Source organism: Pilimelia anulata (assembly GCF_014647895.1).
Lineage (GTDB): Bacteria > Actinomycetota > Actinomycetes > Mycobacteriales > Micromonosporaceae > Pilimelia > Pilimelia anulata.
Map to the genome: position 1 here is coordinate 224,589 of NZ_BMQB01000004.1, position 57,671 is coordinate 282,259.

Genomic DNA, 57,671 nt, shown 5'->3' on the forward strand with positions numbered 1-57,671 from the left:
CCGACGATCGACACCGCCAAGGTGAAGGCGCACCTCCAGGCCTTCCAGGGCTTCGCCGACCAGAACGGCGGCACCCGCCGCTCGGGTCGCCCGGGCTACGTCGCGTCGCAGAACTACGTCGCCGACAAGCTGAAGGCGGCCGGCTACAACGTGGTCATCCAGAACTGCACCTCGGGCTGCACCGGTGGCGCGAACGTGATCGCCGACTGGCCGGGTGGCGACGAGAACAACGTCCTGATGCTGGGCGCCCACCTGGACAGCGTGTCCGCGGGCCCGGGCATCAACGACAACGGCTCCGGCTCGGCGACGATCCTGGAGACCGCGCTGACCGTGGCCGCGCAGAAGCCGAAGCTCGCCCGGCACCTGCGGTTCGGCTGGTGGGCCGACGAGGAGCAGGGCCTGAACGGCTCCAAGTTCTACGTCAACCAGCTCGGCGCCAACAAGTCGAAGGTCAAGACGTACCTGAACTTCGACATGGTCGCCTCGGTCAATGGTGGCTACTTCATCAACAACATCACCACCGAGGCCGCCAAGGCGCTGAAGGCCTACTACGACAGCAAGAACATCCCGACCGAGGAGAACACCGAGGGCGCCAACCGCTCGGACGACGCCTCGTTCTCCCGCGGCGGGATCCCGGCCAGCGGCGTCGCCGCCGGCGCCAGCTACAAGCTGACCGCCGAGCAGGCCAAGAAGTGGGGCAAGAAGGCCAACGCCCCGCGTGACCCCTGCTACCACCAGGCGTGCGACACGATGAAGAACATCGACGACACGATCCTGGGCCACGCCGCCAACGCGCAGGTCACCGCGATCTACAAGCTGGCGGTCTCAGGCCGGTAACCCCGCCCCGCAGCACGACACCGCACCCGGCGGTCGCCCCCTCGGCGGCCGCCGGGTTCGTGCGTGCGTACGGTGGCCGTCGATGAACAGCGACCTCTACGACGTGATCCACCGCCGCCGGGACGTCCGGCGCGAGTTCACCGGCGCCCCCGTACCCGCGGCCGTCCTCGACCGCGTCCTTGCCGCCGCGCACGCCGCCCCCAGCGTCGGCCTGTCCCAGCCGTGGGACTTCGTCGTCGTCCGCGACCCCGCCCTGCGGGCCGCCTTCCACACCCACGTCGCCGCCGAGCGCGCCGTCTTCGCCGCGACGCTGACCGGCGCCGCCGCGGACCGGTTCGCGACGATCAAGATCGACGGCGTACGGGAGGCCACGCTCTCGATCGTGGTCACCCACGACCCGGACCGGGGCGGGCCGGCGGTCCTCGGCCGGCACGCGATCGCCGACACCGGCCTGTACTCGGTCTGCCTGGCCATCCAGAACCTCTGGCTCGCCGCCACGGCCGAGGGCCTCGGGGTGGGCTGGGTGTCGTTCTACCGGGAGGAGTTCCTGGCCGGGCTGCTCGGCATCCCGGCGGGCGTCCGGCCGGTGGCCTGGCTCTGCCTCGGGCCGGTCACGGCGCTGGCCGACGCCCCGGACCTGGAGCGGCACGGCTGGCGCCGCCGCCGACCGCTGGCCGCCGCCCTGCACGCCGACCGCTGGGGCAACCGCCCGTCCGCCTGACCCCCGCCCGCCCGGATCCGCGCCCCACCCGCCCCGGTGGCCCCGCTGGTACCGCGCGCCGGCGCCCCGCCGTCGGCCAACCGGCGCGGCGGCGAATCGTTCAGCGGATCGGCCGGTAATCGCTCAACTGCCGGGGCGCGGTTCCGATGTGTTTTCTCGGCACGGACGGCCGCGAAAACGGCCGCCGGGCGCCCGACCGCCGGGTGGTGGCGGATCGGGTGAACACCGGCGGCGCTTTGGCCGGCGGGTGGGCGGGCCAGACGCGTAGGCCCCCACCCGCCGGCCATCCACTTTTCCCGGGGCCGGCCCTCCGGGTTACTCGATCTCGACGAGCTGCCAGCTCTGGGCGTTCGAGTCGTTGCAGGTGAACTGGTTCAGCACCAGCCCCTCGACCCGGGCCGCCGCCGGCACGTCCAGGCACCGCTGGGTCGAGACGCTCGTGACCTCGAACTCCGTGCCCTCGATGCCCAGCCGCCAGCGCTGGTCCTCGTCCGCGCTGCACTCGGCCAGCGACACCTGCTCGCGCCCGGGCCCGGTCGGCGCCGTCAGGCACCGGCCCGTCTCGTCGTGCACGATCGTGAACTCGCCGTTGTCCTGGGTGAGCCGCCACCGGTCGCTGTCGGGCTCGCACTCGCTCTGCAGGACCTGCGCCCCGCGCGCCCCCCTGGCCCGGCCGGCCGTCGCGCACAGCTCGGTCGCCACCGAGCGCAGCGCGCCGGTCCGGTCGCTGCCCCGGCGCGGCGGGGCCGGCTCCGCGGCCCGGCTCGGCGTCGCCTCCGCCGGGGGTTCGGCGCTGCCGGTCGCCGGCGGCGCGTCGCCCTCGTCGGCCGGGGTCTCCGGCAGCCCGGTCGTCGTCGGCTGCGCCACCGGCCGCCGGGTCGGCGCCGCGGCCGTACCGGTCTCGGTGGGGGCGAGGTCGACCAGGCCGACGGCGAGCGAGCCGCCGATCAGCAGCCCCACCACGCACAGCCCGGCGGCCACCCAGAGCAGCTTGCCGCCGCCGCGCGACCGGGGGCCGTTCCCGCCGGGGCCGCCGGCCACCCGCGACCGGTACACCGTGGTCGCTGCCGCCGGGTCGGCGGCGATGCGGGGCAGCTCGCTGGTCAGGCCCCACTCGTCGGCCGCCATGGCCTCGTCCGCGGCCCTCACCCCGCCCTGCGTGGGGTCGGCGGTCGGGGTGAACCCGACCTCCGGGGCGGGCGGTGCGATGTTCTCCAGCGGGGCCGTCAGCGGGTCGTTCGGGTCGAGCGCCGCCGGCGAGTCCGGCACGACCGGGAACTCGCCCGTGGCCGCGGTGAGCGACGGGTCCAGCCCGTCCGGGTCCGCCCCGTCGGCGGCCAGCGACGACCACGGGTCCGTGGGGGGCATGGTCGGCATCGGCGGCATGATCGGCATGGGCAGCCGGGGCGGCGGGTCGGCCGGGGGAGCGGCGGCGCCCGGGTTCGTCGGCCAGTCGGGGGGCGGCTCGGCCGCGGCGGGCGGCCCGGCTGCCGGCGCGGGTCCGGCCGGGGGCGCCGCCGGGGTGGCGGGCGGCGTCAGCGGGGCCCGCGGGAACGCCACCGGGCCGGTCGGCGGCGTGGCCGGGGCGGTGCCGGACTCCGCCGGGAGGTAGTCGTCGAACGTGCGGAAGCCGAGCGCCCCGTCGGCGTCCGCCGCCGCGTCGGGCGCGGCGTCGGTCGGCTCCGGCACCGCGGCCGGGTCGTCGGGCGCGGGGGACGTCGGTTCCTGACCAGCCATGGCGCTCATAGTGGCGCACCCCCCTCCGCCCGGACAACGGTGAATGCGCCTGTTTTGCCCTCACGCACGATGCAGTCGACCGTCACGCGCAGTCGGGCCCGGGTCCCCTGGCCGACAGGGAACCGGGACGATCACCCGGGACGGCGCCGTTCACGCGCACCCGTACCCGGGTGTGCAGAACCCTCCTGTTGTGAACATTGGCGCCCGCCGCTACACTTGGCTTGCGCGCCCCTATCGCCCGCTTCCCCCCGTGGCTGGCGATCGGGGCGCGTCTTATTGTCTGAGTCGGCAATTACCCCGCGCGCGCCCCCACAGTGGACCCCCGCGAACGCCGACCGCCCGGCCCCGGTCGATCCAACCCCCGGCCCGCGCCGCAATTCGCCCGATCGGGTCCGGATCAAGTCGGGATCGGATCGGGGTCGGGGTCGGGGTCGGGTCAGATCCAGCGGTTGCCGAGCAGCATCCGCAACTGCCACTCGTCGTACGGGATGGACGCACCCACAAAAATCGGGTAGTACCAGGCGAAGCAGGCGCCCACCAGCAGCACGTACCCGGCCGCCGCCCCGATCCCCACCGCCCGCCGCGTGCTCGGCGTCCCGGCCGGTCGCGGCGCCACCAGCGCCCCCAGCACGAAGCACACCGCGAGGATCAGGAACGGCTCCGCCGGCAGCGCGTAGAAGGAGAACATCGTCCGGCTCTGCAACGCGTACCAGAACCAGGGCAGCAGGCCGCCCGCGACGCCGACCCAGATCGCCCCGGCCCGCCAGTCCCGCCGGGCGATGCCCAGCCACGCGGTCGCCACCAGCGCCGGCAGGAACGACCACCAGAGCACCGGCGTGCCGAGCAGCAGCACCTCGGCGGCGCACTCGCCCGACCCGCAGACCGCGTCCCCGGACCAGTAGAACGCCACCGGCCGACCCAGCAGCAGCCACTGCCACGGCCACGACTGGTACGTGTGCTTGGTGCTCAGCCCGCTGTGGAAACGCAGCGCCTCCTGGTGGTAGTGCCACAGGTTCTGCAGCGCGCCCCACACCGGCGGCTCCGGCTGCCCCCGCTCGGCCAGCCAGTGCCGGAAGTACCCGACGTCGGTGAGCAGCCAGCCCGACCACGCCAGCAGGTACACCGCCAGCACCGCCGCCGCGCACCACGGCAGCCACACCAGGCCGTCGCGGACCAGCGCCCGCCGCCACGGCTGCCGCTCGCCGGCGCTGCGCCGGGCGCCCGCGTCCCACCAGACCACCAGCAGCGCGAACGCCGGGGCGAAGAACAGGCCGCTCCACTTGACCGCCGTCGCGGCGCCCAGCAGCGCCGCCGCGAGCAGCAGCCAGCCGCGGACCGCCGGTGCCGGCTTGTCCCGCCCGGCCTCCAGCGCGGCCAGCCAGCGGGCCCGGCGGCTGTCCCGGTCGCGCAGCAGCGCCGCGAACGCGGCCAGCAGGAACAGCATCAGGAAGATGTCCAGCAGCGCCGACCGGGACAGGACGAGGTGGAATCCGTCCAGCGCCAGCAGCAGCCCGGCCAGGCAGCCGAGGACCGTCGAGCGCAGCATCCGCCGGCCCACCCGGATCAGCAGCAGCACCGACAGCGTGCCGGCGGCCGCGGCGGCGATCCGCCAGCCGAACTCGTCGTACCCGAACAGCCGCTCGCCCACCGCGATCAGCCACTTGCCCAGCGGCGGGTGCACGACGTACGCGGCGGTGTTCTGCTCGAAGTTCCACTCCACGCCGTAGCTGAGCAGGCCGTGCGCCTCGGTCGCGTAGTACGTCTCGTCGAAGATCTTGCCCTTGGGCGAGCCCAGCCCGATCACCCGCAGCATCCCGGCGATCGCCGTGACGACGAGGGTCGGCAGCCACGACCAGGCGTACGCCCGCGCCCCGGCCGGGTACGGCGTGAGCCGCCGCCGGGTGATCTCCGCGACCGCGGCCGGCGCGCGCGCCGCCGCCGGCGCCGGGGGCGCCGCCGGGTCTACTGCCGTATCGGTGGCCACCGGGAGATCGTAGGCTGCCGGACGGGCCGGATGGCGAACCTGCGGCCCCGTGGCGTCGCGGGGAACGGGAGGCAGCGGTGGCGGACGGACGGCTCGTACTGCTCGGCGCGCCGCTGGGCAACCCCGGCGACGCCTCGCCGCGGCTGCGCGCGGCGCTCGGCTCGGCGGCGATCGTCGCCGCCGAGGACACCCGCCGGCTGGCCCGGCTCGCCCGCGACCTGGACGTCGCGATCACCGGACGGGTGGTCTCGTACTTCGACGGCAACGAGGCCCGCCGGGCCGCCGAGCTGGTCGCCGAGGTCGCCGCCGGGGCCGAGGTCGCGGTGATCACCGACGCGGGGATGCCGAGCGTCTCCGACCCGGGGTACCGGCTGGTCCGGGCCGTGCTGGACGCCGGCCTGCCGGTCGCCGTCGTACCGGGGCGGCCGTCCGCGGTGACGACCGCGCTGGCGCTCTCGGGGCTGCCGTGCGACCGGTTCTGCTTCGAGGGGTTCCTGCCGCGGCGCGGCGGCGAGCGGCGGGCGCGGCTGGCCGAGCTGGCCGCCGAGCGGCGCACGATGGTGCTGTTCGAGGCGCCGCACCGGCTCGCGGCGGCGCTGGCGGACCTGGCGGCGGCGTTCGGCGGGGAGCGGCCGGCGGCGGTGTGCCGGGAGCTGACCAAGACGTACGAGGAGGTGCGGCGGGGGTCGCTCGGCGCGCTGGCGGGTGCGGTGGACGGCGAGCGGGTGCGGGGGGAGATCACGCTCGTGGTGGCGGGGGCGCCGGAGCGGGTCGTCGCGCTGTCGGCGGGTGAGCTGCGGGCGGCTGTCGAACAGCGGGTGGCGGGCGGGGCCAGCCGGCGGGACGCCATCGCCGCCGTGGCGGCGGAGACGGGCGTACCCCGGCGGGAGGTGTACGCGGCGGCCGTGGGCGGCTGACACCGCGACCGTGATCGGCTTCGTCCGGCCGGCGTCCGTCGGTGGCTCGGCGTCGTGGGGTGGCGTTGGCGTTGGGTTCGTCGGTGGTTGCGGTGGGGGTCGGGAGGGGGCGGGTGCCCCGGCAGGGGCGGTCGGGCTTGATCCCCTGCCGGGGCACCCGCCCCCTCCCGACCCCGCTGGTCGTCGTGGTCGCGGGCGTTGCTGTCTCCGGTTGTCCCCTCTTACCAGTGGGTGAGCGTGAAGGCTGCCAGGAGGGCCAGGGGGCCCAGGAGGCAGGTCAGGCGGGCGCGGCGGCGGTGCTGCGGGTCCGGCAGGCGGTGGACGCCCGTGGCGCGGGCGATCGCCACGCCGCAGAGCAGGGTCGCCAGGGCGCCGGCCAGCCAGCGCAGGTGCAGGGTCAGCGTGTCGCCGGCGTACGCGAGGCGGCTGTCGTCGGCCGGCATGCGCGCCCGGACCGCGGTGCCCGCCGCGCGCTGGGTCTCCGGTACGCCCAGCAGGGCCACCCGGTCGGCGGTGAAGTCGCCGTCGGCGGCGACGAAGCTGGCCGTGCAGCGCAGGCCGAGGCTGCTGCCGGCGCAGCCGGTGATCGTGGCCGTACCGGTCGTCCCGCCCCCGCTGGCCAGGACGAACGGTCCGGCCGCGACCCAGCCGAAGAACGCGGCCAGCAGCGCGAGCGGGACCAGGGCGGCGAGCCCGGCCGCGGCGCTGCGCGGCGGGCGCGCCGGCCGGGGTCGGCCGGCGGCGGGGCCGCCGTGCCGGCCGCGGTGCGGCACCCGCCAGCCGGGGTCGGCGTCGCCGGCGCGCGGCGCGGGCGCCACGGCGGGCGGCTCGGGCACCGGCGGCGGCTCGCCGCCGTGCCACCAGGCGTCGTCGCCGTCCAGCCCGGCCCACGGGCCGGCCGGCTGCGCCGGGGTGCGGTGGTACGCGGCGTCCGGCGCGGCCTCGGCGACGGCGTGCCGCCCGCTCCGCCCCGCCGCACCCTCGCCGGCCCCGTCGTCGGGGCCGTGCGCGCCGGCGTCGCCCGCCGCGGGGTCGCCCACGGGCCCCTCCGCGCCGAGCCCGCCCGCGCCGAGCCCGTCCGTGCCGAGTCCGTCCGTGCTGAGTCCGCCCGTGCCGAGCCTGTCCGCGCCGAGCCCGTCCGTGCTGTGTCCGTGCGTGCTGTGTCCGTGCGTGCTGTGTCCGTCCGTGCCGAGCCCGTCCGGCCCGGGGGCGGGTGGGTCCGGGGCGAGGGTGCTCGGGAGGGGTGCGGGCGGATGGTCGGGCCGGACGGTGGCGGGGTCGGGTGGCGGCGCGCCGGCGGGCGGACCGTCCGGCGCGGGGGCCGCCGCGGCGGTCGCGCCGCCGCCCGGCGCGGGCGCGCCGATCGCCCCCGGCCCGCTCGAACCGGGCGTTTTCCCTGCGTGCGGTCTTGATCTGCGCATGGTTCCGATTGCACTACGCCCGGGCGGGCCGGTGCGGGACGTGCGGGCGCGTGTCGGCGCCCGGCCCGGCCCTGCACTACGCTGGACAGTCATGAGCAGTGTTCTCGCCGCGGTGGCCTGGCCGTACGCCAACGGGCCCCGGCACATCGGACATGTCTCCGGCTTCGGGGTGCCCTCCGACGTGTTCAGCCGGTACATGCGGATGGCCGGGCACGACGTGCTCATGGTCTCCGGCACGGACGAGCACGGCACCCCGATCACGGTGCAGGCCGACGCCGAGGGCCTGACCCCGCAGCAGCTCGTGGACAAGTACCACCGGGTCATCGCCGGCGACCTGGTCGCGCTGGGCCTGTCGTACGACCTGTACACGCGCACCACCACGGGCAACCACGCGGCGGTCGTGCAGGAGCTGTTCGAGACGCTGGACCGCAACGGCTACATCGTCGCCAAGACCGCCATGGGCGCGATCTCGCCGTCGACCGGGCGCACCCTGCCCGACCGGTACATCGAGGGCACCTGCCCGATCTGCGGCGCGGCGGGCGCCCGCGGCGACCAGTGCGACACCTGCGGCAACCAGCTCGACCCGGCCGACCTGATCGACCCGCGCTCGCGGATCAACGGCGAGGTGCCGGAGTTCCGCGAGACCGAGCACCTGTTCCTGGACCTGTCGGCGTTCGCCGACGCGCTGCACTCCTGGCTGGACAGCCGGGAGGGCTGGCGGCCCAACGTCCTGCGCTTCTCGCAGAACCTGGTGGCCGACCTGCGCCCGCGGGCGATCACCCGGGACCTGGACTGGGGCGTGCCGATCCCGCGCGACGGCTGGGGCACCAAGCGGTTCTACGTCTGGTTCGACGCGGTGATCGGGTACCTGTCGGCGTCGGTCGAGTGGGCCCGCCGCTCCGGCGAGCCGGACGCCTGGCAGCGGTTCTGGAAGGACAAGGCGCGGGCGTACTACTTCCTCGGCAAGGACAACATCGTCTTCCACTCGCTGATCTGGCCGTCGATCCTGTTCGGGTACGACGGCCGGGGCGCCCGCGGCGGCGAGCCGGGGGAGCGCGGTGAGCTGAACCTGCCCACCGAGGTGGTCTCCAGCGAGTTCCTGACGATGGAGGGGCGCAAGTTCTCCTCGTCCCGCCGGGTGGTCATCTACGTGCGCGACTTCCTGGAGCGGTACGACGCCGACGCGCTGCGCTACTTCATCGCCGTCGCCGGTCCGGAGACGACGGACACCGACTTCACCTGGTCGGAGTTCGTCCGCCGCAACAACGACGAATTGGTGGCGGGCTGGGGCAACCTGGTCAACCGGTCGATCGCCATGGCGGCGAAGAACTTCGGCGCGATCCCGCCGGTCGACGACGCCGGCCTCACCCCGGCGGACGAGGCGCTGCTCGCCGCGGCCCGGGCCGGCTTCGGCACGGTCGGCGACCTGATCGCCGCGCACCGGCAGAAGCAGGCGATCGGCGAGGCGATGCGGGTGGTGGCCGAGGCCAACCGGTACCTGTCCGACCAGGCCCCCTGGCAGCTCAAGGACCCGGCCGACAAGCCACGGATGGGCACGATCCTGCACGTCGCCCTGCAGGTGGTCAGCGACGCGAACACCCTGCTCACGCCGTTCCTGCCGCACGCCGCGCAGCAGATCCACGAGGCGCTCGGCGGCACCGGCGTGCACGCGCCGCTGCCGGAGCTGGTCGACGTGGACGACCTCGACGGCGGCCCCGGCTACCCGGTGATCACCGGCGACTACGGCGTCGGCACCCGCTGGGGGTCGGTGCCGCTGCCGGCGGGCCGGGCGCTCGCCGCGCCGACGCCGGTGTTCCGCAAGCTGGACCCGTCCGTGGTCGAGGAGGAGCTGGCCCGCCTCGGCGGCTGACCGCGCCGACCGGCCAGCCCCGCCTCGGCCGTCCGGCCGACCACCTGGCCGGCGGGTATGCCCGTCGATATGATCCGCGCCTGACCATGTTCGTGGCCGGCGCGACCACCCCGCGCGCGCCGGCCGGCACCCGGGGACGGCGAATGCGGCGTTTCACGCACTGGCGGCTCATGCTGGCCGGGCTGCTGGCCCTGCTGGCGGTCGTCGCCGGACCGGTCGGCTCGGCCGTGGCCGCGGCGGACCCCGGCACCCTGGCGGTCACCCTGCTGGACACCGACGGCAGCCCGCTGCGGCTGGCCGAGGTGCGGGTGTTCGACGAGCAGGGCCGCACGCCGCTGTTCGAGGGCAACACCGACGACGCCGGCCGGATCGCGTTCGCCGACGTGGACCCCGGCAAGTACACGGTGTTCTGCCGGATCGAGGGCCTGAAGATGTGGGCCGAGTCCACCGAGCTGCTGGAACGGGCCACGGTGTACGAGGTGCGGGCCGGCGCGACGACGGAGGTCCGACCGCGGCTGCTGCCGCACGCGCGGATCGCCGGCGTGCTCACCGACGCCGACGGCGGCGTCTCCTGGGGCGAGATGACGGCGCACCCGGTCGGCCGGTTCGGCGCCCGGGTCACCGAGGTCACCGACGGCGACGGCCGGGCCGCGGTCCGGGTGGCGCCGGGGACGTACCGGGTGGAGTTCGCCGCCGACGGCATCAGCCAGTGGGTGCCCGGCCGGCCGAGCGCCGAGGGCGCCACCGAGCTGACCGTGGCCGCCGGCGACCGGATCACCCTCACCGAGTCGCTGCCGGAGACCGGCCGGGTGCACGGGGTGATCACCGACGCGGCCGGCGAGCCGGTGCTGGGCGCGACCGTCCGGCTGCACGTGGGCGAGTTCGAGGCGCACCGGGAGCGGACGAACCGGCGCGGCGAGTTCACCCTGGCCCGGGTGCGGGCCGGCGCGTACACGGTGTCGGTGCTGTCGCCGCGCGGCTCGATGCAGTGGCTGCCGGGCACGGGCGACCCGGCCGGGGCGAAGCCGATCACCGTCGGCCGGGACGCCGACGTCGAGGTCAACGAGAAGCTGCTGCCGACCGGCGCGATCGAGGGCGTGCTGTCCGGCAAGGACGGGCAGCCCACCTCGCACGGCTGGGTGTTCGCCAAGCCGGTCCCGGACAACGGCTCCGAGGTCATCCTGAGCGCCACCCCGGACCGGCAGGGCCGGTACCGGATGGACGGGCTGGCCGCCGGCCGGTACCGGATCGGCTTCGAGATCGACGGCCGCCGGCAGTACCTCGGCGGCAAGGGCTCCGCGCCGAACAGCGAGCCGATCACGCTGGCCGGCGGCGAGGTGCGCAAGCTGGACGAGCGGGCCGCCACCGGCCAGCGGGTCACGCTGACCGCCAACGACGAGGAGACCGGCACCCCGCTGACCGTGTTCTGCGCGGTGCTGATCGGCCCGGACGCCGAGCGGCTGCCCGACTCCGACGCCGGCAAGTACCCGCGCGGCTGTACCGACAGCGGCTCGCTGGTCCTGCCGGACGTGCTGCCCGGCCGGTACGAGGCGACCGTGCGCACCCCGAACGGCAGCGGCCACCTGCCCACCACCGACCGGGTCGCCGTACCCGCCGACGGGCCGGCCGAGGCCGGCTTCCTGCTGGACCGCGGCGGCAGCGTCACCGTGCAGGTCGGCGCCCGGCCGACCGACTCGCGCCGCCGCCCGCGCCCGCGCGCCCGGCCGGTCGGCGACGTCACCGTCCACCTCGTCCCGACCCGGCCGGGCCTGCCGGCGCTCGACCCGGCGAGCACCGACGCCGGCGGGGCGGCCACGTTCGCCGCGGTACCCAAGGGCACGTACCGGATGTTCGTCGAGCCGCGCGGCAACGGCCTGGGCCGGCAGTGGGTCGGCGCGGCCGGCGGCGTCGGCCGGGAGGCCGAGGCCGCCCCGATCGTGGTCAAGTCCGGCAAGCCCACGGCGGCGCCGCCGGTGCTGCTCGACCCGGCCGGCCTGATCACCGGGCTGGTCACGTCCGGGCCGTCCGGGCGGCCGATGATGGCCGAGGTGTCCTGGCTCGCCCCGCGCGCGGGGCTCGACCCGCCGGCCGCGATCACCGACGTCGGCGGGCGCTTCCTGGCCGGGGGCTTCGGGCCGTACGACTGGCCGCTGCGCTTCACCACCGGCGCGTTCCCGAGCCAGTGGTCCGGCCGCGCGGTCACGGCCGCCGAGGCGCAGACCGTCCGGGTGCTGGCCAAGCAGACGGTCGCCCTGGACGCGTCGCTGACCCGCGGCGTCGACCTGACCGGCACGATCGGCGGGCAGTGGCGCGCGGGCACGGTCGCCGTCCTCGGCCCGGACGGCGCCGAGCTGGCCGAGGCGGAGGTGGACCAGCTCACCCGCCGGTACCGGCTGCCGGTGCTCGCCGGCCGGACGGTGCGGCTGCGGTACGAGTTCAGCACGATCGCCGGGCCGCGCCGCGGCTGGTACGACAACGGCGAGGTGTACGACGCGGCCAAGGACATCCACGTGCCGGCCGGCTCGACCGGGGCGGTCGTCGACTTCGCCCTGGCGCCGGTGCAGCGCGGGACGCCGCGACGGCGCTGACGCCGCCGCGGCCCCGCTGCCGGCCCGCCGGTGGCGGGCGCGGGCCGGCGGCCGCCGCCGTCCGGTGGCGGCGGCCCGACTACAGCTCGTACGGCTGGTCGACCGTCACGCAGTCGGCCAGCTCGTTCGCGGGCGCCCACGCCTCGAACACGCCGCGCTCGTGGCACTGCGCGCCGATCGCCACCACCGCGTCGGTGTCCGGCCGGCACAGCCGCAGCCGCACCCAGGCCCCCTCGACGCTGACCACGCTGCACCGCGCCCCGCGCCAGGTCGCGTACCGGGTGCGCCGGGCCAGCGACTCGACCGGGTACCGCGCCGCCCGGGACATCGCCAGCACCCGGAACTCCTCCGGCGGGTCGGCGACGGTGTCGTACTCGGCGCCGCGGTACCGGCCGATCAGCCGGCTGGTGCCGCGGTCGTTGCCGGGCACCGGCAGGTACTCCTGGTCGCCGGCCGGGCCCAGCCCGGCCAGCAGGTGCCGGTACGCCGGCCCGGCCATCCGCAGCCAGCCGCGCTGCTCCGGCTGGTACGTGAACAGCACCACCTCGGTGCCGTCGCCGGGGTACGCGATCAGCGCGGTGTTCGCCGGCAGCGGGATGTCGGTCAGGTCCGTCGTGACGAACTCCGGGATCACGTGCTGCGAGCTGGGCGTGAACCCGGTGCCGAGGACCGGCGCGCCGACCCGGTACCCGGCCGGCATGCCGACCAGGCCGGGGTGCGCGGCGGCGGTCGGGATCTCGTAGTCGGCCGGGTCGACGGCCCGCCAGCGCAGCGCGTACGTGACGTCGGTCCGGTCCCGGTGGCTGTCCGCGTCGGTGCGCAGGATCCGCAGGTCGGTGCCTGTGCGCAGGTGCGCGACGTCCCACTCGCGGTGGCAGAAGCCGGCCGGCAGCCAGCCCTTCAGGTAGCCGTTGAGCTGCCGTACCGACAGCACCTTGATCATGCGGGTGCCGCGGCGGATCGCGGCGGTGCGGCGGATCGCGGCCAGCTCGGGCACCGGTTCGGGGGTCGGGGTCTGGCTCAGCCGGTGGAAGTCCGCCCAGGTCCGGCTGCGGCTCAGCGGCACCATCAGTGGCGTCTCACCGCCGCTGAGAGGTCCGCTCTCCATGGTCACCTCGGTGGCGTGGACGATCAGGCGCCACGCCGCGTCGCCGCGCGTGGACGGCGTGAATCCGGGCTCCGCGCGCTCGCTGAGCAGTTCGTACGCGGCGCCCCGGGCGATCTCGTTCGCGGCGTAGCTCGCGCCGCGGAAGGTGACCCGCACGTCCGCGACGAGCGCGGTGGTGACCGGGTCGGCCGGGTTCAACACGAAGGGGACCCTAACCCCGGCAAGGGGCCTTCGGGTGAACAGCGCGTGCACGCTGCGGGCAGGGCGGGGCCGCCCCCACCGATCGAGGGTGACGAATCGGGACGATCGATCCTGCCGACTTCTTGATCAACTCGATCGGTGATGCTGGGGGTGATGACCGACGCGACGACGACCACGAGCAAGCGGGCCCGGGCCGCCCGGCGGGCGGGCGAGTACCCGCCGGCGCCGGAGCCGCTGCCGGTGCCCGTACCGGACAGCCACACCCACCTCGACCTGACGGTCGCCGAGCCGGCGTTCGCCACCCTGCCGGCGGCGGGCGCGGCCCGCCCGCCGCGCGACCCGGCCGGCGCGCCGCCCGCCCACGGCGGGCCGGCCGGGGATACCGCCGGTCCGGGTGACGGCGACCCCGCCGCGATCGCACCCGACGACCCCCGGCTGCGGGCCGCCATCGACCTCGCCGCCGCCGTCGGCGTGGACCGGCTCGTCCAGGTCGGCGTGGACGTGCCGTCCTCGCGCTGGGGCGTGGCCGTCGCCGACGCCCACCCCGAGGTCGTCGCCACCGTCGCCCTGCACCCCAACGACGCCCCGCGCCTGCCCGACCTGGACGCCGCGCTGCGCGACATCGAGGCGCTCGCCGCCCACCCGCGGGTGCGCGGCATCGGCGAGACCGGCCTGGACCGGTTCCGGACCGGCGACGACGGCCGGGCCGCGCAGGAGGAGAGCTTCCGCGCGCACATCGGCTTCGCCAAGCGGTACGGCAAGCCGCTGGTCATCCACGACCGGGACGCCCACGCCGACGTGCTGCGCGTCCTCGACGCCGAGGGCGCCCCGGACACCGTCGTGCTGCACTGCTTCTCCGGCGACGCCGACTTCGCCCGGGCCTGCGTGGACCGCGGGTACGTGCTCAGCTTCGCCGGCACGCTCACCTTCGGCAGCGCCGCCGACCTGCGCGCCGCCGCCGCGCTCACCCCGGCCGACCAGTTGCTCGTCGAGACCGACGCGCCGTTCCTCACCCCGGCCCCGCACCGGGGGCGGCCGAACGCGTCGTACCTGGTCCCGCTGACCGTCCGGTTCCTGGCCGAGCTGCGCGGCGCCGACCCCGCCGAGCTGTGCGCCGCGCTCGCCGCCACCGGCGCCCGGGTGTTCGGCCCGTGGTGAACCTGCTCGGCCCGGCCGAGGTGCGCCGGCTGGCCGCCCGGCTCGGCGTCACCCCGACGAAGAAGCTCGGGCAGAACTTCGTGCACGACGCGAACACCGTCCGCCGGATCGCCGCCGCCGCCGACCTCGCCCCGGACGACGTGGTGGTCGAGGTCGGGCCCGGCCTGGGCTCGCTGACGCTGGCGCTGCTGCCGGGGGTCGCGCACGTGCACGCCGTCGAGCTGGACCCGGCGCTGGCCGCCGCGCTGCCCGGCACGGTCGCCGACATGGCCGGGCCCGACGCGGCCGCCCGGCTGACCGTCCGGCACGCCGACGCGCTGCGGATCGGCGCGGCCGACCTGGCCGGGCCGGCGCCGACGGCGCTGGTGGCGAACCTGCCGTACAACGTCGCGGTGCCCGTCGTGCTGCACCTGCTCGCCGCCCTGCCCGGCCTGCGGCACGGGCTGGTGATGGTGCAGAAGGAGGTCGCCGACCGGCTGACCGCGGGCCCGGGCTCCCGGGTGTACGGCGTGCCCAGCGTGAAGCTGGCCTGGTACGCCGCCGCCCGCCCGGCCGGTCGGGTGCCGCCGAGCGTGTTCTGGCCGGTACCCAACGTCGACTCCGGACTGGTCGCGTTCACCCGCCGGGAGCCGCCGCCGGGCGCCGACCGCGCGGCGGTCTTCGCGGTGGTCGACGCGGCCTTCGCGCAGCGGCGCAAGATGCTGCGGTCGGCGCTCGCCGGCTGGGCCGGCGGCGGGCCGGCCGCCGAGGCCGCGCTGACCGCCGCCGGGGTGCCGCCGACGGCCCGCGGCGAGCAGCTCACCGTCGCCGACTTCGCCGCCATCGCCGCCGCCCGGCACGGGTGAAACCCCGCGCTCCCGCGGGACAACCGGCGCCCGGTGGGCCATGATCGACCCCGAGCCGCGCGGCGGTGGGCGGGTGCGCCGGGCGGGTACGCTGACCCCGGGCCCCGACCGCCGCCCGGGGTCGCCGAGCCGGAGGAGGAGCATTGCGCGCTGACCGCGTACGTGGCGGGTCCGGTCGCGCTGCCCGCCCCCCGGCGTCGGATCCCCGCCCGCGGGGCGCCGCCGGCCGCCCGCCGGTCGCCGTCCCGTGACCGAGGCCTGGCGTCCGGACGACGACGACCGGCCCCGGCCCGCCTCCGGCCCGGTCCGCGTCCGGGTACCCGCGAAGATCAACATGCACCTGTCCGTCGGCCCGGCGCGCCCCGACGGGTACCACGACCTCACCACCGTGTACCACGCGGTCTCGCTGTACGACGAGCTGACCGCCCGCCCCGGCGACACGCTCACCCTCACCATGGCCGGCGAGGGCACCGGCGAGCTGGCCCTGGACGACACCAACCTGATCGTCCGGGCCGTCCGGGCGCTCGCGGCGCACACCCAGCGCCCCGCCCACGCCCGGCTGCACCTGCGCAAGCACATCCCGCTCGCCGCGGGCCTGGCCGGCGGCAGCGCCGACGCCGCCGCCGCGCTGATCGCCTGCGACACGCTCTGGGGCACCGGCCTCGGCCGCGACCAGCTCGCCGAGGTCGCCGCGGGTCTCGGCTCGGACGTACCCTTCCTCGTCCACGGCGGCACCGCGCTGGGCACCGGCCGCGGCGAGGTGGTCAACCCGGTGCTGGTCCGGCCGACCACCTGGCACTGGGTGCTCGCCGTCGCCGACGGCGGCCTGGCCACCCCCGAGGTGTACGGCGAGCTGGACCGGCTGCGCGCCGCCGGCACCGCCCCGGCGCCGCTGGGCACCACCGACCGGCTGCTCGGCGCGCTGCGCCAGCGCGACCCCGAGGTGCTGGCCGACGCCCTCGGCAACGACCTCCAGGCCGCGGCGCTGTCGCTGCGCCCGGCGCTGGCCGGGCCGCTGAACGCCGGCGTCACCGCGGGCGCGCTGGTCGGGTTCGTCTCCGGCAGCGGACCGACCTGCGTGTTCCTCGCCCGCGGCGCCGACCACGCCCGGGCCGTCGCCGCCGAGCTGGAGGCCGCCGGCCTGTGCCGGTACGCCGTCCCCGTCCAGGGCCCGGTCGCCGGCGCCCGGGTGCTCTAGCCCGCAACTTCCACGCCTTCCCGGAATCGCACCGGGTCGGGGCGCCGCGGTGCCCGGTGCCTCCGGGCATGTCGGCACATGCCGGGCGCGGGAAGGATTCGGGAAGGCGTTGGTGAGCGGGGCTGCCCAGTCTGATGCGCAGCGCCAGCCCCCCTCGCCCCCAGGAGCGTCCGGTGTATGCCCCAGCCATCGCGCCGCCCGGCCTGTCCGTCGACGACCTGTTCGGCGGCGTCCGCGCCCCCGAGGTCGCCGCCCTCGACCTGCTCAACGAGGTCGCCCTGCGGTACCCGGACGCGGTGTCGTTCGCGGCCGGCCAGCCGTACGAGGGCTTCCTCGACCTGGACGCGGTCCGCGCCCACCTGGACACCTTCGTGGCCCACCTGCGCGGGACCGCGCCGGACGAGGCCGCCGCGCGGCGCACCCTGCTCCAGTACGGCCGGACCAAGGGGATCATCCAGGACCTCGTCGCCCGGCACCTGCTGATCGACGAGGGGATCGACGCCGACCCGGAGTCCATCGTGCTCACCGCCGGCGCCCAGGAGGCCATCTTCCTGGTGCTGCGCACCCTGCGCCGGGACGACGCCGACGCGGTCCTCGCCGTCCGCCCCGGCTACGTCGGGCTGACCGGCGCGGCCCGGCTCGCCGACCTGCGGGTGCTGCCGGTGCGGGCCGGGTCCGCGGGCGTCGACCTGCGCGACCTCGCCGACGCGGTCGGCCGGGCCCGGGCGGCCGGGCTGCGCCCGCGGGCGCTGTACCTCAACGCCGACTTCGCCAACCCGACCGGCCACAGCCTCGACCGGCCGACCCGGCTGCGGCTGCTGCACGCCGCCGCCGACCTGGACCTGCTGCTGCTGGAGGACAACCCGTACGGCATCTTCACCGGCGAGCGCGGCAGCCTGCCGACGCTGCGCGCGCTGGACCGGGCCGACCGGGTGGTGTACCTGGGCTCGTTCGCCAAGTCCGGCTTCCCCGGCGCCCGGATCGGGTACGCCGTCGCCGGCCAGCGGGTCGACGCCGGCGGCGGGCGCCGGGAGACGCTCGCCGACCAGGTGGCGAAGACCAAGAGCATGCTCGGCCTGAACACGTCCCCGATCGGCCAGGCGGTGATCGGCGGCAAGCTGCTCGCGCACGGGCTCAGCCTGCGCGCGGCGAACCGGCGCGAGATCGACGTGTACCGGCGCAACCTGCGGCTGGCGCTCGCCGGGCTGGCCGAGCGGTTCCCGCCCGGCCACCCGGCCGGGGTGAGCTGGAACCGGCCCGAGGGCGGGTTCTTCCTCACCCTGCGGGTGCCGTTCCCGGCGGGCGACGACCTGCTGGAGCTGTCCGCCCGCGAGTTCGGCGTCCTCTGGACGCCGATGCACCACTTCCACGGCGACGGCCGACCCCGGCCGCGCATCCGGCTGTCCATCAGCAACCTCGAACCCGGCGACATCGCCACCGGCCTCGACCGGCTGGCCGCGTTCGTCGCCGCCCGCGCGGCGCCCTGACCGGCCCGCACCCTTCCCCCCATCCGGGCGCCCGCGACGGGTCGCCGACTGCCGAGAGGAAACGCGGTGACGGTCCCCCCTGCCCTGCTCAAGGGCGACGAACTGTTCGAGCACGACGCCGGCGCGCCGTACGACGCTTCCCGGGACATCTCCAAGTACCTGCTCATGCACTACGCCGAGGCGGCGGACGTGTTCGACCGCGGCCGGCACCCGCTGACGATGGCGCACGGGTACTGCCAGCGCCTCTCGGACCTGCTGCGCGACTGCGCCGCGCGCACCGGCACGGCCGTGGACCGGGCGCTGGACGTCGGGTGCAGCGTGGGCGGGCTGACCCACGCGCTCGGCACCTGGGTGGCCGGCGAGGTGGTCGGGGTGGACATCAGCCGGCGGTCGATCGAGGTGGCCCAGTCGCTGACCGAGCACGGGGGTGGGACGTTCTGCGTGATCGAGCAGGGCCCGTTCTACCGCGAGGTCGCGATCCGGGTGGCCGAGCCGCCGCTGCGCTGCCGGGTGCGGTTCGAGGTGGGGGACGCCGACGCGCTGGCGCCCGGCGGCGGGCCGTACGACGCGGTGGTGCTGTCCAACGTGCTCGACCGGGTCCGCCGGCCGGCGGACTGCCTGGCCCGGTTCGCCGGCCCGGCCGAGCTGCTGCGGCCCGGCGGGCTGCTGATGGTGGCCTGCCCGTGGTCCTGGTACGCCGAGTTCAGCGACCCGGCGCAGTGGCTCGGCGCCGCGGCCACCGGCACGCCCAGCGAGGAGTCGCTGAAGGCGCTGCTGGCCGCGGACTTCGACCTGCTGGCCGAGGCGGACGAGCCGGGGGTGCTGCGGCAGAACCCGCGCGAGTACGACTACTTCGAGTCGCACGTCACCGTCTGGCGGAAGCGGTGAGCGGTCCGCCCGCCACGGCGCTGCCGCTGTCCCACGCGCAGCGGCGGCTGTGGTTCCTGCACCGGCTGGAGGGGCCGTCGGCGACGTACAACATCCCGGTGGTCAGCCGGATCGCCGCGCCGGTCGACCCGGCCGCGCTGCGGGCGGCCGTCGCCGACGTGGCCGCCCGGCACGAGGTGCTGCGCACCCGGTACGCCGAGGTCGACGGCGAACCGGTGCAGCAGGTGCTGCCCGCGGCCGAGGCGGTCGTCCCGGTGCGGCACGAGACGGTCGACCCGGCCGCGGTGGACGCCCGGGTGGCGGCGGCCTGCGCCCGCCCGTTCGACCTGGCCGCCGACCTGCCGCTGGCGGTGTGGCTGTTCACCGTCGGCCCGGCCGACCACGTGCTGGTGCTGCTGCTGCACCACATCGCGGGCGACGGGGCGTCGTTCGGGCCGCTCGGCCGGGACCTGTCCGCCGCGTACGCCGCCCGGCTCGCCGGCCACGCCCCGGACCCGGCGCCGCTGCCGGTGCAGTACGGCGACTACACCCTCTGGCAGCGCGAGCTGCTCGGCGACCCGGACGACCCGGCCAGCGAGGTCAACCGGCAGCTCGGGTACTGGCGGTCCGCGCTGCGCGACCTGCCGGCCGAGCTGCCGCTGCCGGCCGACCACCCGCGCCCGGCCCGGGCCAGCTACCGCGGCGGGACGGTCGAGTTCGCCGTCCCCGCCGGCGTGCACGCCGGGCTGGCCGAGCTGGCCCGGGCGGAGCGGGCGAGCGTGTTCATGGGCGTCCAGGCGGCCATCGCGGTGCTGCTGACCAAGCTGGGCTGCGGCACCGACATCCCGCTGGGCACGGCCGTGGCCGGGCGGGCGGACGAGGCACTGGACGACCTCGTCGGCCTGTTCGTCAACACGCTGGTGCTGCGCACCGACACCGGCGGCGACCCGTCGTACCGGGAGCTGCTGCGCCGGGTCCGGGACGCCGACCTGGCCGCGTTCGAGCACCAGGACCTGCCGTTCGACCGGCTGGTCGAGGACCTGCACCCGGCCCGCTCGCTGGCCCGGCACCCGCTGTTCCAGGTGTTCTTCGTACTGGCCAGCGGCGGCACCGGCGACGTGGACCTGCTCGGCCTCGGCGCCACCCCGCAGCGGTCGGCCACCGACGTGGCGAAGTTCGACCTGTCCTTCTACGTCAGCGAGGAGCGCGCGGCCGACGGCGCGCCCGCCGGCCTGCGCGGCGTCGTCGAGTACAGCGCCGACCTGTTCCGCCGCGCGTCCGCCGGGGCGCTGGCCGCGCAGCTCGGCCGGGTGCTCGCCGCGCTGGTCGCCGACCCGGACGCCCCGATCGGCGCCGTCGACCCGCTCGCGCCGGTGGACCGGTACCGGCTGCTGACCGCGTACAACGACACCGGCCGGCCGCTGCCCGCCGGCACCCTCGGCGACCTGATCGCCGAGCGGATCGCCGCCACCCCCGACGCGCTCGCCGTCGTGGCCGGGGCCGACGAGCTGACGTACCGGGAGCTGGGCGAGCGGGCCGACCGGCTGGCCGCGGTCCTGCGCCGGTGCGGGGTGGGCCCGGAGCGGCTGGTGGCGCTGGCGCTGTCGCGGTCCGCGCAGCTCATCGTCGCGATGCTCGCGGTGTGGCGGGCCGGCGGGGCGTACCTGCCGCTGGACACCGCGCACCCCGCCGACCGGCTCGCGCTCACCCTGGACGACGCCCGCCCGGCGCTGCTGCTCACCGACCGGGAGTCGGTCGGCGCGCTGCCGGACGCCGACGGCTGCCCGCGGATCGTGCTGGACGACCCGCTGTCCGCCGGCCTGGTCCTGCCCGGCGCCGCCGCGGCCGGCCCGCCGGCGATCCCGGCGAACGCCGCGTACGTCATCTACACCTCCGGCTCCACCGGCCGCCCGAAGGGCGTGGTGATCACCCACGCCGGCCTGGTCAACTTCCAGCTCGGCGTCGCCGACCGGCTGCGGCTCGGCCCGGCCGACCGGCTGGCCGCCGTCACCACGCCGGCGTTCGACGCCTCGGTGCTGGAGCTGTTCCCGCCGCTGCTCGCCGGCGGCACGCTGGTGCTGGTGCCGCGGGCGACCGTCCGCGAGCCGGCCGAGCTGGCCGCGCTGCTCGCCGACCGCGGCATCACCGTCATGCAGGCCACGCCGAGCCTGTGGCGGATGCTCGACCCGGCCGCGCTGCGCGGGGTCCGGCTGCTGGCCGGCGGCGAGGCGCTGCCCGGCCCGCTGGCCGACCGGCTGCGCGCGCACGGCGCCGGGCTGGTGAACCTGTACGGGCCGACCGAGACCACCGTGTACTCCACCTGCGCGGTCGTCGGCGACCGGCCGGGCGCGCCGCCGATCGGCCGCCCGATCGCCAACACCCGGGTATACGTGCTGGACGGCGCGCTGCGGCCGGTGCCCGACGCGGTGACCGGCGAGCTGTACCTGGCCGGCGTGGGCGTCGCCCGCGGCTACCTCGGCCGGCCGGGACTGACCGCGACCCGGTTCGTCGCCGACCCGTACGGGCCGCCCGGCGCCCGGATGTACCGCACCGGCGACCTCGGCCGCTGGGCCCGCGACGCCCACCTGGAGTACCTCGGCCGCGGCGACGACCAGGTCAAGATCCGCGGGTTCCGGATCGAGCCCGGCGAGGTCGAGGCGGCGCTGGCCGCGCACCCGGCCGTCGCCGCCGCCGCGGTCGTCGCCCGGCCCGGCCCCGGCGGCGAGCCGGCGCTGGTCGCGTACCCGGTGCCGCGCGGCGCCGCCCCCGACCCGGCCGCGCTGCGCGACCACCTGGCCGCGCGGCTGCCCGACTACATGCTGCCGGCGGCGTATGTGCCGCTCGCCGCGCTGCCGCGCACCGCCAACGGCAAGCTGGACCGGGCCGCGCTGCCCGCCCCGCCCGCGCCGCGGGCCGCCGCCCGGCCGCCGGCCACGCCCCGGCAGCGCCGGCTGGCCGGCCTGTTCGCCGAGGTGCTGGGCGGTCCGCCGCCGGGCCCGGACGACAGCTTCTTCGACCTCGGCGGCCACTCGCTGCTCGCGGCCCGGCTGGCGCACCGGATCGAGGCGGCGCTGGGCGCGGCGGTCGGCGTCCGCGGCATCTTCGCCGCCCCGACGGTCGCCCAACTCGACCGCCTCCTCACGGCCACCACCGATCCCGCCGCCGGCGGCACCGCCACCGACGGCGCCGGCGCTCCCCGGCCGGTCGCGGTCGGCGGCGCCGCCGGGCTCGGGCCCGTGCTGACGTACCGGGCCGTCGGCGAGCGCCCGCCCGTGCTCCTGCTGCCGCCGGCCAACGGGCTCGGCTGGGGGTACTCGGCGCTGCCCCGGCACCTGCCCGCCGGCCACCCGGTGCACGCCCTCCAGGACCCGCGGCTGGCCGCCGGCCCGGTACCCGACCGGGCGGTCGCCGACCTGGTCGCCGGGTACCGCGAGCGGATCGCCGCCCTCGCCGGCGCCGGCCCGTACGTGCTGGTCGGCTGGTCCTTCGGCGGCACCCTGGCGCACCGGATCGCCGCCGCGGCCGGCGGCGACGTCGCCCTGCTCGTCCTGCTGGACGCGCACCCCGGCGGCGACGGCCCGGCCCGGCCGACCCCGGAGCATGTCCGGTACGCCGCCCTGGACGGCCTCGCCGACGACCCCGGCCCGGCCGGCCCGCGGGCGGCGCTGGCGGCCCGCAACAGCCCGCTGGCCTCGCTCGACGACGCCGCCCTGGACCGGCTGCTCGCCGTCACCGCGGCGAACCTGCGCGCCCTGGCCGGGCACGCCCCGCCGGCCTTCGCCGGGCCGGCGCTGGTGGTCACCGCCACCCGCGACGGCCACACCGACCGGCCGTGGCGGCCGCTGCTGCCGCCCGGCACCGCGTACCGCGACGTCGACTGTGGACACCTCGACGTCGTCAAGGCCGGCGCGATGGCCGCGCTCGGCCCGCTCATCGCCGAGAGGATGAACGCGATATGACCGACCGCCGAGTCAAGCGGCTGATCCGGAGCCGGCGGCGCATGTGGGGATGGACGTACCGATGACCGCCGCCCTGCTGCCGCACCCCGGCCTGGTCCGGACCGGGGAGCCCCCCGCCGTGCAGCGCGCCGCGATGGCGCGGATCCTGGGGGTCGGCACTGCCGTGCCGGCCACCTCGTACACCCAGGCCGAGGTCGTCGACCTGCTGGGGATCACCGACCCGCGGATCCGGTCGGTGTTCCGCAACAGCGCGATCGACCGCCGGTACCTGACCATGCCCCCGGCCGGCCCCGACGGCCGCCCGCGGCCCGAGCCCACCGGCGCCCTGCTGGCCAAGCACCGGGCACAGGGCGTGGCGATGGGCTCCCGCGCGGTCCAGGAGTGCCTCAAGCAGATCGGCGCGGACCCGGCCGACATCCGGTACCTGTGCTGCGTCACCTCCACCGGCTTCCTCACGCCGGGCTTCAGCGCCCTGCTCATCCGGGAGCTGGACCTGGACCCGCACACCGGCCGCGTCGACGTCGTCGGGATGGGCTGCAACGCCGGCCTGAACAGCCTCAACGCCACCGCCGGCTGGGCCCGGGCGAACCCCGGCGAGCTGGCCGTGATGGTGTGCACCGAGGCGTGCTCGGCGGCGTACGTCAGCGACGGCACGATGCGCACCGCCGTGGTGAACAGCCTGTTCGGCGACGGCGCGGCCGCGGTGGCGCTGGTCGCCGGCCCGGCCGTCGCCGACGGCACCGACCGGCCGCCCGCCCCCCGGGTGATCGACTTCACCAGCCGGATCATCACCGAGGCGCTCGGCGCGATGCGGTACGACTGGGACGAGGCGCACCAGGGCTTCAGCTTCTACCTCGACCCGGAGATCCCGTACGTCGTCGGCGCGCACGCCCGGGCCACCGTGGACCGGCTGCTCGGCCGCAGCGGGCTGCGCCAGGACGACATCGCCCACTGGCTCGTCCACTCCGGCGGCAAGAAGGTCATCGACTCGGTCGGGGTGAACCTCGGCCTGACCCGGTACGACCTGCGGCACACCAGCGGCGTCCTGCGCGACTACGGCAACCTGTCCAGCGGCTCGTTCCTGTTCTCCTACGAGCGGCTGCTGAACGAGGGCACCGTGCGCCCCGGCGAGTACGGCGTGCTCATGACCATGGGCCCCGGCTCCACCATCGAGACCGCGCTGGTCCGCTGGTGACCCGCCCGACGCACCGCCCCTGCCCTTCCGGACCGGCCCCTGCCCGGCCGCGCTCCGCGCCCCGACCGACCCCGGGAGACGACATGCAGCTCCAGCACAGCATCGACGGCGGGCGGCCGCTGGACGCCGACCTCGTCGCCGACCTCGACGCGTTCCTGGACCGGGTGGCCGACGCGCCGGCCGGCACCGTACCGGTGCTCCACCTGTCCGGCGCCCCGGCCGGGCCGCCCGCGCAGCGCCCGGCGATCGGCCTGGTGAACAAGTGGGAGCGCGTCCTGCGCCGGCTCGAACGCCTCCCCGCGCCCACCGTCGCCGCGGTGGCCGGGGACTGCGGCGGCACCGCCGTCGAGGCGCTGCTCGCCACCGACCACCGGATCGCCGCGGCCGGGTCCCGGCTGCACCTGCCGGCCGGCGCCGGCGGGGTGTGGCCGGGGATGGGCCTGTACCGGCTGGTCAACCAGGCCGGGTACGCCCGGGTCCGGCGGTCCGTCCTGTTCGGCGCGCCGATCCCGGCGGCCCGGGCGGCGGAGCTGGACCTGGTCGACGAGGTGGCCGCCGCGCCCGCCGCCGCGGTCGCCGCGGCGGTCCGCGAGCTGAGCGGCGCCGGCGGCGCGGAGGTGGCCGTCCGGCGGCAGCTCATGCTCGACGCGACGACCACCACGTTCGAGGAGGCGCTCGGCCGCCACCTCGCCGCCTGCGACCGGCTGCTGCGCCGGGCCGCGGGGGAGGGGGTGCCCGGTGTCGCGGCGTTCGCCTGAGCCGGTCGGCGCGCTGCCGGCCGCCCGCGAGGTCACGGCCGCCGCGGCGGCGGTGGACGAGCTGCTGGCCGGCCTCGCCCCGCCGGAGCGCCGGTCGACCCGGGAGCACGAGGCCGTCGCCGCCGTGCAGCGGGCCGCCCGCCGGGTGAAGGCCGGGTTCCTGCGGGCGCACACCGACCGCCTGTACGACGAGGTCACCGCGGGCCGCACCCGCGCGCTGGACCTGGCGGCCCTCGGCGCGGCGCTCGCCGACGCGGTGCCCGGCCTGCTGCCGGGCCCGGCCGAGCTGGCCGCGGAGCGGGAGCGCCCGCCGGCGGCCAAGCGCGGCTGGGAGGTGGACCAGGGCATCGTGTACGGGCACCTGCTCGCCGCCGACGGCGCCGGGCCGCACCTGGTGGCCGCCCAGCGCCGGCCCACCGCCCGGGCCCGGGAGCTGCTGCCGCGGCTCGCCGCGGCCGGCGCGGTGGACCTGCGCAGCGTCCGGGTGGAGGTCCGGGCCGGCGCCGCGCACCTGACCATGCAGCGCGCCGACTGCCTCAACGCCGAGGACGACGAGCAGGTCGACGACATGGAGACCGCGGTCGACCTGGCGCTGCTGTCGCCCGCGGTCCGGGTCGGGGTGCTGCGCGGCGGCGTGATGACCCACCCCAAGTACGCCGGCCGCCGGGTGTTCAGCGCGGGGATCAACCTCAAGAGCCTGCACGCCGGCCGGATCTCGTTCACCGGCTTCCTGCTGCGCCGCGAGCTGGGGTACGTCGCCAAGCTCGTGCACGGCCTCAGCGGCGACGACCCGGCCGAGCCGGACGTGCAGAAGCCGTGGCTGGCGGCGGTGGACACGTTCGCCATCGGCGGCGGCGCCCAGCTCCTGCTGGCCTGCGACCGGGTGGTGGCGGAGCGGGACGCGTACTTCAGCCTGCCCGCCGCCGCCGAGGGGATCATCCCCGGCTGCGCCAACCTGCGGCTCGGCCGGGCGGTCGGCAGCCGGCTCGCCCGGCAGATCGTGCTGGCCGGCCGCCGGATCGCGGCGGCCGAGCCGGCCGGCGCGCTGCTGTTCGACGAGGTGGTGCCGGCGGCCGACCTGGACCGCGCGGTCGAGGCCGGGGTGGCGCTGCTCGACGGCGCGGCGGTGGTCACCAACCGGCGGATGCTCAACCTCGCCGACGAGCCGCCGGAGCTGTTCCGCCGGTACGTCGCGGAGTTCGCGCTCCAGCAGGCCCGGCGGATGCACAGCGCGGACGTGCTCGGCCGGGTCGGCCGGTTCGCGGCGGGCGCGGCGCCCGCGCCGGCCGGGGCGCTGGCGGGCTGACGCGGTGGCCGACGAGCCGCGGGTGCGGTACGAGAAGCGCGGCCGGGTGGCGTACGTGACGCTGAACCGCCCGGCCGTGCTGAACGCGATGGACCTCGCCATGCACGCCGAGCTGGGCCGGGTCTGGGACGACTTCGAGGCGGACGACGACCTGTGGGTGGCGGTGCTGACCGGGGCCGGCGACCGGGCGTTCTCCACCGGCCAGGACCTGCGCGAGCGGGCCGAGCGGGACCGCGCGGGCGGGCCGGGCGGCACGTTCGGCAGCAACGGTCAGCCCGGCTGGCCGCGGCTCACCGAGCGGTTCGGGCTGACCAAGCCGATCGTCGCCCGGGTGCACGGGTACGCCCTCGGCGGCGGCTTCGAGCTGGCGCTGGCCTGCGACGTGATCGTGGCCTCGCAGCATGCGGTGTTCGGGCTGCCGGAGGCGCGGCTGGGCCTGGTGCCCGGCGCGGGCGGGGTGTTCCGGCTGGCCCGGCAGCTCCCGCTGCGCACCGCGCTGGGGTACCTGCTGACCGGCCGGCGGATCTCGGCGTCGCGGGCGATGCAGCTCGGGCTGGTCAACGACGTCGTCCCCGCCGACGCACTGGACGAGTGCGTGGCCGGCTGGGTGGACGACCTGCTGCGCAGCGCGCCGCTGGCGGTCCGGGCGATCAAGGAGGCGGCGCTGCGCTCGGTCGATCTGTCGCTGGCGGAGGCGTTCGCCGCCCGGTACCCGGCGGAGGAGCGCCGGTCGGCGAGCCTGGACGCGGTCGAGGGGCCGCGGGCGTTCGTGGAGAAGCGGGACCCGGCGTGGCGGGCCCGCTGACGGGGCTGTTCGCGGCCGCCATAGCGATATATCGTTGATGCATCGCCGTACGTTCGGAGGTGGCCGATGCCGCACGTGCACGTGGGTCCCGGCGAGTGGGCCGGCGACCCGCCGCCGCCCCTCCCGCCGCTGCCGCCCGCACCCCCGCCGCCGCCCCCGCCGGCCGGGCCGCGCCGCGGCGGCCGGGTGCGCAAGGGCGACGTCCGGGCCACCCTGCTGGCGCTGCTCGCCGACGGGCCGCGCAACGGGTACCAGCTCATCCGCGCCATCGCCGAGCGCAGCGGCGGCACCTGGCGGCCGAGCCCCGGCTCGGTGTACCCGACACTCGCCCAGTTGGCGGAGGAGGGACTGCTGACCACCACCGGCGCCGGCCGCGAGCGCCGCTGCCACCTCACCGAGCGCGGCCGGGCGGCGGCCGCCGCCGCGGCCGACGCGCCGCCGGCGCCGGCGTTCGCGCCGCCCGCGGCCGGGGTGCCCGAGCTGACCGGGGCGTACGAGCGGCTGCGCGCCGCGGTGACCCTGCTGGTCGAGGACGGCACGCCGGACCAGCGCGCGCACGCCCGGCGGCTGCTGGACGCCGCCCGCCGCGACCTGTACCGCATCCTCGCCGACGACCTCCCGGCCGCCGCCGATCCCCCGGCCGGCGACCACCCCGACACCGGCCGGCCGGCCGCCGCCTTCCCGGGCGCTCCCGCCGCCGGTGACCCCGGCCGCGCGCCGTGACCCGCACCGTCCCGATTGGAGGGCCGATGACCGGCCAGCCCGTGGCCCCGCCCGCCCCCGGCGCGGCCGAGCCCGACCCCCCGCTGCGCCGCAACCGCAACTTCCAGCTCCTCTGGGGCGGCTCGGCGTTCGCCTTCCTCGGCAAGGAGATCACCGACCTCGCGTACCCGCTGGTGATCCTCGGCCTGACCGGCTCGCCCGCGTGGGCGGGCGCGTTCGGCGGCGTGCAGCTCTTCGTGGCGCTGCTGGTCGGCCTGCCCGCGGGCGCGCTGGCCGACGCGCACGACCGGCGCCGGCTGCTGGTGATCATGGAGACGGTCCGGGTACTCGCCGCGACCAGCGTGCTCGTCGCCGTCCTGCGCGACGCCGTCACGCTGCCGCACCTGCTCGCCGTGGCCGTGCTGATCGGCGCGGTCGCGCCGCTCGGCGGGTCGGCCCGGATGCTGCTGGTCCGGGCGGTGGTCCCGCCGCGGCAGCTCACCGCCGCGCTGACCCGGGAGGAGGTGCGCAGCCACGCCGTCGGCCTGGGCGGCCCGCCGCTGGGCGGCCTGCTGTACGCGACCGCGCTCGCCCTGCCGTTCCTGGCCACGGCGGTCGCGTTCGCGGTGTCGCTGGTCTGCGCGCTGTTCGTCCGGCCGCCCGCGCCCGCCGCCCGCCCGGAGCCCGAGGGGGGGCCGCTGCTCGGCCGGGCGCTGGCCGGGCTGCGGCTGCTGTGGGCGTCGCCGGTACTGCGGCACGGCACGCTGTTCGCCGCCGCGCTGAACATGGTCACCGCGCCGCTGCTGCTCGTCGTCATCGTGCTGCTGCGCCGCGAGGGCGCGTCCGCGACGATGATCGGCCTCACCTCGGTGGGGCTGGCGCTGGGCGGCCTCGCCGGTACGGTCCTCGTCAAGCCGCTGCACCGCGCGCTGCGGCCGGGCGCGCTGATGCTCTGGCTCGGCGGTACGGCCGTCGTGCTGATCGCCGCGCTGGCCCTGCCGTGGGGCGCGTGGTGGCTGGCGACCGCGCTGTTCCTGCTCGGCCTGGGCGGCCCGTCGATGCGGGTGCTCGTGGACATCCTGATCTTCCGCCAGGTCCCGGACGGCCAGCGCGGGCGGGCGGTCACCGCGTTCATGACCGTGCTCGGGGCGGGCGCGTCGGTCGGCGTCCTCGGCTCCGGCCTGCTGCTGGAGCACCTGCCCGCCGCGTACGCGATCCCGGTCCTGGCCGGCGTGCTGGCGCTCGCGGTGGCCCGCGCGTTCACCGATCCGCGCATCCGCGCTACCCAGTGGCCGGGTGCCAGTGTGGAGTGATCCTCATCACGTCCGATCCAATCGGACAGAGTGCGAAATCGGGCGCTAAGGCCGCCCGCGGCGGTGCCGCGAGTGTCCGATCTGTACAAGCGATCATCCCCGCCGGCCGCACCCGGGCGCCGATCGGGGTGGCACGTGGCGGATGCCCCGGCGGCGTATCGGAGGGTAGCGTCACCCCAGCGGCGGGTAGTCGGGGGGTCCGGGTGAGAATTCGCGTACTGGGTCCGGTCGAAGTGGAGCACGACGGCCAGCCCCTGCGGCTGGCCCGGCGGCAGCAGCGGCTGATCCTCGGCATCCTCGCGCTGCGCGCCGACGAGCTGGTCTCGGCCAGCCACCTCATCGACCTGCTCTGGGGTACCGCGCCGCCGCGCCAGGCCCGGGCGGTCGTGCAGACCCGGATCAGCGAGCTGCGCGCGGTCCTGCACGGCGCCGGCTCCGCGGACGTCCGGCTGCACACGCGCAGCGGCGGGTACCTGCTCGAATCCGCGCCCACCGCCGTCGACGCCCGGCACTTCCGCACCCTCGTCCGCGCCGCCCGGGCCGAGCCGGACGCGGCCGCCGCGGCCCGCACCCTGCGCCGCGCGCTCGACCTGTGGCGCGGCCCGGTACTCGGCGGCGACGTCGGCGGCGAGCTGTGCACCACGCTGTGCCAGGGCCTCGAATCGGCCCGGCTGACCGCCACCGAGGACCTGTTCGACGCCGAGCTGCGCTCCGGCAACCAGCACCGGATCGTCGACGAGCTGCTCGCCACCGCCCGGGTCAACCCGGCCCGGGAGCGGCTGGTCGGGCAGCTCATGATCGCGCTGCGCCGGGTCGGTCGCAACGCGGAGGCGCTCGCGTACTACGAGCGGTGGCGGCGCTGGCTCGCCGACGAGTTCGGGGTGGACCCGCAGCCGGAGGTGCAGCGGCTGCACCTGGCGATCCTCCGCGACACCGACCCGGAGGGCGAGGGCGGCCCGGCGGCGCCGTCGGTGTCGGCGCAGCGCCCGTCCGTGCCGCCGGCCCCGGCGGCGGCCGCTTCGGCGGCGTCGGCGGCGGCGGCATCGGCCGCGCCGGCCGCGCGGCGGGTCGCGGTACCGCGACAGCGCGCGGCCGAACGGACCGACGCGGCCGACCTGCGCCGCCCGACCCCACACCCCGCCGTTCCGGCCGGCGCGACCCCACACCCCGCCGCTCCGGCCGGCGCGACCCCACACCCCGCGGCTCCGGCCGGCGCGACCCCACACCCCGCGGCTCCGCCCGCCGCGGCCGCAGCCGCCCGCCCGGCTGCCCGCCCGGCCCCGGACTCGACCCGGGTCCCGGCCCCCGCTGCCCGCTCGGCTCCGGCCGCACCGGAGCGCACCGCTGCGCCCGCCGGCCCGGTGTGGCCCGCGCACGATCCGTCCACTGTGGGTTCGGTGCCCGCGCCGGGGATCGCCGACCCGCAACACCCGGCAATCCCGGCCGAGTCATCGCAACATTCCGCAACCGCGGCCCCGCCGGCCGCCCGACCCGGCCTCGCGGCCGGGCGACCGCCGGCACCGGTCGCCGACCCGGCGGCGGCACCGCTGCACCGGCCCGCACCGACCCCGGCCGCGCCGCCCGCCCACCCGACCCCGGCCGGCGCCGGCCCCGGCGGGCCCGAACCCGAGGCCGCGACCGCCGCCGCCGTACCGCACCTGCTCGCCCCGGCCGCCCCCGACTTCACCGGCCGCGCCGACGAGGTCGCCGAGCTGTGCCGGCTGCTCACCGCGGCCGACCCCGGCCGGGTCGCCGTCGCCGCCGTCGTCGGCCCCGCCGGCATCGGCAAGACCGCCCTGTCCCTGCACGTCGCCCACCGCCTGCGCGCCGCCTTCCCGGACGGCCAGCTCTACGCCGACCTGCGCGACCCGGCCGGCGCCGAGGCCGACCCGTACGAGGTGCTCGGCCGCTTCCTGCGCGCCCTCGGCGTCGCCGCCGCCGCGGTACCGGGCACCCTCGCCGAGCGGGCCGACCTGTACCGCGACGTCCTCGCCGAGCGCCGCGTCCTCGTCGTCCTCGACGACGCCGCGGGCGACGACGGCGTCCGCCCGCTGGTCCCCGCCGGCCGGCACTGCGCGGTCCTGCTCACCGGCCGCGGCCACCCCGGCGCCACCCTCGGCGCGCCCGCGCTCCGCCTCGACCTCCTGCCCGAGCCGGCGGCCCTCGACCTGCTCGGCCGCCTCGCCGGCCCGGACCGCGTCCGGGCCGAGCCCGCCGCCGCGGCCGAACTGGCCGAGCAGTGCGGCCGGCTGCCGCTCGCGCTGCGCGTCGTCGGCGCCCGGCTGGCCGCCAAGCCGCACTGGAGCCTGGCCAAGCTCGCCGGCCGGCTGCGCGACGAGAGCGCCCGGCTGGACCAGCTCCGGTACCGCGACCTGGACGTCCGCACGACCCTCACCCGCGACGCCGCCGCGCTGCCGGCCGACGCCCGCCGCCTCCTCGGCCGCCTCGGCGACCTCGACCTGGCCGAGACGAACGCCTGGCTGGCGGCGGCGGTGCTGGACGTCCGCCCGGCCCGCAGCGAGGCCCTGCTCGAACACCTCTTCGACGCCCGGCTCGTCGACATCGCCGGGGCGGCCGACCCGGCCCGGTTCCGGCTGCACCCGCTGGTCCGGCTGTGCGCCCGCGAGCGGGCCGCCGCCGAGGAGGAGCCGGGGGCGCTCGCCGCGGCCCGGGACCGATACTTCGGCGCCTGGCTGTCCGTCGTCGACCACATCGGCCGGGACCAGCCCGCCGACCCGGGCAGCGCGCTGCGCGGGCCGGCGCCGCGGTACCCGCTCGGCGAGACCGTGCTGGCCCGGCTGGCGGCATCCCCGGCGTCCTGGTTCGCGGGCGAGCGCGCGGCGCTGACCGCGGTCGCCAAGCGCGCCGCCAGGGACGGCCGCGCCGCCGTCTGCTGGGACCTGGTCAGCGGCATCTCCCCGCTGCTGCGGGCGGGCCGGTACCTGGCCGAGTGGCGCGAGCTGCTGATGGTCGCGCTGATCGCCGCGAGCGCGGCCGGCGACCGGCTCGGCATGGCCACGATGATGTACCGGCTGGCCGGCTACAGCGCGGTCCGGCGCGACTTCCCGCGGGCGGAGGAGTACCTGCGCGAGGCCCGCGGCCTGTTCGCCCGTACGGGCAGCGGCGCGGGCCGGGCGGCGGTGGAGGAGTTCACCGCCTCGATCGCCCGGCACGGGGGGCAGCGGCGGCCGCTGCTGCGCGACGGCGCCCTGCCGGACGTCCGCCAGCCACCGGCACCGCTCCTGCACGGCCCCTGCCCGGCCTGACCCGCCGGCCCGACCCCGGGAGGGCTGTGTGGTGATCGACGGCTGGGAGTGGGACGAGTCGCTGTTCGCCGGGGCCGCGCCGTACTACGTGCGCGGCCGCCTGCCGTACGCGCCGGGCTGGATCGACGCGCTGCGCGCCGCCCTCGACCTCGACGGCCGGGGCGAGCTGCTGGACGTCGGCTGCGGCCCCGGCCACGTGACGCTCGCCCTGGCCCCGCTGTTCGCCGGCGCCGTCGGTCTCGACCCGGACCGCGGCATGCTCGCCGAGGCCGCCCGCCGCGCCGCCGCCGGGCCGCCGGCCGGGCCGGCGGTGCGCTGGGTCCGGGCCCGCGCCGAGGACCTGCCCGCCGGCCTCGGCACGTTCCGGGTGATCCTGTTCGCCTCGTCGTTCCACTGGCTGGACCGGGCGGCGGTGGCCGCGGCGGCGCGGCGGATGCTGGCGCCCGGCGGCGCGCTGGTGCACGTCGCCGACCTGAAGGACCCGCCGCCCGCGGCGACCCCGCTGCCGCGGCCGGCGCCGCCGTACCCGGCGATCGCCGCGCTGGTCCGCCGGCACCTCGGCCCGGTGCGCCGGGCGGGCCGCGGCCGGATCGCCGGCGGCACGCCGGACGGGGAGGACGCGGTCATCGCCGGCGCCGGCTTCCCCGAGCGCCGCCGGTACGTGGTCCCGGCCGGGCAGGTGCGCGACCGCAGCGCCGACGACCTGGTGGCGTGGGCGTTCTCCCGGTCCGACTCGGCCCCGCACCTGTTCGGCGACCGCGCCGCGGCGTTCGAGGGCGACCTGCGCGCGCTGCTGCGCGCCGCGGCCCCGGGCGGCCGGTTCGCCGAGCACCTGCCGCCCACCGAGATCCGCGTCTGGCCCACGCCGCGCCGGTGACCGCCGCCCGGCGCGGCTAGGCTGGGCGCCCTATGGCCAACATCGTCAATCTGGACCGCGTCGCCAAGGGCTACGGCCCCGTCGGCCCCCTGCTCACCGACGTCTCCCTCGGCGTCGCCGACGACGACCGCATCGGCGTGGTCGGCCTCAACGGCTCCGGCAAGACCACCCTGCTGCGCCTGCTGACCCGGCAGGAGGAGCCCGACGCCGGCCGGGTCACCCACCGCCGCGACCTGCGGGTGGCCTGGCTGCCGCAGACCCTCGACCTGAACCCCGCCGCCACCGTCCGGGACGTCGTGCTCGGTACCGCGTGGCTGCCCGAGTCGATGGGCGCCGAGCACGAGTGGGCCGGCGACGCCGGCGTCCGGACGATCCTCGACGGCCTCGGCATGGGGTACCTGGGGCTGGACACCCCGGTCGGCCCGATGTCCGGCGGCGAGCGGCGCCGGGTGGCGCTGGCCGCGCTGCTGGTCCGCGGCTCCGACCTGCTCATCCTCGACGAGCCGACCAACCACCTGGACGTCGCCGGCGTGGCCTGGCTCGCCGCGCACCTGCGCGGGCGCCGCGGCGCGCTGCTGGTGGTCACCCACGACCGCTGGTTCCTGGACGAGGTGTGCACACTGACCTGGGAGGTCGCCGACCGGACGGTGCGCGCGTACGAGGGCGGGTACGCCGCCTGGACGCTCGCCCGGGCCGAGCGGCAGCGGGTGGCCGCGGCGACCGAGGCGCGCCGGCAGAACCTGCTGCGCAAGGAGATCGCCTGGCTGCGCCGCGGCCCGCCGGCCCGGACGTCGAAGCCGCGGTTCCGGATCGACGCGGCCAACGCGCTCATCGCGGACGTGCCGCCGGTCCGGGACACCGTGTCGCTCCAGCGGCTCGCCACCGCCCGGCTGGGCCGCCAGGTGTACGAGCTGGCGGACGTCGACCTCGACGCCGGCCCGAAGCCGATCCTGCGCGGGGTGTCCTGGCACGTCGGGCCGGGGGACCGGTTCGCGCTGCTCGGCCCGAACGGCGCCGGCAAGACCACGCTGCTGCGGCTGCTCGCCGGCCAGCGGGGTACCGACGGGGGCCGGTTCACGGCCGGGTCGACGGTCCGGCCGGCCTTCCTCTCCCAGGAGCTGGCCGAGCTGCCCGGCAACCTGCGGCTGCTCGAGGCCGTCGAGGAGGTCGCCCGGCGGGTCACCCTCGGCGGCCGGGACATGTCCGCGGCGCAGCTCGCCGAGGTGTTCGGCTTCACCGACCGCCGGCTGTGGACGCCGGTGGCCGACCTGTCCGGCGGCGAGCGCCGCCGCCTGCAACTGCTGCGGCTGCTGGCCGCCGAGCCGAACGTCCTGCTGCTGGACGAGCCGACCAACGACCTGGACACCGACACCCTGGCCGCGCTCGAGGACCTGCTCGACTCGTGGCCGGGCACGATCGTGGTGGCCAGCCACGACCGGTACCTGATCGAGCGGGTCGCCGACAGCGTGTACGCGCTGTTCGGCGACGGCCGGGTCACCCACCTGCCCGGCGGCATCGACGAGTACCTCGCCCGGGTCGCCGGCACCGCCCCGACCCCCGCGGCGCCCGCCGCCGACCCGGCCGCGCCCGCCGCGCCGGGCCTGTCGGCCGGCGAGGCGCGCGCGGGGCGCAAGGAGCTGGCGCGGCTGGAGCGGCACCTGGGGAAGCTGGCCACCCGCGAGGCGGCGTTGCAGGAGCAGGCCGGCGCCGCGGCGGCCGACCTGGCCCGGCTCGCCGACCTGGACGCTCAGCTCAAGGCACTGGCCGCCGAACGGGAGGCGACGGAGGCCGAGTGGCTGGAGCTGGCCGAGCGGCTGCCCGAGGGGTAGCCGCGGGGGTCGCGGCGCCACCGGCGCGTCCGTACGCAAGAATTGGCCACCGCACACCCCTTGACCCGTTCGGGAGTACCGCATGTCGTCGCATCCCACCGTCGAGAACCACCCGCTGCGTCCGCTGCACCGGACGCTCGCCGGCCTGACCGGCCTGTTCCTGGTCGTGTTCGGGGTGCTCGGCCTGGTCGAGACCGCGGACGCGGGCGCCTTCGACCGGCTGTCGGCGACCGTGTTCGGGGTGAAGACGAACCTCGCATTCTCGGTCCTGGCCCTGGTCGCCGGCCTGGTCGCGCTGGCCGCCACGGCGATCGGCCGCAATGTCGACGCCCGGCTGTACCAGTGGCTCGGGTACCTGCTGTTCGTCGTCGGCCTGGCCGCCGTCGCGGTCATGCAGACCGACGGCAACATCATCAACGCCACCATCACCGGCTGTGTCGTGATCTTCCTGGCGGGCACGGTCCTGCTGGTCGCCGGCCTGTACAGCCGGGTCAGCACCGCCCGCGCCTGACCCCGCCGCCGCCCGCCCCGGCCGCCGTGCCGGGGTTGGGACGGCCCGGGCCGGGTACCCCTCCCCGTAGTCGCATCGGGGGAGGTCAGCCATGCTGCACATGCCGGTCAACCACCCGCTCCGCGAGGTGTTCCGGGCGTTCGCCGGGATCGTGGGCGGGTACGTCTTCGCCTTCGGCGTGGTCGGCCTGTTCGCCTCGTGGGGCGAGCCGCTGTTCAGCCGGGCCGACCTGTGGGCGCTCGGGCTGCGGACCAACCCGGCCTTCGCCCTGCTCTCGATCCTCGTCGGCGGGGTGGTGCTGAGCGCCGCGGTCCTCGGCCACCGGTTCGCCCACTGGGTGAACCTGGTCGGCGGGATCGTCTTCCTCGCCGCCGGGGTGGCCATGCTCGGCCTGATGCAGACGCCGGCGAACCTGCTCAACTTCTCGGTCGCCACCTGCGTCGCCTCGTACCTGATGGGGATGGCGATGCTGCTCGCCGGCCTGTACGACCGGATCGGCTCGCCGGCCGAGGCCGCCGCCGAGGACGCGTTCCGGCACCGGCGGGCGATGGACCACACGGTGCACCCGTGGACGACGGGGGAGTACCCGCACCGCCCGACCGACGGCAGCCGCCCCGACGGCACCCACCGCTTCGCCTGACCCCGCGCCCGGCCGCCGCTCCACGGTGGACCGCCGCGCGGTCCGGGCCGCGCCGCGCCCGCGGCGCGGGACGCGCTAGCGGACGTGCCGGGTGTGCAGCGTCGTCGGCCGCGCCTCCAGGTGGCTCAGGCCGTTCCAGGCGATGTTCACCAGGTGCGCCGCCACCGCCTCCTTGCGCGGCCGGCGCACGTCCAGCCACCACCGCCCGGTCAGCGCGACCATCCCCACCAGCGCCTGCGAGTACAGCTCGGCCAGCTTCGGGTCGTACCCGCGCGCCTTGAACTCCGCCCCCAGGATGTGCTCGGCCTGGTGCGCCACGTCGTTCAGGATCGACGAGAACGTCCCCGACGACGACCCCAGCGGCGACTCCCGGACCAGCACCCGGAACCCGTCGGTCTCCTGCTCGATGTAGTCCAGCAGCGCCAGCGCCGCCTGCTCCACCAGCCGCCGCGGGTGCCCGCCGGTCAGCGCGGCGGTGATCCGGTCCAGCAGCGTGCGGACCTCCCGGTCCACCACGACCGCGTACAGGCCCTCCTTGCCGCCGAAGTGCTCGTACACCACCGGCTTGGACACCTTCGCCCGCGCCGCCACCTCCTCGATCGTGGTGGCGTCGAAGCCGCGCTCGGCGAACAGCTTGCGGGCGGTCGCGATCAGTTGCTCGCGCCGCTGGGTCGCCGACATGCGCACCCGCGACTCGGTCTTCTTCGCCGCCGGCCGCGCGCGGGCGGGCCGCTGCTGCGCGTCGTCGCCGGGGGGTGCGTCGGTGTCCGTCACCCCGCCATCCTGCCAGCCCGTTCACCCGTACGCCGGACATGCCGTCCGCGCCGGGACCGCCGCCGGCGGCCGCCACCGGCGGCGCACGGGTGGGCGGGCGGGCCGGGGGAGGCGCTAGGCTGAGCGGCGCCGATCGGCCGTGGTGTAATTGGCAACACGCGGGTCTTTGGAACCCGTTTTCCAGGTTCGAACCCTGGCGGCCGAGCTTCCTCCCACACCCGGCGGTCCGCGGACCAACCGGGCTCCGGCCGCCCCGACGCGCGGCCCCGGCGGCCGCCGAGGTGATGGCATTGACCCAGCGCACGGTGATCGTTCTCGCGGCCGGGCAGGGCAAGCGGATGAAGTCCGACCTGCCGAAAGTGCTGCACCCGCTGCTCGGCCGCAGCCTCGTCGGGCACGTCCTCGCCGCGACCGCGGCGCTGGGCGCCGCCCGCACGGTCGTGGTCGTCGGCCACGGCGCCGACCGGGTGACCGCCCACCTCGCCGACGTCGCCCCGGCGGCGGGCACGGTCGTCCAGGAGCAGCAGAACGGCACCGGGCACGCCGTCCGGGTGGCGCTGGCCGCGCTCCCGCCGCTGACGGGCACGGTCGTCGTCCTCAACGGCGACACCCCGCTGCTGCGCGCGGAGACCGTCGCGGGCCTGGTCCGCACGCACGAGGAGGCCGGCGCCGCGGCCACCGTGCTCACCGCGGAGGTGCCCGACCCGTACGGGCTGGGCCGCATCGTCCGGGCCGCCGACGGCGCGTTCGACCGGATCGTCGAGGAGCGCGACGCCACCGCCGAGCAGCGGGCGCTGACCGAGGTCAACTCCGGCCTGTACGTGTTCGACGCGGCCCACCTCGCCGCCACCCTGGGCAAGCTGACCACGGACAACGACCAGGGCGAGGAGTACCTGACCGACGTCCTCGGCCTGCTCGTCGGCGCCGGCGAGCGGGTGGCCGCCCACCGCGCGGCCGACCCGGCCGAGACGCTCGGCTGCAACGACCGGGCCCAGCTCGCCGACCTGCGCGCCCGCCTGCGCGACCGGGTGAACCACGCCTGGCTGACCAGCGGCGTGACGCTGCTGGACCCGGCGACCACCTGGATCGACGTCACGGTCAGCCTGGGCCGGGACGCGGTGGTCGAGGCGCAGACCCAGCTCTACGGCGAGACCCACGTCGGCGCCGGCGCCCGGATCGGCCCGGACAGCACCCTGGTCGACACCGTCGTCGGCGCGGGCGCCTCGCTGGTGCGCACCCACGCCACCGGCGCCGAGGTCGGCGAGGAGGTGTCGGTCGGCCCGTTCGCGTACCTGCGGCCCGGCTCGGTCCTCGGCCGCAAGTCCAAGATCGGTACGTTCGTCGAGACCAAGAACGCCCGGCTCGGCGAGGGCGCCAAGGTCCCGCACCTGTCGTACGTCGGCGACGCCACCATCGGCGAGCACACCAACATCGGCGCGGCGACCGTCTTCGTCAACTACGACGGCGTCGCCAAGCACCACACCGTGATCGGCCGGCACGCGCGGACGGGGGCGGACAACATGTTCGTCGCGCCCGTCCGGGTCGGTGACGGCGCGTACACGGCGGCGGGCTCGGTCATCACGGCGGACGTGCCCCCCGGCGCGCTCGGCGTGGCCCGCGGGCAGCAGCGCAACATCGCCGGCTGGGTGGCCCGCCGGCGACCCGGTACGGCCGCCGCCGACGCGGCCGACCTGGCGGCGGGCGGCGGCGCACCGGCCGACCCGACGCGCGGCGGCGACGCCGACCGGCCGGCGGGCAGCGACTCCGCCGAAGGGTCGACGACCGCCGCCGAGTGACCCGTGCCACATCGATGAACCGCTCTGTCGATCATGGTCGTGGCCAGGGCAGACTTCGGTGCGCACCGCGCAACCCCCCGACGCGTTGAAGGAGTGGGACGGACCTGATGGGCAGCATCGTCGCGGAGAATCGCAAGAGCCTGATGCTCTTCTCGGGGCGGGGTTTCCCCGAGCTGGCGGAGGAGATCGGCGAGGTGCTGGGGATCGCGCCCACGCCGACGGACGCGTACGACTTCGCCAACGGCGAGATCTTCATCCGGTTCAAGGAGTCGGTGCGCGGATCGGACGCCTTCGTCGTCCAGTCCATCACGCACGGTGTCAACACCTGGATGATGGAGACCCTGATCATGGTCGACGCGCTCAAGCGCGGCTCGGCCAAGCGGATCACGGTCGTCCTCCCGTTCTACCCGTACGCCCGGCAGGACAAGAAGCACCGCGGCCGGGAGCCGATCTCCGCCCGGCTCGTCGCCGACCTGCTCAAGACCGCCGGCGCGGACCGCATCCTCACCGTCGACCTGCACACCGCCCAGATCCAGGGCTTCTTCGACGGCCCGGTCGACCACCTGTTCGCGATGGAGACCCTCGCCTCGTACGTCGAGGGCAAGTACGCCGGCCGCAAGCTCACCGTCGTCGCCCCGGACTCCGGCAGGGTCCGGGTCGCCGAGCGGTGGACCGACCGGCTGGGCGGCTCGCCGATGGCGTTCATCCACAAGACCCGCGACCCGCTCAAGCCGAACCAGGTCGTCGCGAACCGGGTCGTCGGCGACGTCGAGGGCCGGGTCTGCCTGATCGTCGACGACATGATCGACACGGGCGGGACGATCGCCAAGGCCGCGGACATCCTGTTCGACTCGGGCGCCGCCGACGTGCTGGTCGCCTCGACCCACGCGGTGCTGTCCGACCCGGCGACCGAGCGGTTGAAGAACAGCCGCATCTCGGAGATCGTCGTGACGAACACGCTGCCGCTGCCGTCGGAGAAGCGGATGGACAAGCTGACCGTCCTCTCGATCGCCCCGCTGCTGGCCCGGGCGATCCGCGAGGTCTTCGACGACGGCTCGGTGACGACGTTGTTCGGGGGGCTCAGCTAGGGCCTCCTCGGCTGCGCCGTCGGGTGTTTCGGCCTTCGGCCGTTTCTTCCGGCCTTGCGGCCGGGATCGGGGCTGCACCACCCGCGCAGGGCGGTCAGGCTTGATCCCTGCGCGGGTGGCGCAGCCCCGATCCCTTCAGCCGGAACCGTCCGTACGCCGCGGCCTTTGAGTCGCCGGCACCGTGGCTGCTGCCGGGCTCGGGACGGGCATCGGGTGATCACGTACGCGTTGGCCTTCGCCCCACGGGCCGTCCAGGTGATCTCTTGCTCGATGTCCGTTTCGCGTACCGCCGGCGTTGGCGGAAGTGGTCAGAGTGTCGGTAGTAGCGAGCTACGGCATAACGCACGTTCGAAATTGAGTGGCCCGCGCGCGGGCATTGCCCGCACTGCCGCGCGCGGGCATACTGGGTACATGACGGTGCAGGATTTCCGCCCGGTGGGCGAGGTGACGGCCGGAGGGCGCGCCCGGGTGGCGCTGGGCTCGATGGGCGTCAAGGACGGGGACCGGTTCGCCGTAGCCACCAACGCTGACGGTCAGTACCTGCTGACCCCGGTGGTGAGCATCCCCAAGCGCGAGCTGATCGTCTGGGAGAACCAGGAACTGGCCGCCAGCCTCGCCGCCGGTATCGCCGACGTGCGCGCCGGCCGCATCGGCCCGCCGCTGGAACTCGGCGACGACGACGCTGACGACGACCTCGACGGGGAGTGAGCGCCCCGCCGTTCGTGCTGCGCCCGTCGGAGCAGTACGCCAAGGTCATTGCCGAGTTGGAGAGAAAGCCGAAGCAGAACGCGGTCAAGCTCAAGGCAATCCGCAAGACACTGCGTTTGTTGCAGGACTTCGGCCCCCGGTATCCGAGCCTGAACGCCCACCAGTACAGCTCGCTGCCCCCGGTCATCCCGGGGGAGCCGGTGTGGGAGGTGTCCGTGCAGAACCGCACGCCGGGCGCTTGGCGGCTGTTCTACTGCCACGGCCCCGGCTCGGACGAGCTGACCCTCATCACTGTCGGTCCACACCCGTAGGCAGACGCGTGGGTCACCGCCCGGCCCTGCATGCCGCTCGACTCCCACAGCCGGGGTTGAGCGGCGTGCCCGTCCGTGTCGCCGTACCGACCTCCCGCGCGGCGACTACAGGTAGCCCTCCGATGGCATCGCGCCGACGTCCAGGGTCTCCCACTCACGCATCCAAGCCGCCGTTGCGTTCGGCGTCAGCCACGGCGGCGGCGTGAGGTGTGCGTGTGCCTCGGTCAGCCGCAGCGAGACGGTGACGACGAACTGGTGGCAGAACTCGACGTCTTCCGCTCCGGGGGCATAGCCCTTCGGTGCCCGGTACTTCCGCTGCCCGCCGAAGAAGTCGATGTGGTGTGGGGTGAGGCTGGCGAACCGCAGGTAGGCGGCGTAGTCCAATCCGAGCGCGGTGATCCGGGCAGCAGCCTGTAGCTGCGTGACGATCTCGGTGACCTGATGGAGCTGCCGGGCGACGGCGCGCGGCCGCTGCGCATCGGCGCTGACTCCACGCTCCCGGCGGGGTCCTTGTAGCACGCGAACAAGATCATCAAAGCTCGAACGGTGCCGGAGGTTATCACCGAAGCGAAGTGGTGACACCTCCCGCTGGTCGGAACGGCGTGGGGTGAGCAGGAGGTCGTACGCGTCGGACAGGGCAACCATCGCGCCGGTGAAACTCCCCTCGCCGGCGGCCGCTTCCGCCACGCGAACCAGTTCGCGCACCATCTCCTGTTCGATGACGTCAGCCATCGACACCTGCGCGTAGTCCACGCCGAAGACGATCTGGGTGTTGGCGGCGAAGAAAGTGGCCGTGTCCTCCACGATCTGGTTGATCGTGGCCGTGTTGGGGTGCGCGCCGTGATGCTTGAGCGCAATCCGAACCCTGTTGAGCCGTGTCATTCCCTGCTTGCCCGCGAGGTCCACGCCATCGGCGCACTTAGCCGGGCTCAACGCATCCCAATACCTCTCGAACTCCCGGCTACCGGGACAGCCGACATGTTCGCCGGCCAGCAGCAGGAACGCCTCCACCGCGTCGTGCAGCGTCATCACCGCGGACGACGACTGAGGATCGGGCAGGCGGGATTGCTGCACGCCCTGGTGGTGCAGGAAGCGGATGAACGCTAGCCGACTGACGATCTTCTGGGTGAGCGGCACGGCAGTTCCTTGTTGGAGGGTGTGGGTGTCGGCAACCGTAGCGACCACGTCGTTGACCGACCCCTCGCCACGCCCAGCCGTCCCGTGATGTCCCGGCCCGGACGGTGCGGCTACTCGTTGACGAGCATGGTGGCCGCGTACACCGACAGGTCGGCGCGCAGGCGCAGCTACCGCACGGCAGGCCGCCAGGCGGCCGGTCGTCGCGGCGCTGTCGGTGGAGACCTCGAACACGACAGGCATCGCCGGCGTGTAGGCCTGTGGCTGACCGTTGGTCCATGGGGCCCGCCCACAATGCGGGCAGCGGGTACCTGCCCGGATGGATGATATCGCCGCCTCGGGCAGGCGGCGGGCGGACCGGGCGGGGGCGCAGCGCGGCGGCCGCCGTTCTCGGCGACCACGCCCTCCGAGGCCGGTTGCGGTCCAAGGCGAGGTCATCCACTCCGGCGGCGTCGCTGGGCGACCGCGTCGGCCGGCTCGGGCAAACAGCCCTCGTCATCTCGTACAAGCCGGGGGCCGCTTCGCGGCAGTTGCCGGGTGTACCGGGTACGGATCGGCCGGGCTGTACGGGCCGTGACGGTTGAAGGGAGTTGGGCTGCTGTACCCGCGCAGGGATCAAGCCTGACCGCCCTGCGCGGGTACAGCAGCCCAACTCCCGGCCCGCCGCACCCCACCGAACGCCCCACCGCCCCACCGAACCCGGCCTCGCCCGACTGGGCGCGCCACCCCCACCGGCCGAGCAATCGGTGAGCCGACCGGGCAGCCCGAAGCCGGCCGCAGCCCGACCCCGGCCCCGCCCGCGTCGGACCGGAATCGGGGCGAAAGGCCAGGTCGGGGAGGGGTCGGAGGGGCAGGGGGATGAGGTTGGGGGACACGCCGGTGGGGGACTTGCGCGTGTCGGGGTTGGTGTGAGGGGCGCCGGCCGGGTCGGGTACGCTGGGCAGGTTGCCACGGCGAGGGTGCCCAGCGGGCCGCGCCAACGCTCACCACGACCGATCCGCCGCTCGGCGGCCGGGGTCGGCGGTGGGCGCCCGGCCCCGCGCGGACGCACTGTGATCGACGCGGTGCTCCGGGCTGGTATGTCCCGCGCGCCCCCGCCCGGCACCGCCATCGACCTCAACGCAGCCCGAATCAGCATCAGGAGTTCTCCCGTGTCCGAGGTAAAGATCAGCGCCGAGCTTCGTACCGAGTTCGGCAAGGGCGGTGCCCGGCGTACCCGCCGCGCCGGCAAGGTGCCCGCCGTGCTGTACGGCCACGGCGAGCAGCCCAAGCACATCTCCCTGCCCGCCCGGGAGTTCGCGGCCGCCATCCGCAACGGCGGCATGACCCAGGTCCTGAACATCGACATCGCCGGGGACGCCACCACGCTGGCGCTGCCCAAGGCCATCCAGCGGGACCCGATCAAGGACTCGTTCGACCACGTCGACCTCATCATCGTCAAGCGCGGCGAGCGGGTGACCCTGGACGTGCCGGTGCAGCTCACCGGTACCCCGGCCAGCAAGACCCTGGTCGTCGTCGACAACGCGACCGTGTCGGTGGTGGCCGAGGCGCTGCACGTGCCCGAGCACCTGGAGGCGTCGATCGAGGGCGCCGCCGCCGGTACGCAGGTTCTGGCCGGTTCGCTGGTCCTGCCCAGCGGCGTCGAGCTGGCGGCCGAGCCGGACCTGGTCCTCGCCGTCGTCTCCGCCGCCCTCACCGCCGAGCAGCTCAGCGGCGAGTCGGCCGAGCCGGCCGCCGAGGGCGAGGCCGCCGCCGAGGCGTGACCCCGCGCCCGGCGGGTGTCGGGCTGCGTAGTTCGTTCGCAGAGGGCAGACTCCCGGTGGGGGTCTGCCCTCTGCGCCGTACGAGAGGTGGGAGATGGCCGAGGACGCGCCGTGGCTGGTCGTCGGGCTGGGCAACCCGGGTCCGGAGTACGCCGGGCACCGGCACAACATCGGCTTCCTGGTGGTGGACCTGCTGGCGCGGCGGCTGCGGGTCCGGCCGGGCCGGCACAAGCGGGCCGTCGCCGAGGTCGCCGAGGGCCGGCTGGGGGTGGGCACGGACGCGCCGCGGCTGGTGCTGGTGAAGCCGCTGACGTACATGAACCTGTCCGGCGGGCCCGCCTCGGCGCTGCTGCGGTTCTACGGCGGCACGCCCGACCGGGTGATCGCCGTGCACGACGAGCTGGATCTGCCGTACGGGCAGGTCCGGGCCAAGAGCGGCGGCGGCGAGGGCGGGCACAATGGACTGCGCTCGCTGAGCCGATCCCTTGCCACGCGCGACTACCTGCGAGTACGGTGCGGCATCGGCAGGCCCCCCGGTCGGCAGGATGCGGCTGACTACGTATTGTCCAACTTTTCCTCGGTCGAGCGTAAAGAGATAGATTTTTTGATCGACAGAGCGGGCGATGTGGTGGAGTCGCTGATGACCAAAGGGTTGGAGCCAACGCAGAATATGTTCCACGGCATTTAGGGCGTTACGCCCCGGTCCGCACGCCCGGGGAGTCCGCCGTACGCCCGATCGCCGTGTCACGCGAACGGCCACGTCCGTTGGTTCGCGTGGATGCAGCCGGCGACGAAGCGCGCAGGGGATGGCGCGCGGGGGAGGGCAGCAGTGGGCCGCCAGACGATCGGTGATGACGCCGCGCCCGGAACCGGGCCGGCGCCCGTCCCGGACGACGACACGTTCCTGCTCGCCGCCATCCGCGAGGACCATCGCGCCGGGCCACCCGGGGCCCGCCGCCCCACCGACGCAGATCCCCTCCACGCGCGCCCGGCCGAGCCGGGCGCGCGTCGGGTCCCACCGGGCTCCCGCCTCGCCGACCCGGCGCTGATCGCCGCCGTCGGCCGGGCCACCGCGCCGACCACCGTCCGCCCGCGCACCGGCGACGACGCCGTGTTCGCCGACCCGCGCCCCGCCGCCCTGTACGGCGGCGCCGACCACCGCCCGCCCGGCGCCGACCACCGTCCGCCCGGCGACCTCGTCCGCCCGCGCCGCGGCCCCGGCCGGATCGACCCCGCGCTGCACCGCCGCTCCGGCCCGCCGCCGCACGACCGCCGGACCCGCTGGCAGCGCCGGTACGTCGCCGCCCTCGTCGCCGGCGACCTGGCCGTCGGCGCGCTGGCCGGCGTACTCGCCTTCGGCGTCCGGTTCGGCGGCGACGTCACGTCGTACAACTGGCCGTACATCCTCGCCTCGGTGCTGCTGCCGGTCGCGCTGGTCGGGGTCCTGGCGATCGCCAAGGCGTACGAGCGCCGCTTCCTCTACGTCGGCAACGACGAGTACCACCGGGTCATCCGCGGCGGGCTCAGCCTGACCGCGGCCGCGGCGATCGTGTCGTACGCGTTCGAGATCCAGCTCGCCCGCAGCTACGTGCTGGTGGCGCTGCCGCTGGCCACCCTGGGCGTGGTGCTGGTCCGGTTCGCGATCCGCAAGAAGCTGCACCGGTACCGCGGCCGCGGCCGATGTCTGCGCCGCGTGCTCGTCGTCGGGCACGAACTGGCCGTCATCCACCTCACCCGGCAGCTCAAGCGCGAGCGCTTCCACGGCCTCCAGGTCGTCGGCGCCTGCCTGCCCGCCCGGCACGACGGCCAGGTGGGCCTGCCGGTGTACGGCAGCTTCCACGACGTCGCCGAGGCCGTCGACCACGCCGGCGCGGACACCGTCATCGTCCTGTCCTGCCCCGAACTGGACGGCCAGCACCTGCGCCGGCTCGCCTGGCAGCTCGAACGCGACGACGTCGACCTCATCGTCGCCAGCGCCCTGATCGACGTCGCCGGCGGCCGGACCACCATCCGCCCGGTCGACGGCCTGCCCATGCTGCACGTCGACCACCCGCGCCTGTCCGGCGCCGCCCGGGTGGTCAAGGAGATCGTGGACCGGGTCGCCGCCGCCGGCCTGCTCCTGCTGTTCGCCCCCGTCCTGCTCGGCGCCGCCGCGGCGATCCGGTTGAACTCGCGCGGCCCGGTCCTGTTCCGCCAGGTCCGGGTCGGGCGGACCGGTGAGCCGTTCAAGATCTTCAAGTTCCGCAGCATGTACCTCGACGCCGAGGCCAGGCTGGCCGGCATGCGCCACCTGAACGAGTACGACGGCGTCCTGTTCAAGATGCGCGAGGACCCCCGGGTCACCCCGGTCGGCCGCTGGCTGCGCCGCCTGTCGGTCGACGAGCTGCCCCAGCTCCTCAACGTCCTGCGCGGCGACATGTCCCTCGTCGGCCCCCGCCCGCCGCTGCCGGAGGAGGTCGCGGTGTACCCCGACGACATGCGCCGCCGGCTGGCGGTCAAGCCCGGCATGACCGGGCTGTGGCAGGTCTCGGGCCGCTCGGACCTGCCGTGGGAGGAGGCCGTCCGCCTCGACCTGCGGTACGTGGAGAACTGGTCGCTGACCTTCGACCTGGTCATCCTGCTGCGCACGGTCACCGCGGTGATGCGCTCGTCCGGCGCATACTGACCGCCCCGGCGCACGGCGCGTCGGCCGGGTCGGTCGGTGCGGGGCGACGGTCCGGGCCGCGGCGCGGCAACGGGCTGGCGGGGGTTCGCTAGGGTGCGGCGGTGGACATCGGTGATGTGGTCGTGCGCGCGGCGCGGGTGTCCGACGTGCCGGAGCTGGTCCGGCTGAGCGGCATCATGTACGCCGAGGCCCCCTGCCACGGCTCCGCCGCGCCCGGCCCGTGGCAGCAGGCGGCCGCCGCGACGCTGCGCCGCGTCCTCGCCGGCCCCGACCCCGACTGGGCGATCGCGGTCGTCGACGGCGACCGCCCCGGCGAGCTGGCGAGCTGCGCGATGGGCGCGATCGAGCACCGGATCGCCAGCCCGCGCGTCCCCGACGGCCGCGCCGGCCACATCTTCAACGTCGCCACCGACCCCGGCCACCGCGAGCGCGGCTACGCCCGCGCGTGCGTGGAAGCGATCCTGCGCTGGCACCGCGGCCGCGGCGCCCACCGCGTCGACCTGATCGCGACGCCGGCGGCGGCCCCGATGTACCGGACGATCGGCTTCGACCCGGAGATCGGCGGCGAGGCCCTGCGCTGGTACGCCGACACCCCGCTACCGTCCGCCGACGACTGACGCGGGCCGCCGCGCGCCGAGCCGGCGGGCCGTGGTCCGGCGGGCGGTGGTCCGTGGGCCGTGATCTGGCGGGTGGTGGTCCGTGGGCTGTGGTCTGACGGGTGTGGTCCGTGGGCCGTGATCTGGCGGGCGGTGGTCCGCGAGTCGTGGTACGGCGGGCTGCCGGACGGCCTCGGCTCGGCGGGCCGTGGTTCGGCGGGCCGTGGTTCGGCGGGCCGTGGTTCGGCGGGCCGTGGTTCGGCGGGCCGTGGTTCGGCGGGCCGTGGTTCGGCGGGCCGTGGTTCGGCGGGCCGTGGTTCGGCGGGTTGTGGTCCGGTGGATTGTGGTCCGGCGGTCAGCGGCGGAGGAAGGTCCAGGCGTCGCCGATCATCCCGGTCAGCGTCGGCCGCCGCGGCACCCAGCCGAGTTCGGCCCGGGCCAGCTCCGCCGACGCGACCAGTGTCGCCGGGTCGCCCTCCCGCCGCGGCGCGATCCGCACCGGCACCGGGTGCCCGGTCACCTCGCGGACGGCCTCGACCACCTGCAGGTTGCTGAACCCGGTCCCGCTGCCCAGGTTGTACACCCGGTGCGCGCCCGGCGCCGCCGCATCGAGGGCGAGCAGGTGCGCGGCGGCCAGGTCCGCGACGTGGATGTAGTCGCGCACGCAGGTGCCGTCCGGGGTGTCATAGTCGTCCCCGTACACCTCCAGCAGCTCCCGCTCACCGGCCGCCACCTGCAACGCGATCGGGATCAGGTGCGTCTCGGGATCGTGCCGCTCGCCGATCATGACGTCGTCGCGGACCAGCGCGCCGCACACGTTGAAGTACCGCAGCGACACCGCCGCGACGCCGTACGCGTGCACCTCCGAGGTCAGCGCGTGGTCGAAGGCCAGCTTCGTGGCACCGTACGTGCTGGTCGGCGCGGTCACGGCCGACTCCGGGATCGGGACGGCGACCGGGTTGCCGTACACGGCCGCGGTCGACGAGTAGATCAACCGGGGGACGCCGGCGGCGCGGGCGGCGTCGAGCAGCGCCAGCGAGCCGACGACGTTGGCGTCCCAGTACAGCTCCGGCCGCACCATCGACTCGCCGGCGGCGATGAGGCCGGCGAAGTGCAGTACGGCGTCGAACCGCGAGCCGGGGGTGAGGACGCGGGCGGACTCGGCCAGGGACGCGGTGACGAGGGTGGCGTCCTTGGGTACGGCGTCGGCGTGGCCGGTCCGCAGGTCGTCGAGGACGACCACCTCGTGATCCGCGTCGAGCAGCAGCCGGGTGACGACGCTCCCGACGAACCCGGCCCCGCCGGTCACCAACACCCGCACGCCAACCCCTCCTCGCCTACCTGTCCGCCACCCTAGCGACCGTCGGTGAGTGGGGTGATCGTCGGACCAATGGATGTTCTGTGAGTTTCTCGGGGGCGATCCGCGGTGGGAGGTCGTGGGCGAGGGGCACGCAGGGGGCTGGGGTCGGTCGTAGTATTCAGTACGTTGGGTGATTTCGATCTCCGCCGGACGACTGAATGAAATTGAGTACTGCCAGCCCCAAAGCACCAGGTCAGCAAGTGTGCTCCCCGCACGCGCGGGGATCTTCCCAGCCCGGAGCCGCCCCGGCTTCGCTAGTCGTCGTGCTCCCCGCACGCGCGGGGATCTTCCCGGAGCACCTCGACCGGGTCCTGGCCGGACTGTGCTCCCCGCACGCGCGGGGATCTTCCGCCCAAGACCCCAGCACCGACCCCGGACACCGAGTGCTCCCCGCACGCGCGGGGATCTTCCCGACCCGGTCCGCTGGCCGGACCTGATCGGCCCGTGCTCCCCGCACGCGCGGGGATCTTCCGGGCCTGGGCCTGCTCACGGCCGGGGCGCTCGGGTGCTCCCCGCACGCGCGGGGATCTTCCCCGGACGGCGCAGCGGCCGCCTCGACGGTCGGTGTGCTCCCCGCACGCGCGGGGATCTTCCCTCTGATTGAGATGCACGAAGAGGCCGCCCAGCGTGCTCCCCGCACGCGCGGGGATCTTCCCCTGGCCTCGTCCTCGGCGGTCACTGCGCACCAGTGCTCCCCGCACGCGCGGGGATCTTCCGTCCGAGGGATCCCAGACGGCGACGCTGACCACGTGCTCCCCGCACGCGCGGGGATCTTCCGCGGCGGCCCGAGCGGCGTCCCCAGCGGCGGCCGTGCTCCCGCACGCGCGGGGATCTTCCGAGGGATGCGCATCCCCGACATCGAGGCGGCCAGTGCTCCCCGTACGCGCGGGGATCTTCCGTTCGACCACGTGCGGGGATCTTCCAAGGCGCCGCGCTGCCGTCGGTGCTCCCCGCACGCCGGGGGAACTTCCGCCATTCGGGAGCGCCGCGACCGCTGTCTTGCTCGGTGCGCAGGAATCTCCTCGATCACGAGGTGTAGTTCCTATGTCGCACAAGCTAGATTCACTCGTCTAGGTGATGTCGGTGGGATTGCTGGCTGGTACGGGGCCGAAGTTGTCGTAGCCCATGTCTAGTGTTCCGCGCCATGAGCACTGTGGAGGCTCGTCGCCTTGCCTTCTGGGGTAAGTCGAAGGCCGGTCGACGAGATGCCTGCGGACCGCTGCCCTTGCTGCAACACTTATTCGACGCTGCCGCTGTCGGTGAGATCTTGTGGGACGTGTACCTGGCACCCGGCATGCGTCGCCGGATTGATGCCGTATGCGGTGGTCGGGGTCGCGATGTTCTGCGCCTGCTCTGCGCCCTGCACGACGTGGGAAAGGCAACGCCCGCATTTCAGAGCAAGGATCCGGCGCTCGCTGCGGCGGTCAAGGCAATGGGGCTGAGGTGCGGCGGATTCAGTCGCGGTGCGGGTGCGCGCTGGCACCACACGCTCGCCGGTGCGGTCATCGTCCGGGATGTACTGCGGCGGCTCGGGTGGTCCGTGGCAGCAGTCGAGTGGGTGTGGCCGATCATCGCCGGCCATCACGGCATGGTGCCGGCGTTGAGTGCGCTGACGCTGCCGTCGGCGCGCCGGGCCGAGCAGTGGCTGGCGCACGGCGGCACGGACGACTGGGCGGCCGCGCAGGCGGATGTCGTGACCGCGGTGGCCGAGGCGCTCGCGGTCGACCTGCGCGACGTCCCCTCCTCCGGTACGCCCTCGCGATCGTTGCAGTTGGCGCTCGCCGGCGCGGTCATCATGGCCGACTGGATCGCCAGCGGCGAGCACTTCGGACCGGTGCCCGCTGACAGCGTGTCCATGCCGCTGGCGCGGAGTCGGGCCGCGAACGCCTGGAAGGCGTTGGAACTGCGCGGCGGATGGGTGGCCGATTCGTTGGCTCCGGAGCGCGCTGCCGCGTGGCGATTCGACCACGCACCACGGCCCGCCCAGCGGTCGGCGCTGGAGTTGGTGGAGTCGATGACCGCGCCCGGGTTCGTGGTGATCGAGGCACCAACCGGCGAGGGCAAGACGCAGACGGCACTCGCCGCAGCGGAAATCCTCGCCCGCCGCTTCGGCGCCGACGGCCTCTACTTCGGTATGCCGACTCGCGCCACATGCGATCCCATGTATACGAAGCTGATCGAGTGGGTGAAGTCCATCGATGCCGGCCTGCCGGTCGGGCTGCTGCACGGAAAGCGGCAACTCAATAAGGACTGGGCCACGCGGATACAGGCGGAACGGCCGACGTTCGCCGAGGTCGACGACTGCGGGATGGAGGATCCGTTCGGGTCCGCCACTCCGGTCGCGCCGGCGACCCGAGCGATTCTCTCAAGGTGGTTGCTGGGTCGCAATCGGGGGATGTTGATGCCCGTCACGGTCGGCACCATCGACCAACTCCTGCACGCCGCCACGCGCACCAGGCACGTCATGCTCCGACACTTCGGACTGGCGGGCAAGGTCGTCGTCCTGGACGAGATTCACTCATATGACATTTATATGTCCGAATTCCTGGTCGAGGCGCTGCGTTGGCTCGGCGGCGCCGGCGTGCCGGTCATCGCCCTGTCCGCCACGCTGACCTCGCAGGACCGCGAGCGCCTCACCGCTGCCTGGCTCCAGGGCGCACGCGCGGAGCGGGATGTGCCGACGATCCGGTTCCCGGACGATACACAGTATCCCGCCGCGAGGGCTGTGTGGCTCGATGACAGCGGCACCCGCACCGCTGCTTCCGCCCCGGCGCCGTCGTGGCGGGCGTCCGCGGGCGTCCGGGTCGGGATTCTGGACGAGGACGGCAACGGACCGATGGCCGTGCGTGAGCTGCTGCGCAGCCAGCTTCCCGATCGCGGCGTCGCCCTGGTCATCCGCAACACCGTTCGGCGGGCGCAGGACACGTACCGCGAGCTGGCCGCGTTGGGGCAGCCCGGTGACATCGTGCTGCTGCACGGTCGGCTGACCGCTGGCGCGCGGGCCACGCGGACGGAGCGGGTGCTCGACCAGCTCCGCGCCGACAACCCCGATCGCAAGGACCTGCGTCTGATCGTTGTCGCCACCCAGGTCGCCGAGCAGTCGTTCGATGTCGACGCTGACTTCTTGATCACCGACATCGCGCCGATCGACCTGCTGATCCAGCGAATCGGACGGCTGCACCGGCATGCCCGTCCCGAAGCGGACCGCCCCGACGGGCTCGGGACGCCGCGCGTGGTGGTCACCGGGCTGCAGCGTGCGGGCGAAGGGCCGCCGCGCCTCGACCGCGGTATCGAGTCGGTCTACGGCCGCTGGCCGCTGCTCCGGGCCGCCGATCTGGTGGCGGCGGCATCGACCGGCGCGGGATGGTCGCTGCCGCGGGACGCCCCCGAGCTGGTCGCCGCTGGCTACGACCCCGACGCGCCGGTACCGCCGGCATGGGAGCGGGCGACGAGCGAGGCGCTCCGCCAGTGGCGCGATACGGCGGAGAGGCGGGCGGGCAACGCCAGCAAGTTCCTTCTTTCCGGGACGCGCGGCCTCGGTGTGCCGACGCTGGCCGGGCTGCACGAGCGCGGAATCGAAGCCGACGACGACGATGTCGCCGCGTGCGTGCGCGACGGCGCCGAGTCCTTCGAGGTCATCCTCGTGCGCCGCAGTGCAGCGGGGTACCGGACGCTCGCCGGCACGGACCTCGGCCCGAACGGCGACGCTGTCACCGACCCGGCAATCGCCGACGAGGTCATCGGCGACACCGTCGCGCTGCCCTCGCGCATCCAGCAGGCGGACGTCGCCACCCTCACCCCGCTGCCGAGCTGGCGCGGCCACGAATGGTTCGACCGCAGCCGCGCACTGGTTCTGGACGAGCACGGCATGGCGACGCTCGTCCGTCATCGATTGCAGTACGACGACGCCCTGGGCCTGATGGTTCGGGCGAACGAACCCCGCGCAGGCGGGGACAACTAATGCTCCGCGCGACGCACGAGCAACAAACACGGAGGACTCCGGCAGCGGCCGGAACGGCGGACAGTCTCCCACGATTCCCCGTCGGTCGGATGACGTCATCCCCAAGGAGACGAGTCGTCGGCACAAGTAATAAACAATTGCTTCTAGTGTGCTGCCATGACGATGCGATCAGAATCCCGGACCGTTGTGCAGGGCCGGCAGTGGTACGTCAGTCGGACCGCCATCCGACATCGGTCGGCACCTCCGCCGGACCCGCGACGTCCTGTGCTGACGGCGCTGGGCGCCGCCGGCGCCGTGGCAGGGCTGGTCGTCAGCATGATTCCGCTGGTTCGGTCCTTCCTGGCCTGACGAACGAAGTCACCGCCGAATGTCGATGCGAACACGATCATCTAGTTTCTGATGTCGACCAGGTCACGCAGGGGCGGGAAGCCGAGTGATTCGGTTCGATCTCACGTCGCAAGCGTGGATTCCGGTCGTTGACGGGGCGGCGGTTTCGGTGCGGCAGGCGCTTGTCGAGGGCCATCGACTCGCGGACCTGTCGTGGGCGCAGCCGTTGGAGGCCGTCGCCGTACTGCGTCAGGTTCTGCTCCCCGTCTACCTCGACGCCTGCGGCCCGCCGCGCGACGAGGCGGACTGGGCGGACCGCTGGAAGCACGGCCGCCTGAACGGCGAGCGGATCGCCGCCTACCTCGACCGCCACGCCGACTGCTTCGACCTCTTCGGCGAGAAGCCGTTCGCGCAGGTGGCCGACCTGCGTACCGCCAAGGACGAGACCAAGCCGACATCGGTGCTGTCCGCCGCGGTCGCCACCGGCAACAACGTGCCGCTGTTCGCGGCGCGTACCGACGGCAACCCGCCCGTCCTCGACGCGGCCACCGCCGCGCGCGCCCTGCTGGCCGCCCAATGCTGGGACACCGCCGCGATCAAGTCCGGTGCGGCCGATGATCCGGCGGTGTCCGGCGGGAAGACCACCGGCAATCCGACCGGTCCGCTGGGGGCGATCGGACCGGTCGTACCGCTGGGCCGGACCCTCGCCGAGACGATCCTGCTGAACGTGCCCCTGCTGCGCCACGGCTTCGAGCCGGACGACGTGCCGCAGTGGCACCGCGACCGGCCCGGGCCCGGGTGGGCGACGCGGCACCCGACCGGCCTGCTGGACCTGCTCACCTGGCAGGCCCGGCGGATCCGGCTCGTGCCGCGCCCCGGTACCACCGGCATCGAGGTGGCCGAGGTGGTGCTCTGCGCCGGGGACCGGCTGCTGCCGGACAAGCTGCTGGAGTACGAGCCGCACACGGCCTGGCGCCCGGTGGACAAGCCGCGCGCCAGCGACCCGGTGGCCAGGCCGATCCGGCACCAGCCGGGGCGGGCCGCCTGGCAGGGCCTGTCGGCGCTGCTCGCCGCTCGTCCGGGAGCGGAGCTGCCCGGCAAACCATGGTCGCCGAACCAGCTCGGCACCCTGCACAACCTGGCCGCCCGCGACGACCTGGCGTCCGACTATCCGCTGCGGGTCGCCGCTGTCGGCGTCGTCTACGGCAACCAGTCCGCGGTGGTCGAGGACGTGCTCGCCGACTTCACGCCGTTGCCGGTGCTGGCCCTGGCCGACAGCGACCCGACCGGCGGCGGGATCCGTGTCGAACTGGACGCGATGGTCGCCATGGCCGAGCGGCTGCGGATCGCCGCCAACCGCCTCGGGGACGACCTGCGGCGGAGCTGCGGTGGCGAGCCGGCCGGCTGGGACAGCGGCCAGCGCCCCGGCGACCTGCTCGTGCACCGGCTGTCGCCGATCGTCCACCGGCTGCTGGCGGGACTGCAACGGCAGCCCGACCGGCTGGACGAGGGGCTGGCCGCCTGGCGGGCCGCGGCGCGGCGCGAGTGCTTCGCCGTGGTCGAACCGATCCTCGCGTCCTGCGGCCCGACCGCGTTCCGCGGCCGGGCGGAGACGAAGAAGGACCCCAAGAGCGACAAGAAGAAGGAGGACGTGATGCGGGCGAGTACCGCGGAGGCTCGCTTCCGGTGGAGCGTCCACAGGATTCTGGCCGTGGTCGACGGATGAGCGACAGGGCGATCGACAACCGGCCGTACTGGCGCCGGCACGAGGGCGAGCGGCCGCCCGGCGCCGACCTGGCGGCGCTGCGGCGCGGGCTGGGGCGCGCGGCGGGCTCGGTGCCGCAGCTCTGGTCGTACTACACGACCCTCACCGACGAGGGGGAGCGGACCGGCACGCTGGCCGCCGAGCACAGTGCGCTCTGCCTGTACGCCGTCCACCAGCAGGCGCAGGAGCGCCCGATGCACAGCCGGGGCGTCGGGTTCGGCGCCGCGCTGCGGCGCCTGCGCGCCGACGACTCGGTCAGCGCGGAGGCGGTGGACCGCCGGTTCACCGCGGCGGCCACCGCGACCAGCCTCGACGAGCTGGTCGGCCACCTGCGCGGCCTGGTCACCCAGCTCCGCGGCATCCGGCAGCCGCTGGACTACGACCGCCTGTTCGGGGACCTGGTGGCCTGGCAGGACCTCGGTGGCGCCGCCGGGGTCCGCCGCCGGTGGGGCATCGACTACTTCCCCGGGTTCGCCGATCGTCCGAGAGTCGAGGAGAGCGCGTGACCGTCCGCACATACCTGGACATCCACATCCTGCAGTCCGTACCGCCGTCGAACCTCAACCGGGACGATGCCGGCAGCCCCAAGCACGCCACGTACGGCGGGGTGCAGCGCGCCCGCGTCTCCTCGCAGGCGTGGAAGCGGGCCACCCGCAGGGCGTTCGACACCGAACTGGGGCTGCCGCCGGCGCAGCTCGGCGTGCGGACGCAGCGGATCGCCGCGCTGCTCGCCGACCGGATCGCGGCCCGCACCGGGCTGGACGCGGCGGCCTGCCGGCGGCTCGGCGAGGCGGTGCCGACCGGCCTCGGGATCAAGGCGAAGACCAGCAAGACCAAGGGCCGCAAGGGCGACCCGGAGGCCGGCGGCCCGCCGGCCGAGACCGCATACCTGCTGTTCCTCGGCAACGCCCAGCTCGACGCGATCGCCGACCGGGTCGCCGGGCAGGCCGCCGGCCTGGCGGATCTCGCCGACGACGCGTTGACCAAGGCGATGGCCGAGCTGGTGGATGCCGACCTGCTGCGGCAGGGGCACCCGATCGACGTGGCGCTGTTCGGGCGCATGGTGGCCGACCTGACCCACCTCAATGTGGACGCGGCGGTCCAGGTCGCGCACGCGCTCACCACGCACGGTGTCGAGACGGAGTTCGACTACTTCACGGCCGTCGACGACGGGAAGTCGCGGGACGAGAACGCCGGCGCGGCGATGCTCGGCACGGTCGAGTTCACCTCCGGCACCCTGTACCGGTACGCGACTGTGGGCCTGCATCAGCTCGCCGCGAACCTCGACGGCGACCGCGAGGCCACGGCGGCGGCGGTCGCGGCGTTCCTGCGGGCGTTCGCGCTGTCGATGCCGGGCGGGCACGGCAACACCTTCGCCCACCGGACGCTGCCCTGGCTCGTCGCCGTGGTCGCGCGGGCGGACCAGCCCGTCAACCTCGTGTCCGCCTTCGAGTCGCCGGTGCACGCCGGTGGCGACGGCCTGACCGGCGGGTCGGCCGCCCGCCTGGCTCGCGAGCTGGATGGTTGCACCGCCCAGTGGGGGCTGAGCCCGCTCGCCATCCACGCCAGCTACCCGGCCGACGGTGCCGCCGCGGCCGTACGGGCGGCGTTCGGTGACCCGCAGCCGTTCGACGCGGTCGTCGAGGCCGTGACGGCGCTGGCCCGCGAACGGCTCGCCGGGGCAGCCGCGTGAGCCCGGCCAGCCTCGTCCTGCGGCTGGCCGGTCCGATCCAGTCCTGGGGCGAGCGCAGCCGGCTCAACCGCCGCGATACCGCCCACGCGCCGACCAAGTCCGGCGTGATCGGCCTGCTCGCCGCCGCCGAGGGCCGGCGCCGGCAGGACCCGATCGAGGACCTGTGCGCGTTGACCCTCGGGGTGCGCACCGACCAGCCGGGCAGCCTGCTGCGCGACTACCACACGGTCAGCGACCACCGGGGCGTCCCGCTGCTGTCGGCGAGCGTCGACCGCCACCAGCGGCAGCGGTCCACCTCGCCGGCGAAGCTCACTCACGTGACCCAGCGCTACTACCTGCAGGACGCGGTGTTCGTCGCCGCCGTCAGCGGCCCGCCGGCACTGCTCGGGGCGCTGGCGGCGGCCGTCCGGGCGCCGGCCTTCCCGCTGGCCCTCGGCCGGCGGTCGTGCCCGCCGACGCTGCCGCTGCTGCTGTCCGGCGACGCCGCGGACGGCTGCTGGTCCGGCCCGGTCACCGACGTGCTCGCCCGGGTGCCGTGGCAGGCCGGCCCGGCGCACCGCCGCCGGTACGCGGGCGCGGTGGCCGCGGCGGCCATCGACCTGCCGGTCACGCACGACGACCCGGCCGGTACCGACGTGCGCGACGACCTGCCGACCACCTTCCGCCCGGCCGACCGGGGCTTCCGGTCCCGGACGGTCACCCACGGCTGGGTCACCGTACCGACGTGCGCCGCCGCCGACCCGGCGGCCGCCGGGTCGCCGCCCGCGCACGATCCGTTCGCACTGCTGGGGTGGTGACCGTGGCGTACCTGTCGCAGATCATGCTCAATCCGCTGCGCCGCGGCGGCCAGCGGTTCCTCCGCAACCGGCAGGCGCTGCACGCCGCCGTCCTCGGCGGCCTGGTCCCCGGGCCGGAGTCGGAGCGGGTCCTCTGGCGGCTGGAGCCCGAGCCGCACCGCCTCCGGCTGCTCGTCCTCACCCGGTCCGCGCCGAGCTGGGCGCATGTGGTCGAACAGGCCGGCTGGCCGGGCGCCGACGGCGAGCAGGTCCGCGTCCGCCCGTACGCGCCGCTGCTCGACCGGGTGGCGCGGGGGCGGCGGTTCGCCTTCCGCCTGCACGCCAACCCGACGGTGAGCACCAAGAAGATCAAGGATCCGAGCCCGCAGCAGGAGCGCCACCTCGCCCGCGCCCGCCCGCGCGGCGTCCGGCTGGCCCACGTCACCGCCGGCCAGCAGCTCACCTGGCTGGTGGACCGGCTGCCCAGGTGGGGGTTCGCCCCGGTCCCGAACACGATCGAGGGCTGCCCGGTCCGGGTCGCGGCGCGCAGCACGGTCACCATCGACAAGAACGACGGCAACCGGGTCACCCTCGGCGCGGCGCTGTTCGACGGCGTCATCGCCGTGGCCGACCCCGAACTGGTCCGCCGGAGCCTGCTCGACGGGGTCGGCCCGGGCAAGGCGTACGGGCTCGGCCTCATCACGCTGGCGCCGCCGGCCGGCGGGTGAGCGGGCGGTGTGGTGGCTGAGCGACCCGCAGGACGTCCACCGCCTCGCCGACCGCGTCTCCACGGTGTACGTGGAGCGCAGCCACGTCGACCGCGCCGACAACGCCGTCGTTCTGGTCAACAAGGA

44 protein-coding genes, 1 tRNA gene and 1 CRISPR repeat array (2 of these 46 cut by a window edge) are annotated in these 57,671 nt (G+C 75.7%); of the genes, 38 read left to right on the forward strand and 7 right to left on the reverse strand.

What is annotated here, in order from left to right; translation table 11 throughout:
* On the forward strand, nucleotides 1–837 hold the 3' end of the coding sequence (locus IEY94_RS11240) for a M28 family peptidase (protein ID WP_189170056.1). Its footprint begins 1,596 nt before the window's first position; 837 of the gene's 2,433 nt are visible here — the last part of the coding sequence; the start codon falls outside the window, past its left edge; its stop codon occupies nucleotides 835–837.
* Between the two features lie 82 nt (nucleotides 838–919).
* Nucleotides 920–1,558 carry a 5,6-dimethylbenzimidazole synthase gene (gene bluB / locus IEY94_RS11245; RefSeq protein ID WP_189170057.1) on the forward strand — a complete coding sequence of 213 codons (639 nt, stop codon included), beginning with the start codon at nucleotides 920–922 and terminating at the stop codon, nucleotides 1,556–1,558.
* A 315-nt stretch (nucleotides 1,559–1,873) separates the two neighbouring features.
* Here the strand turns inward: bluB and IEY94_RS11250 are convergent, their stop codons facing one another.
* Together IEY94_RS11250 and IEY94_RS11255 are read right to left on the reverse strand one after the other, a co-directional pair.
* Complete coding sequence (locus IEY94_RS11250) at nucleotides 1,874–3,295, reverse strand: RICIN domain-containing protein (RefSeq protein WP_189170058.1); 1,422 nt, start codon at nucleotides 3,293–3,295, stop codon at nucleotides 1,874–1,876.
* Nucleotides 3,296–3,731: 436 nt separating this feature from the next.
* A complete protein-coding gene (locus tag IEY94_RS11255; RefSeq protein WP_373291259.1) occupies nucleotides 3,732–5,279 on the reverse strand; it encodes a dolichyl-phosphate-mannose--protein mannosyltransferase in 1,548 nt (515 codons plus the stop codon).
* 77 nt (nucleotides 5,280–5,356) lie between these two features.
* Between IEY94_RS11255 and rsmI the strand changes: the two genes are divergently transcribed.
* Complete coding sequence (gene rsmI / locus IEY94_RS11260) at nucleotides 5,357–6,196, forward strand: 16S rRNA (cytidine(1402)-2'-O)-methyltransferase (RefSeq protein ID WP_189170059.1); 840 nt, start codon at nucleotides 5,357–5,359, stop codon at nucleotides 6,194–6,196.
* Nucleotides 6,197–6,417: 221 nt separating this feature from the next.
* On the opposite strand, the gene IEY94_RS11265 is transcribed toward rsmI, so the two are convergent.
* Complete coding sequence (locus IEY94_RS11265) at nucleotides 6,418–7,236, reverse strand: hypothetical protein (protein ID WP_189170060.1); 819 nt, start codon at nucleotides 7,234–7,236, stop codon at nucleotides 6,418–6,420.
* A gap of 472 nt (nucleotides 7,237–7,708) precedes the next feature.
* Between IEY94_RS11265 and metG the strand changes: the two genes are divergently transcribed.
* On the forward strand, nucleotides 7,709–9,487 hold the full coding sequence (gene metG / locus IEY94_RS11270) for a methionine--tRNA ligase (protein ID WP_189170061.1): 1,779 nt from the start codon (nucleotides 7,709–7,711) through the stop codon (nucleotides 9,485–9,487).
* Nucleotides 9,488–9,630: 143 nt separating this feature from the next.
* Nucleotides 9,631–12,075 carry an MSCRAMM family protein gene (locus IEY94_RS11275; RefSeq protein WP_189170062.1) on the forward strand — a complete coding sequence of 815 codons (2,445 nt, stop codon included), beginning with the start codon at nucleotides 9,631–9,633 and terminating at the stop codon, nucleotides 12,073–12,075.
* 79 nt (nucleotides 12,076–12,154) lie between these two features.
* Here IEY94_RS11275 and IEY94_RS11280 read toward each other — a convergent pair whose 3' ends face one another.
* A complete protein-coding gene (locus IEY94_RS11280) occupies nucleotides 12,155–13,384 on the reverse strand; it encodes a hypothetical protein (protein ID WP_229783591.1) in 1,230 nt (409 codons plus the stop codon).
* Nucleotides 13,385–13,525: 141 nt separating this feature from the next.
* On the opposite strand from IEY94_RS11280, the gene IEY94_RS11285 reads away from it, so the two are divergent.
* The 17 genes from IEY94_RS11285 to IEY94_RS11365 all read left to right on the forward strand — a co-directional run bounded on the left by IEY94_RS11285 (nucleotide 13,526) and on the right by IEY94_RS11365 (nucleotide 36,100).
* Nucleotides 13,526–14,542, forward strand: coding sequence for a TatD family hydrolase (locus IEY94_RS11285; protein ID WP_189170256.1), 1,017 nt, complete (start codon nucleotides 13,526–13,528; stop codon nucleotides 14,540–14,542).
* Nucleotides 14,536–15,387 (forward strand): 16S rRNA (adenine(1518)-N(6)/adenine(1519)-N(6))-dimethyltransferase RsmA, encoded by an 852-nt coding sequence (gene rsmA / locus IEY94_RS11290; protein ID WP_189170063.1) that lies wholly within the window; start codon nucleotides 14,536–14,538, stop codon nucleotides 15,385–15,387. Before IEY94_RS11285 ends, rsmA begins: the two co-directional genes overlap by 7 nt.
* Before the next feature lie 247 nt (nucleotides 15,388–15,634).
* Nucleotides 15,635–16,585 carry a 4-(cytidine 5'-diphospho)-2-C-methyl-D-erythritol kinase gene (locus IEY94_RS11295; protein ID WP_189170064.1) on the forward strand — a complete coding sequence of 317 codons (951 nt, stop codon included), beginning with the start codon at nucleotides 15,635–15,637 and terminating at the stop codon, nucleotides 16,583–16,585.
* A 173-nt stretch (nucleotides 16,586–16,758) separates the two neighbouring features.
* Nucleotides 16,759–18,072 carry an aminotransferase class I/II-fold pyridoxal phosphate-dependent enzyme gene (locus tag IEY94_RS11300; protein WP_229783593.1) on the forward strand — a complete coding sequence of 438 codons (1,314 nt, stop codon included), beginning with the start codon at nucleotides 16,759–16,761 and terminating at the stop codon, nucleotides 18,070–18,072.
* A 66-nt stretch (nucleotides 18,073–18,138) separates the two neighbouring features.
* The gene (locus tag IEY94_RS11305) at nucleotides 18,139–18,960 is read left to right on the forward strand and encodes a methyltransferase domain-containing protein (RefSeq protein WP_229783602.1); all 822 of its coding nucleotides are present in this window, start codon (nucleotides 18,139–18,141) and stop codon (nucleotides 18,958–18,960) included.
* Nucleotides 18,957–22,898 carry a non-ribosomal peptide synthetase gene (locus tag IEY94_RS11310; protein WP_189170066.1) on the forward strand — a complete coding sequence of 1,314 codons (3,942 nt, stop codon included), beginning with the start codon at nucleotides 18,957–18,959 and terminating at the stop codon, nucleotides 22,896–22,898. The genes IEY94_RS11305 and IEY94_RS11310 overlap by 4 nt, the downstream gene beginning before the upstream one ends.
* A 49-nt stretch (nucleotides 22,899–22,947) precedes the next feature.
* A complete protein-coding gene (gene dpgA, locus IEY94_RS11315; RefSeq protein ID WP_189170067.1) occupies nucleotides 22,948–24,093 on the forward strand; it encodes a 3,5-dihydroxyphenylacetyl-CoA synthase DpgA in 1,146 nt (381 codons plus the stop codon).
* A gap of 83 nt (nucleotides 24,094–24,176) precedes the next feature.
* On the forward strand, nucleotides 24,177–24,851 hold the full coding sequence (dpgB, locus tag IEY94_RS11320; RefSeq protein WP_189170068.1) for an enoyl-CoA-hydratase DpgB: 675 nt from the start codon (nucleotides 24,177–24,179) through the stop codon (nucleotides 24,849–24,851).
* Nucleotides 24,832–26,157 carry a (3,5-dihydroxyphenyl)acetyl-CoA 1,2-dioxygenase DpgC gene (dpgC, locus tag IEY94_RS11325; protein WP_229783604.1) on the forward strand — a complete coding sequence of 442 codons (1,326 nt, stop codon included), beginning with the start codon at nucleotides 24,832–24,834 and terminating at the stop codon, nucleotides 26,155–26,157. The genes dpgB and dpgC overlap by 20 nt, the downstream gene beginning before the upstream one ends.
* A 4-nt stretch (nucleotides 26,158–26,161) precedes the next feature.
* Complete coding sequence (dpgD, locus tag IEY94_RS11330) at nucleotides 26,162–26,962, forward strand: enoyl-CoA-hydratase DpgD (RefSeq protein ID WP_189170069.1); 801 nt, start codon at nucleotides 26,162–26,164, stop codon at nucleotides 26,960–26,962.
* Between the two features lie 66 nt (nucleotides 26,963–27,028).
* On the forward strand, nucleotides 27,029–27,685 hold the full coding sequence (locus tag IEY94_RS11335; protein WP_189170070.1) for a PadR family transcriptional regulator: 657 nt from the start codon (nucleotides 27,029–27,031) through the stop codon (nucleotides 27,683–27,685).
* Between the two features lie 26 nt (nucleotides 27,686–27,711).
* Nucleotides 27,712–28,977, forward strand: a complete 1,266-nt coding sequence (locus tag IEY94_RS11340) for an MFS transporter (protein ID WP_189170071.1) — start codon at nucleotides 27,712–27,714, stop codon at nucleotides 28,975–28,977.
* 203 nt (nucleotides 28,978–29,180) lie between these two features.
* Nucleotides 29,181–32,243, forward strand: a complete 3,063-nt coding sequence (locus tag IEY94_RS23985) for an AfsR/SARP family transcriptional regulator (RefSeq protein WP_189170072.1) — start codon at nucleotides 29,181–29,183, stop codon at nucleotides 32,241–32,243.
* Between the two features lie 28 nt (nucleotides 32,244–32,271).
* Nucleotides 32,272–33,120 (forward strand): class I SAM-dependent methyltransferase, encoded by an 849-nt coding sequence (locus IEY94_RS11350; RefSeq protein WP_229783606.1) that lies wholly within the window; start codon nucleotides 32,272–32,274, stop codon nucleotides 33,118–33,120.
* 32 nt (nucleotides 33,121–33,152) lie between these two features.
* Nucleotides 33,153–34,949 (forward strand): ABC-F family ATP-binding cassette domain-containing protein, encoded by a 1,797-nt coding sequence (locus IEY94_RS11355; protein WP_189170073.1) that lies wholly within the window; start codon nucleotides 33,153–33,155, stop codon nucleotides 34,947–34,949.
* Nucleotides 34,950–35,031: 82 nt separating this feature from the next.
* Complete coding sequence (locus IEY94_RS11360) at nucleotides 35,032–35,460, forward strand: DUF4383 domain-containing protein (protein ID WP_189170074.1); 429 nt, start codon at nucleotides 35,032–35,034, stop codon at nucleotides 35,458–35,460.
* A 91-nt stretch (nucleotides 35,461–35,551) separates the two neighbouring features.
* The gene (locus tag IEY94_RS11365) at nucleotides 35,552–36,100 is read left to right on the forward strand and encodes a DUF4383 domain-containing protein (protein WP_189170075.1); all 549 of its coding nucleotides are present in this window, start codon (nucleotides 35,552–35,554) and stop codon (nucleotides 36,098–36,100) included.
* Between the two features lie 75 nt (nucleotides 36,101–36,175).
* On the opposite strand, the gene IEY94_RS11370 is transcribed toward IEY94_RS11365, so the two are convergent.
* The gene (locus tag IEY94_RS11370) at nucleotides 36,176–36,874 is read right to left on the reverse strand and encodes a TetR/AcrR family transcriptional regulator (RefSeq protein ID WP_229783608.1); all 699 of its coding nucleotides are present in this window, start codon (nucleotides 36,872–36,874) and stop codon (nucleotides 36,176–36,178) included.
* Between the two features lie 133 nt (nucleotides 36,875–37,007).
* Between IEY94_RS11370 and IEY94_RS11375 the strand changes: the two genes are divergently transcribed.
* From IEY94_RS11375 to IEY94_RS11395, 5 genes are all read left to right on the forward strand, one after another.
* Nucleotides 37,008–37,079 (forward strand) — tRNA-Gln (locus tag IEY94_RS11375).
* Between the two features lie 79 nt (nucleotides 37,080–37,158).
* Nucleotides 37,159–38,670 carry a bifunctional UDP-N-acetylglucosamine diphosphorylase/glucosamine-1-phosphate N-acetyltransferase GlmU gene (gene glmU, locus IEY94_RS11380; protein WP_189170076.1) on the forward strand — a complete coding sequence of 504 codons (1,512 nt, stop codon included), beginning with the start codon at nucleotides 37,159–37,161 and terminating at the stop codon, nucleotides 38,668–38,670.
* A 107-nt stretch (nucleotides 38,671–38,777) separates the two neighbouring features.
* Nucleotides 38,778–39,758 carry a ribose-phosphate diphosphokinase gene (locus IEY94_RS11385; protein ID WP_189170077.1) on the forward strand — a complete coding sequence of 327 codons (981 nt, stop codon included), beginning with the start codon at nucleotides 38,778–38,780 and terminating at the stop codon, nucleotides 39,756–39,758.
* A 411-nt stretch (nucleotides 39,759–40,169) separates the two neighbouring features.
* Entirely contained in the window at nucleotides 40,170–40,466 is a 297-nt protein-coding gene (locus IEY94_RS11390) for a hypothetical protein (protein WP_189170078.1), read from the forward strand.
* A gap of 56 nt (nucleotides 40,467–40,522) precedes the next feature.
* Nucleotides 40,523–40,777: a hypothetical protein gene (locus IEY94_RS11395; protein WP_229783610.1), complete on the forward strand. Its 255-nt coding sequence runs from the start codon at nucleotides 40,523–40,525 to the stop codon at nucleotides 40,775–40,777.
* A 105-nt stretch (nucleotides 40,778–40,882) separates the two neighbouring features.
* On the opposite strand, the gene IEY94_RS11400 is transcribed toward IEY94_RS11395, so the two are convergent.
* The gene (locus tag IEY94_RS11400; protein ID WP_189170080.1) at nucleotides 40,883–41,914 is read right to left on the reverse strand and encodes a hypothetical protein; all 1,032 of its coding nucleotides are present in this window, start codon (nucleotides 41,912–41,914) and stop codon (nucleotides 40,883–40,885) included.
* Nucleotides 41,915–43,062: 1,148 nt separating this feature from the next.
* Here IEY94_RS11400 and IEY94_RS11405 point away from each other — a divergent pair.
* From IEY94_RS11405 to IEY94_RS11420, 4 genes are all read left to right on the forward strand, one after another.
* Entirely contained in the window at nucleotides 43,063–43,674 is a 612-nt protein-coding gene (locus IEY94_RS11405; RefSeq protein ID WP_189170081.1) for a 50S ribosomal protein L25/general stress protein Ctc, read from the forward strand.
* A 94-nt stretch (nucleotides 43,675–43,768) separates the two neighbouring features.
* Complete coding sequence (gene pth / locus IEY94_RS11410) at nucleotides 43,769–44,362, forward strand: aminoacyl-tRNA hydrolase (protein ID WP_189170082.1); 594 nt, start codon at nucleotides 43,769–43,771, stop codon at nucleotides 44,360–44,362.
* A gap of 141 nt (nucleotides 44,363–44,503) precedes the next feature.
* Nucleotides 44,504–46,339 (forward strand): sugar transferase, encoded by a 1,836-nt coding sequence (locus IEY94_RS11415; protein WP_306341603.1) that lies wholly within the window; start codon nucleotides 44,504–44,506, stop codon nucleotides 46,337–46,339.
* Nucleotides 46,340–46,440: 101 nt separating this feature from the next.
* Nucleotides 46,441–46,956 carry a GNAT family N-acetyltransferase gene (locus tag IEY94_RS11420; protein ID WP_229783612.1) on the forward strand — a complete coding sequence of 172 codons (516 nt, stop codon included), beginning with the start codon at nucleotides 46,441–46,443 and terminating at the stop codon, nucleotides 46,954–46,956.
* 334 nt (nucleotides 46,957–47,290) lie between these two features.
* Here the strand turns inward: IEY94_RS11420 and galE are convergent, their stop codons facing one another.
* Nucleotides 47,291–48,256, reverse strand: a complete 966-nt coding sequence (gene galE, locus IEY94_RS11425) for a UDP-glucose 4-epimerase GalE (RefSeq protein WP_189170084.1) — start codon at nucleotides 48,254–48,256, stop codon at nucleotides 47,291–47,293.
* A 241-nt stretch (nucleotides 48,257–48,497) separates the two neighbouring features.
* Nucleotides 48,498–49,073: direct repeats of the CRISPR family, unit length 28 nt; unit sequence GTGCTCCCCGCACGCGCGGGGATCTTCC.
* Nucleotides 49,074–49,439: 366 nt separating this feature from the next.
* Here galE and cas3 point away from each other — a divergent pair.
* The 7 genes from cas3 to cas1e form a co-directional block, all read left to right on the forward strand.
* Nucleotides 49,440–52,256, forward strand: coding sequence for a CRISPR-associated helicase Cas3' (cas3, locus tag IEY94_RS11430; protein ID WP_189170085.1), 2,817 nt, complete (start codon nucleotides 49,440–49,442; stop codon nucleotides 52,254–52,256).
* A gap of 433 nt (nucleotides 52,257–52,689) precedes the next feature.
* Entirely contained in the window at nucleotides 52,690–54,309 is a 1,620-nt protein-coding gene (gene casA / locus IEY94_RS11435) for a type I-E CRISPR-associated protein Cse1/CasA (RefSeq protein ID WP_268244836.1), read from the forward strand.
* Nucleotides 54,306–54,854 carry a type I-E CRISPR-associated protein Cse2/CasB gene (gene casB / locus IEY94_RS11440; RefSeq protein ID WP_189170086.1) on the forward strand — a complete coding sequence of 183 codons (549 nt, stop codon included), beginning with the start codon at nucleotides 54,306–54,308 and terminating at the stop codon, nucleotides 54,852–54,854. The genes casA and casB overlap by 4 nt, the downstream gene beginning before the upstream one ends.
* Nucleotides 54,851–56,041 (forward strand): type I-E CRISPR-associated protein Cas7/Cse4/CasC, encoded by a 1,191-nt coding sequence (gene cas7e / locus IEY94_RS11445; RefSeq protein ID WP_189170087.1) that lies wholly within the window; start codon nucleotides 54,851–54,853, stop codon nucleotides 56,039–56,041. The genes casB and cas7e overlap by 4 nt, the downstream gene beginning before the upstream one ends.
* On the forward strand, nucleotides 56,038–56,838 hold the full coding sequence (gene cas5e / locus IEY94_RS11450) for a type I-E CRISPR-associated protein Cas5/CasD (protein ID WP_189170088.1): 801 nt from the start codon (nucleotides 56,038–56,040) through the stop codon (nucleotides 56,836–56,838). Before cas7e ends, cas5e begins: the two co-directional genes overlap by 4 nt.
* A 2-nt stretch (nucleotides 56,839–56,840) precedes the next feature.
* A complete protein-coding gene (gene cas6e, locus IEY94_RS11455; protein ID WP_189170089.1) occupies nucleotides 56,841–57,545 on the forward strand; it encodes a type I-E CRISPR-associated protein Cas6/Cse3/CasE in 705 nt (234 codons plus the stop codon).
* Nucleotides 57,546–57,552: 7 nt separating this feature from the next.
* On the forward strand, nucleotides 57,553–57,671 hold the start of the coding sequence (gene cas1e / locus IEY94_RS11460; RefSeq protein WP_189170090.1) for a type I-E CRISPR-associated endonuclease Cas1e. The gene runs 871 nt beyond the window's last position; only the first 119 of its 990 coding nucleotides appear in the window; it begins with the start codon at nucleotides 57,553–57,555; its stop codon lies off the right edge, out of view.

Excerpts from the sequence above, each read along its gene's own strand:
- IEY94_RS11385 (WP_189170077.1), top strand. The coding sequence starts at position 38,778 with ATGGGCAGCATCGTCGCGGAGAATCGCAAGAGCCTGATGCTCTTCTCG.
- cas3 (WP_189170085.1), top strand. The coding sequence starts at position 49,440 with ATGAGCACTGTGGAGGCTCGTCGCCTTGCCTTCTGGGGTAAGTCGAAG.
- IEY94_RS11275 (WP_189170062.1), top strand. The coding sequence starts at position 9,631 with ATGCGGCGTTTCACGCACTGGCGGCTCATGCTGGCCGGGCTGCTGGCC.
- glmU (WP_189170076.1), top strand. The coding sequence starts at position 37,159 with ATGGCATTGACCCAGCGCACGGTGATCGTTCTCGCGGCCGGGCAGGGC.
- IEY94_RS11360 (WP_189170074.1), top strand. The coding sequence starts at position 35,032 with ATGTCGTCGCATCCCACCGTCGAGAACCACCCGCTGCGTCCGCTGCAC.
- IEY94_RS11250 (WP_189170058.1), bottom strand. The coding sequence starts at position 3,295 with ATGGCTGGTCAGGAACCGACGTCCCCCGCGCCCGACGACCCGGCCGCG.
- pth (WP_189170082.1), top strand. The coding sequence starts at position 43,769 with ATGGCCGAGGACGCGCCGTGGCTGGTCGTCGGGCTGGGCAACCCGGGT.
- IEY94_RS11335 (WP_189170070.1), top strand. The coding sequence starts at position 27,029 with ATGCCGCACGTGCACGTGGGTCCCGGCGAGTGGGCCGGCGACCCGCCG.
- IEY94_RS11285 (WP_189170256.1), top strand. The coding sequence starts at position 13,526 with ATGCTGGGGGTGATGACCGACGCGACGACGACCACGAGCAAGCGGGCC.
- metG (WP_189170061.1), top strand. The coding sequence starts at position 7,709 with ATGAGCAGTGTTCTCGCCGCGGTGGCCTGGCCGTACGCCAACGGGCCC.
- dpgA (WP_189170067.1), top strand. The coding sequence starts at position 22,948 with ATGGACGTACCGATGACCGCCGCCCTGCTGCCGCACCCCGGCCTGGTC.
- IEY94_RS11365 (WP_189170075.1), top strand. The coding sequence starts at position 35,552 with ATGCTGCACATGCCGGTCAACCACCCGCTCCGCGAGGTGTTCCGGGCG.
- casB (WP_189170086.1), top strand. The coding sequence starts at position 54,306 with ATGAGCGACAGGGCGATCGACAACCGGCCGTACTGGCGCCGGCACGAG.
- IEY94_RS11355 (WP_189170073.1), top strand. The coding sequence starts at position 33,153 with ATGGCCAACATCGTCAATCTGGACCGCGTCGCCAAGGGCTACGGCCCC.
- IEY94_RS11390 (WP_189170078.1), top strand. The coding sequence starts at position 40,170 with ATGACGGTGCAGGATTTCCGCCCGGTGGGCGAGGTGACGGCCGGAGGG.
- IEY94_RS11340 (WP_189170071.1), top strand. The coding sequence starts at position 27,712 with ATGACCGGCCAGCCCGTGGCCCCGCCCGCCCCCGGCGCGGCCGAGCCC.
- dpgB (WP_189170068.1), top strand. The coding sequence starts at position 24,177 with ATGCAGCTCCAGCACAGCATCGACGGCGGGCGGCCGCTGGACGCCGAC.
- bluB (WP_189170057.1), top strand. The coding sequence starts at position 920 with ATGAACAGCGACCTCTACGACGTGATCCACCGCCGCCGGGACGTCCGG.